Source organism: Mycobacterium sp. DBP42, assembly GCF_005924235.1.
Lineage (GTDB): Bacteria > Actinomycetota > Actinomycetes > Mycobacteriales > Mycobacteriaceae > Mycobacterium > Mycobacterium syngnathidarum.
Window position 1 is genome coordinate 1 of the sequence record NZ_VCMY01000023.1, and the last position, 57671, is coordinate 57671.

Sequence of the window (57671 nt, forward strand, 5' to 3'; positions counted from 1 at the left end):
CCCGGAACGTGCTGCGGGCGCGCTCGGCGTCCGGGTCGGTCGGTACGACTTGGGTTGCTCCGGGGTCGTCGGGATCGCTCGTGTTCTCCGGTGGCTTCGACGGCACGAAATTGACCGGCGGGCGCCCCGGTATCGACGGCGGCGCCGGCGGCTTGCGACGCGTGGGCCGGGTGTCCGGCTCGAAATCGGATTCCTCCGGACCCGTCCAGCCGAGCTCTCTACGCAAGGTGTCGTCGGGGTCGGGCACGCCTGAATCTCCTCACCGAACTCACACACGGGAACTTTGAACGTGCTCAAGTATCGACTACAACGCGTCCGGCTTGCATGATCCGTCCACAATCGGCCCGAAATTACGGTGCAGCAAATTTGTGTGGCAAACCTCCGCCCGCCCCGATCCCGCGGCCGAGGGTGCCCGCGCAGGTACCGCCCGGACCCCTGCACCTGCCCCATGGCGCGCGCTACGCGGTATTGCTTGCCGCCTGCCCTCAGCGGTCGGAGAAACGATCGCTCAACTGCGATAAATCGAGGTCGAAGGATGTCTCGGGAGGCTCGGTCCAGGTGGTCGGAAGGGGCGAAATTGGTGCGCTGACCGGGTCAGATGCGCTGGTAATCTCTGTTCCGGCGAAGGGGATACGGGGCATGGGATTGCTGGGCGATATTGCCGATTTCGGCAAAGGCGTGATCGAGAACAACCTGAAGTGGACCGAGCGCGCCGCCGAGGTCGGAGAGTTCATCGTCCGTAACACCGTGGGCGCCGAACTCGAGCAGGCCGGCAGGTTCGGCGCCCAGATCGTCGACCTCAGCCAGAAGGCCGCCAGTTTCTTCGCATCCCAGATCGGCCAGCGGCTGATCAGGGCCGCCCGTTCGCCCGTCCTGGCGGCCGGTCAGCAGACCATCGAGTCGATGAAGCGCAGCACGGGAGTCGGCGAGCCGGAGAACGGGCAGCGCTTCGGCGACGGGGTGGACAAGCTGGACGCGGCCGGGCAGGTGCTGGCGGCGGCGTTCCCCGACGACAGCTGGAACAGCGGAGGTGCCAGCGCCTATGCCGGTCGCAACACCGAGCAGGTCGGGCGCGTTCAGACCATGCTCGGGCTGGACAACACGGTGGCCGGAGTGCTTTCCGCCGAAGCCGATCAGATCGCGGCCACTCGCGACAGCCTCGACGGGCACTCCGACTGGTTGGGCGCGATGAGCCTGCTCACCACGACCACGGGCATCATTCCGGGTTTCGGGACGGCCGCTCAGATGGCAGCCGAGGTGGCGATGGTCGCCAAGGCGGTCAGCGATTCCAGCCGCGATCTCAAGATCTTGGGCGGCCACATCGATCAGAACGCGGCCGTGTTACGCACCGCGGCAGCGCAATACGAGGCCCTGGCGGGTGGCGCCGCCCCTGTCGGCGCGGAGTTCGCGCCCCCGGTCGGTGACCCGCAGGCGCCCACCGGAGTGACAGACCCAGAGGCAGATCCAGAGTCCGTGGCGCCCGCCTCCACGGGTGGCGGCGGCTCCCCTTCCGGTGGAGGTGGGCCGTCGGGCGGCAGTCCTGGTGCACCGGCCGGCTCGTCGGGACCGGTTTCGGCTTCGGCGACGCCGGCAGCCGCGGCGCCTCCCTCCTCACCTGCGGCCTCTGAGGCCGCCGGTGCACTCGGCGGGCTTCTGGGGTCATTGGTGAGCCCACTCGGCGGAATCCTGGGCGGCGTATTGCAGGCCGCCGGCCAGGCGGCGACCCAGGCGGCACAGATGGGCAGTCAGGCGGCCGGGCAGCTGGGGAGCCCCACGACTGGTGCGGCCCAGCTCGACAAAGCGTCGGACATCGCCGACGCGGCAACCGACGGCCACGACCGGGAGGACGGCGACGGCCGCGACAAAGACGACGAAGACGACAAGGACGACAAGAAGGACGGCGAAGGCACGGACGGCGAGCCCGAACAGGGTCGGCCCGACGGCTCGGCCGGGGCGCATGCGGCGGGTGGACCGGCTGATCCGCTGGGTGCGGGTGCCGATGAGGAGACCGCCAAGACACTGCCGCCCGACCTCGAAGCGGTGGCCGCCGGCCGCGGCCTCGCGGGCCAGGCTCCGGTGCATGTCGGGGCGGATTTCGAGCAGGGCCAGCTGCATATGGCAGCGGCGGCTACATTAGATCGCGGTGTACCCGGATCTGCGGCCGTGATCGACAGGTAAGAATCCGGGGACAGGGATCGAGGGGAATTTTCATGGCGGGTGATTTGCGGGTTGCCACCGCTCATTTGCACGAGCTGTCGGCCAAGCAAGGCCAGGCGGCGACCAGCTTGGCCGCGGCCACCGGGGTTGTCGACGGGGTCGACGCTTCGGTGCGCGTGACACACGGGCCGATTTCGTCGTCGACGGCGGCGGCCGTGGCGGCCGCGCTGCACGCGCGTCGGGCTGCGGGCAGCGGTATGGCCAGGATGTCGCTGGACCTCGGGGAGAAGCTCACTCGCGCAGCGGGGGGCTACGACCACACGGATTCGTCGATGGCCGGCACCCTCCGTGGAACCGTTCGGTAGGGGAGCGCACTGATGACCAATTCCTTCAGCGCTGACGCCAACACCGCGGCGATCGACGATGTCGTCGGGGCCGAACTGACCATCGACGGAATCCTCGTCGTCGCCGACAAGCTGGGGCTGACCGATTTCCCGCCCTCGATGGGGATCCGGTTGAACATCCCGCAACCCGACCTGCGCAAGGTCGTGTGGGAGCAGGTCGAGCGCGACCTGATGGCCCAGGGGGTGCTGGATGTCTACGGCAACCCGCACCCGGAGGTGGCTGCCATGCTCGACACCTTGAGCCGGCCCGAACGCACGTTGGAGGGGCGCTGGTGGCGTCGCGACGCGGGCGGGAAGATGCTCCGGTTCGTGGTGTGCCGCAAGGGGGGTCGGCATGTGGTCGCCGCCCGCGACAACGACATGCTGGTGCTGCAGCGGGTGGCCGCGCAGGTGGGTCTGGCGGGCATGGTGACGACCGTGCTCGGTGAAGGCATGCCGGCCAGCGTCGAGCCGTTGACCGGCGTCGCCGCGACCCTGGCCAACTGCCGGACAGCCGACGAGCTCACCGGTTACGGCATTCCGCCGACCTCGGCACGGGTATACGCCAACATCATCTCCGAGCCGGAGAGCTGGGTGGAGCTGGTGGTGTCCGAGCGGAACCCGGGCGGCACCACTTCTCAGGTCGACGTGGCAGCGGGAGTGCTCGATTCCAAGCAGGGACGCATCGTGTCCATCCCGCGCCGGGTGAACGGGGAGCTCTACGGCAGCTTCCTGACCGGCACCAGGGACAATCTGCAGCGGGCCCTTGACGCGCTGGTCGAGTTCCTGCCCTCGGGCTCGTGGTTCGACAAGTCCGAGCCGGACAGCTCCTACCTGCACTGAAAGAGGCCGCCACGGTGGGTGACTTTCCGCCACATCATCCGGACGACGATGACGATTATCAGGATCTTTCGGCGCTGGACGTTGCGTCCTCGGACGACAACTCGGACGCAGCGGCTCTGGATGCGCTCGGAACGTACGACGACGACGGTGTCGTATTCGGCGATCCCGCGTCGGACGACACCGACAGCGGCGACGGTGGGGACTCGGAGGAATCTGTCGACGAGGACGAGAACCTTGCGGTGCCGCTGTTCACCGTCACCAACCCGCCAGAAACCGTCACGGTGACGGCTTTCATGGACGGTCGGGTCCAGCAGATCGAGCTGGCGCCCAAAGTCACCAACCTGACCGAACGGGATCTCGCCGAGGAGATTCTCGTGATCGCGGGCCTGGCCGCTCAACAGGCCAAATCCGCGCAGTACTCGTTCATGCTCGCAGGTATGCGTGAGCATGGGCACGACGACGCGGCGACCCGCGACTTTCTGACCCGCGACCTGGATCTGCTCACCCCAGAGCAAGCCGATGATGCTCGGGCCCAGGTCTTTTCGACTCGCTATGGAGGCGATCATGGTTGACCACCTCGCTGGGATGTTCGGCTCGGCAGTCGGGATGCTGAGCAGTTCCCCGGCCCGTGCGCTCGAGATATTCACCGAGATCACCAATTACGACGAATCCGCGTGTGATGGGTGGGTCGGCCGGATCCGCTGCGGCGACAACGATCGCGTGACGCTGTTCCGGGCCTGGTATTCGCGCTCGAACTTCGGCCAGCTGGCCGGTTCGGCCGAGATCTCGATGAACAGTGTCGGTGCGCGGATCCCCATCGGTGGCATCTACGGCAAGGACATCTCCTACCCGATCAACTCACCGTTGTCGATCACCATGGGCTTCGCCGTGCAGGAGGCCGCAGAGGGCAACTATGCCGATGCGATGGAGGCGTTGGAAGACGCCCCGTCCGCCGGTTCCGATCATCTGGTGGCCTGGGTCAAGGCCGTGATCTACGGTGCGGCGCAACGCTGGACGGATGTCATCGACCAGGTGCGCGGCGCCGATCACTGGCCGGACAAGTTCCTTGCCGCCGCGGCTGGGGTGGCACACGGGGTGGCGGCGGCCAACCTGGGGCTGTTCACAGAGGCTGACCGTAGGCTCACCGAGGCCAATGACACACCGGCCGGCCAGGCGTGTGCACCGGCCATCGCGTGGTATCTGGCGATGGCCCGGCGCTACCAGGGCAACGAGGAGTCGGCCCAGGTTCTGCTGGAATGGCTGCAGGCGAACTTCCCGGAACCCAAAGTCACTGCCGCGCTGCGTGATCCGGCTTACCGGCTGGAGACCACCACCCCCGAGAAGATCGCCGCCCGCACCGACCCCTGGGATCCCTCCAGCGTGGTGGCCGACACCTCCGGGCGGGACAAGCTGTTGGCCGAGGCGCAGGCGGAGCTGGACAAGCAGATCGGGCTGGGCCGGGTCAAGGAACAGATCGAGGCCTACCGGGCGGCCACCCAGATGGCCAGGATCCGTGCTGCGCGCGGTATGAAGGTGGCCCAGACCTCCAAGCACATGATCTTCGCCGGCCCGCCGGGCACGGGTAAGACGACGATCGCGCGGGTGGTGGCCAACATCCTGGCCGGCCTCGGGGTCATCGCCGAGCCGAAGCTGATCGAGACGTCGCGTAAGGATTTCGTCGCCGAGTACGAGGGTCAGTCCGCGGTGAAGACGGCCAAGACGATCGACCGGGCGCTGGGCGGTGTGCTGTTCATCGACGAGGCCTACACCCTGGTGCAGGAGCGCGACGGTCGCGCCGACCCGTTCGGCACCGAAGCGCTGGACACCCTGCTGGCCCGGATGGAGAACGACCGCGACCGGTTGGTGGTCATCATCGCCGGGTACAGCAACGACATCGATCGCCTGCTGGAGACCAACGACGGCCTGCGGTCGCGCTTCGCCACCCGCATCGAGTTCGATTCGTACTCGCCCGATGACATCGTCGAGATCACGAAAGTCATTGCCAAGGCCAATGATTCACAGCTGGATGACGAGGCGGCCAAGCGGGTCCACGAGGCGGCGAGCCTGCTGAGTCAGCGGGCCCTCAACGGCAAGCCGGCGCTGGACATCGCCGGCAACGGGCGCTACGCCCGGCAGCTGGTGGAGGCCGGTGAGCAGAACCGTGACATGCGGCTGGCCCGGTCGCTGGACTTCGAGAGCCTGGGCGTCGATCAGCTCAGTGAGGTCAACGGAGAAGACATGTCAGCGGCGATCGCGGCGGTTCACGCCCGCCTGAACATCGGCGGATAGCGATGGCAGGTTTCCGGCTCACCACCAAGGTCCAGGTCAGCGGCTGGCGTTTTCTGCTGCGACGCGTCGAGCACGCCATCGTGCGCCGGGACACCCGGATGTTCGACGATCCACTGCAGTTCTACAGCCGCGCGGTGTTCGCCGGCATCGTGGTCTCGATACTGATCTGCCTGGGCGCGGGCCTGATGGCGTATTTCAAGCCGCTGGGCAAGCGCGGCACCGACCAACTCGTGGTGGACCGCACCACCAACCAGCTGTACGTGATGCTGTCCGGCAGCAACGTGCTGCGGCCGGTGTACAACCTGACCTCGGCTCGGTTGGCCCTCGGCAATTCAGGCACCCCGTCGGCGGTGAAGTCCGAGGAGCTCAATCGGATGCCCAAGGGGCAGCCGATCGGTATTCCGGGTGCGCCGTATGCCACGCCGACGGGCGTGCCCGCGTCGCGCTGGACGCTGTGTGACACCGTCGCCAAGCCGGACAGCTCGGCGCCCAAGGTGGAGTCTTCGATCCTGATCCGTTCGCTGACAACGGATTCCGCCGTCGGCCCAATGGGTCCGAACCAGGGGATGCTGGTGTCCTTCGAGGGGGACAACTGGCTGGTTACCGCCGACGGCCGGCACAGCATCGACCTGTCCGACCGGGCGGTGAGCTCCGCGGTGGGCATCCCGGTCACCGCCAGGGCCACCCCGGTGTCCGAAGGTCTGTTCAACGCACTGTCGAACATGGGACCGTGGCAGCTGCCGATGATCCCGGCCGCGGGCGCGCCGAATACCGTTGGGCTGCCGGAGAATCTGGTGATCGGGTCGGTGTTCCAGACGGCCACCGAATCCGAACCGCAGCATTACGTGGTGCTGCCGGACGGGGTGGCCCGCGTCAACCCCACCACGGCCGCGGCCTTGCGTGCCACCAACTCATACGGGTTGTTGAAGCCGCCGTCGGTCGAGGCCAGCGTGGTCGCCAAGATCACCGAGCGGGTGTACGGCTCGCCGCTGCCGGACAAGCCGCTCGACGTGTTGCTGCGTCAGGACTCGCCGGTGCTGTGCTGGGCCTGGCAGCGGGAACCGGGTGATCAGGCACCGAAGACCAGCGTCATCGCGGGCCGTCGCCTGCCGCTCCCGTCGTCTGCGGTCGGCACCGGCATCGACCAGATCGGCGGTGACGCAACGGTGTACATCGAAGGCGGTCAGTTCGTCCGCCTGCAGTCGCCGGATCCCCGGGTGGGCGAGAGCCTGTATTACATCGACCCGCAGGGAGTGCGGTACGGCGTGGCCAATGACGACGCTGCGAAAAATCTGGGCTTGTCGGGTGCGGTGAATGCACCGTGGCAGGTCGTGGGGCTGCTGGTGGAGGGCCCGGTGTTGTCGAAGGATGCAGCGCTGCTCGAGCACGACACGCTGCCCGCCGACCCGAATCCGCGCAAAGTCGAAAGCAAGCAAGGCTCATGACGACCAAGAAATTCACCCCGACCATCAAGCGGGGGCCGCGGCTGACACCGGGTGAGATCAACGTCGCCGCACCAGATGACCTCGGCATCGACATCCCGCCCTCGGGCATGCAGAAAGCCATGCCCTGGGTCATGGGTGGCTGCATGATCGGCATGATCGCGATCATGATCTTCACCGGTGTGCGTCAGCTGTCCCCGTACATGCTGATGATGCCGCTGATGATGATCATGGGCACGGTCGGTTTCATGTCCAGCGGTGGCGGCGGCGGCAAGAAGGTCCCCGAGATCAACGCCGACCGCAAGGAATACCTGCGATACCTGGCCGGCCTGCGCACTCGGGTGACCGCGTCGGCGTCGGCTCAGGTGGCGTTCTTCGGTTACCACGCACCGCATCCCGACGATCTGCTGTCGATCATCGGTACGCACCGGCAGTGGTCGCGGCAGGCCAACTCGGATTTCTACGCCGCAACCCGGATCGGTATCGGCGCCGAGATCGCGGTGGACCGGCTGCTCAAGCCGAACACCAGCGGGGAGCTGGCCGGTCCACAGGGTGCGCCACAGCCGCACCTGGAGCCCGTCAGCCACATGTGGGTGACCAAGTTCCTGCGCACCCACGGCCTGATCCAGGATTGTCCGAAACTTGTTCAGCTGCGGACATTTCCGACCATCGCCGTCGGCGGTGACATCCAGGGTGCGGCAGGGCTGCTGACCGCGATGATCTGTCATCTGGCGGTGTTCCATCCGCCAGACCTGCTGCAGATCCGGGTGCTCACCGACAATCCGGAGGACCCGAACTGGTCGTGGCTCAAGTGGTTGCCGCACGCGCAGCACCAGACTGACACCGACGCGGCCGGGCCCACCCGGCTGGTCTACACCCGGCCCGACGGCCTGAGCGATCTGACCGCACGCGGCCCGCACAGCGCCGACTCGGCGCCGGGCGGTCCATATGTGATCGTGGTGGACCTGACCGGTGGCAAGGCCGGCTTCCCGGTCGACGGCCGGGCCGGCGTCACCGTGCTCACCCTGGGCAACCACCGCGGTTCGGCCTACCGGCTGCGGGTCGACGCGGACGGCACGGCCGACGACAAGCTGCCCAACCAGAACTACCGCGAGGTGACGCGAGTCGTCGACCGGATGACCCCGGCGCAGGCCGGCCGGGTGGCCCGCAAGCTTGCCGGCTGGTCGATCACCGGCACGATCATCGACAAGAACGTCCGGGTGCAGAAGAAGGTCTCCAAGGAATGGCACCACCTGGTGGGCGCCAAGTCGGTGGAAGAGGTGACCCCGGCGCGTTGGCGGATGTTCACCGACACCGACCGGGACCGGCTCAAGATCCCGTTCGGCCACGAGCTCAAGACCGGCGAGGTGATGAAGCTCGACATCAAGGAGGGCGCCGAGTTCGGTGCGGGCCCGCACGGCATGTTGATCGGGACCACCGGTTCGGGCAAGTCGGAGTTCCTGCGCACCATGATCTTGTCGCTGGTGGCCACCCACCACCCCGACCAGATCAACCTGCTGCTCACCGACTTCAAGGGCGGTTCGACCTTTCTTGGTATGGAAAAGCTCCCGCACACCGCGGCTGTCGTGACCAACATGGAAGAGGAAGCCGAGCTGGTCGGCCGTATGGGCGAGGTGCTCACCGGTGAGCTCGACCGTCGTCAGCAGATCCTGCGTCAGGCCGGTATGCAGGTCGGTGCCGCCGGTGCGCTGTCGGGTGTGGCCGAGTACGAGAAGCACCGCGAGCGTGGTGCGGACCTCCCGCCGTTGCCGACGCTGTTCGTGGTGGTCGACGAGTTCGCCGAGCTGCTGCAGAACCATCCGGACTTCATCGGACTGTTCGACCGGATCTGCCGCGTGGGTCGCTCGCTGCGGGTGCACCTGCTGCTGGCCACCCAGTCGCTGAACACCGGCGGTGTCCGCATCGACAAGCTCGAGCCCAACCTGACGTACCGAATTGCGTTGCGTACCACCAGCTCTGCGGAGTCCAAGGCGGTGATCGGCACACCGGAGGCGCAGTACATCACCAACAAGGAGAGTGGTGTCGGGTTCCTGCGGGTGGGCATGGAAGACCCGGTGAAGTTCAGCACCCTCTACACCGGTGCCAACTACGTGCCCGAGGTGGAGGATTCCGGGGACGGTGAGGCCAGGCCTCGCGAGAAGCGCCAGACCCGTTTGCGTATCCACCAGTTCACGACGACCCCGATCTTCGATACGGCGGTGAGCTAGCCATGAGTACTGACGCCGAACCCAGGGTGTTGCGCGAGGTCGTCCTCGAGCAGCTGGGCACCGGGGAGAGCCGCGCCTACAAGATGTGGCTGCCGCCGCTGACCGACCCGACACCGGTCAATGAACTGATCGAGCGTGACTACCAGCGCGCGCCGTTGCGTTTCGCGCTGGGAATCATGGACGAGCCGCGCCGGCACCGGCAGGACATCTGGGGCGTCGACGTCTCGGCGGCCGGCGGCAACATCGCGATCGGCGGTGCGCCGCAGACCGGGAAATCGACGTTCCTGCAGACGCTGATGTTGTCGGCCGCGGCCACCCACACGCCGCGCCAGGTGCAGTTCTACTGCATCGATCTCGGCGGTGGTGGCTTGATGTACATGGAGGATCTGCCGCATGTGGGTGGCGTGGCCACCCGCGCCGAACCCGACCGGGTCAACCGGGTGGTGGCCGAGGTCAAAGCGGTGCTGAGGGCCCGCGAGCAGGTGTTCAAGCAGTACCGCGTCGGCTCGATAGCGTCCTACCGCGAGATGCGGGACGACCCGAACAACGCGGCCGCGCAGGATCCGTTCGGTGACGTGTTCTTGGTGATCGACGGCTGGCCGGCCTTCGTGGCCGAGTTCCCCGATCTGGAACCGGCTGTGCAGGATCTGGCCGGTCAGGGTTTGGCGTACGGCGTGCACGTCATCATCTCCACGCCGCGCTGGACGGAGCTCAAGTCACGTGTGCGCGATTACCTGGGCACCAAGGTGGAGTTCCGTCTGGGTGACGTGAACGAGACCCAGATCGACCGGATCACCCGCGATATCCCGGCCAATCGTCCGGGTCGTGCCGTCTCCCTCGAGAAGCATCACCTGATGATCGGGGTGCCCCGGTTGGACGGTGTGCACAGCGCCGCCAACATCGTCGACGCCATCTCGGCGGGCGTGCAGCAGGTGGCCGCGCGTCACACCGATCAGGCGCCGCAGGTGCGGGTGCTCCCGGACCGGATCTACCTGCATCAGCTCGACCCGAACCCGCCGGGACCGGATTCGGATTACCGGACGCGCTGGCAGGTACCGCTGGGGCTGCGCGAGTCGGACCTCACGGTGGCCTACAACCAGATGAACTCGACGCCGCACCTGCTGATCTTCGGCGCTCCCAAGTCGGGCAAGACCACGATTGCGCATGCGGTGGCCAAGGCGATCTGCAGTCGCAACAGCCCCGATCAGGTCAGGTTCATGCTGGCCGACTACCGGTCGGGCCTGCTCGATGCGGTGCCCGAGTCGCATTTGCTGGCGGCCGGCGCGATCAACCGCAACAGCGCCTCGCTGGAGGAGGCGATCAAGGCGCTGGCGACCAACTTGAAGAAGCGGTTGCCGCCGCCGGACCTGACCACCGCGCAGCTGCGGGCGCGGTCATGGTGGAGCGGGCCCGACATCGTGCTGCTGGTCGACGACTGGCACATGATCACCGCCGCCGCCGGCATGATGTCGCCGATGGCGCCGCTCGGTCCGCTGCTTCCGGCAGCCGCCGATATCGGCTTGCACGTCATCGCGACGTGCCAGATGAGCCTGGCGCACCGGGCAACGATGGACAAGTTCGTCGGCGCCGCCTACGGCGCCGGTTCGCCGACTTTGTTCCTGTCCGGCGAGAAGAACGACTTCCCGTCGCGGGAGATCATCGTCAAGAAAAGGCCGCCTGGCCAGGCATTTATGGTCGCGCCGGACGGCAAGGAGGTCATTCAGGCGTCCTATGTCGATCCGCCCGCCGAATAAGTGTTCTCAGCACCCCAGAACGGCAGTTAGTATTTACCCAACGCACTCAGCAACGCTGGCGGCGGCCCGCCAGCAAAGGGATCGGGGGACAGGTTCCTTGGCGACTTGGCAAACTCCATGCCACGTCGGTCTTGAGTGCTTGTCCCTGGTTATTTGCAATCGAAACAGGGGAGCAAGCAAATGCAACCGATGATGCACAACCCGGGCGCCGAAGGTGTTGCGGCACAGGTGATCGCAAACGCGGCCCGTGGTCTGGCCGGCGGCACCACGGCTTCTGCGGCCGTCACCGCGCTGGTTCCGGCCGGCGCTGACGAGGTCTCGGCCATGGCGGCCATGGCCTTCGCCAGCGAGGGGGTCGAGGCCCTTACGGCGAACTCGTTCGCCCAGGAGGAGCTGACCCGCGCGGGTGCGGCGTTCCAGGAGATCGCGGGCATCTACAACGCGGTCGACGCGGCCCAGGCCACCACGCTTTAGCACGTCGTAGGCATATTCGTCTTCAGATAGGGTCATCGAGTCATGGTTGCGGCACCACCCGTCCCACCGACCTGGTTCGCGTTGCCTCCAGAGATCAACACCGCCCGCTTGATGGTCGGTGCTGGTCCGGCACCGATGCTCCAGGCGGCCACGGGTTGGGAGGGGCTGGCGATCCTGCTCGAGACCCAGGCTGACGAACTTGCCGGTGCGCTGAGCAACTTGACCGCGGTGTGGAGCGGCACGGCAAGTGAGCGTGCGGTCGCTGCGACCATGCCGATGATCATGTGGCTGCGAACCATGGCACTGCAGGCTCAGAAGCGGGCTCTGCAGGCCGGCGCCCAGGCGAGTTCGTACAGCCTGGCGTTGGCGACCACTCCGCCGATTCCGGAGATCGAGCAGAACCACGTCACTCACGCGGTCCTGGAAGCCACCAACTTCCTGGGCATCAATACGATGCCGATCGGGCTCAACGAGATGGACTACTTCGTCCGGATGTGGAACCAGGCGGCCGGGGCGATGGAGGCGTACCACGCCGAAACGACCGTCAACCTGCTGTTCGAGCCGATCATGCCGATGATGCCGATCGTGCTGCCCGGAATCGGAGAGACCACCGCGGCGGCGGCGCTCGCGTCGACCGCTCCGCGGACGGCAATGGGTGCGGCCCGCAACATGACGATCGAAGGCATCAGTGCCATATCGACGATGTCATCGATCAAGTTGGCCACCGGCAATGCCGCCGCGCAGGCCAATCATGCCGAGCAGCGGGCGATGGGCGCGGCGAGCAAGGGCGAGAACGCCGGGCAGCAGGAAAAGGATCCGTCTGAGAAGAACCCGATGCAGCAGGGCATGCAGATGGTCATGCAGATGGGGCAGCAGGGCGGGCAGCTCGCGGGGCAGATCCCGCAGATGCTCCAGTCCCAGATGCAGACCTTCACCCAGCCGCTGCAGCAGGTGACCCAGATGGTCAGCCAGTTCTCCGGCATGGGCGGCAGTCAGTCGGGCATGCAGTCCGGGCTGATGGGGGCGATGCCGTTCTCGAACCATCCGCTGGCCGGCGGCACCGGTGCGAGTTCGGGAGCGGGCCTGGTGCGCGCGGCGTCGCTGCCGGGTGCGCTCGGGTCCCCGCCGCGCACAGCGCTGTTGTCGAGCATGTTGGGCATCAGCGGGGAGGCCAAGCCGGCGATGTCGGCCATGGCCGCGGGTCCGACGGGCCCGATGGCGCCGGTGGGTGCCGGCGGCGGCGGTGGGGCCGGTGCACCGGTGCACGCCGCCAAGAAAGAAGAACAGAGTGGCGGCACGAAAGACGGATTGATCGCGCCGACCGCTCTCACATATGACCAAACAGATGACGCCGACGACGACTGGTAGGCGTCCACGTCAAGACTTTCCGGCCACCCGGCCGGAGGACTCGCCAAATTTCCATCTGGTGAGGACAAAGGGAAAATAAGGGGAATCCAACATGGCACAGATGAATACAGATGCCGCCGTCCTCGCCAAGGAGGCTGGTAATTTCGAGCGCATCTCCGGTGAGCTCAAGAGCGTCATCGCACAGGTCGAGTCGACCGGTGGCACCTTGGCCGCTCAGATGCAGGGTCAGGCCGGTACGGCCGCTCAGGCGGCGCTCGCCCGCTTCCACGAGGCTGCTGACAAGCAGATCCAGGAGCTGAACGAGATCTCGACCAACATCCACACCTCGGGTACTCAGTACACGAGCACCGACGACGATCAGGCCGGCAACCTGGCCTCGTCGATGAACATCTGACCTAACTGACCTCGAGAACGGAGACAAGACATGACAGAACAGGTTTGGAATTTCGCCGGTATCGAAGGTGGCGCCAGTGAGATCCAGGGCGCCGTCAGCACCACCGCCGGCCTGCTGGACGAAGGCAAGGGCTCGCTCGCTGCGCTCGCCTCGGCGTGGGGTGGCTCGGGTTCGGAGGCCTACCAGGCCGTTCAGACCCGTTGGGACAGCACCTCCAACGAGCTGAACCAGGCGCTGCAGAATCTCGCCCAGACCATCAGCGAGGCGGGACAGACCATGTCCCAGACCGAGGCCGGCGTCACGGGAATGTTTGCCTGACACTGCTCGGTATCAAGCATGCTTTTGGTGGGCGGGTACTCGGTCTATCTGGTGATAGCCGAACCCGCCCACCACTTGTGCTTGGGTGTAAAGATCTAACCACTTGTATTTGACTATCTGAGGGGTCCCCATGTCGGCCGACTATGACCGGCTCTTCCACTCGTCTGAACCGGGTAAACCGGTCGACGATGCCACCGCCATTGTGGACAGAGATGCCATTCTGAAGGCCGCCGCGGCCGCGCCGCCGCCACCGCCGGTTCAGGCCGGGGAAACCAGCTCCACGGATGTGCCCGTGGCCCCCACGGCATCCACCCAGACTCAGGCTGCCGCGCAGCCGCGGCACGCGGAGACCACACCGCAGATGCCTGCGCCGATGCCGCAGCCCCCGGCGACCGCGCCGCAGTGGCCGCAGAACTCGATGCTTCGCGCCCCGCAGCAGCAACAGCAGTTCGGCCAGGGCGCTCGCCACGAGCAGGCCCGGACGCTGCCCGGCCCGGCCCAGCGCGTTGCGCCCGGCCCGGCGCCGTCGCAGTTCGCCGACCTCGATCCTGAGGTCAGCGGCCAGTGGCGGGCAGGCCAGGCCATCCCGACTCCCGCGGCTCCCGGCCCCACGTCAGCGGCCTCGATGGGCAACCACCGCGCGATCGACGCGCTGTCGCACGTCGGCGTCAAGACCGGTGTGAAGATGCCGTCCCAGCGCGGATGGCGGCACTGGCTGTACCTCACGACGCGGATCAACCTCGGTCTGTCGCCCGACGAGATCTACGAACTCGAACTGCACAACCGCATTCGTCGCAACGCCCGCGACTCTTATCAGATCGGCGTGTTCGGCCTCAAGGGCGGCGTGGGCAAGACCGCAGTCACCGTCGCGCTCGGATCGGCGATGGCCAAGGTACGTGGCGACCGCATCCTGGCGATCGACGCCGACCCGGACGGCGGCAACCTGGCCGACCGGGCCGGGCGCCAGTCCGCGGCCACCATCTCCGACCTGCTGGCTGACCAGGAACTGACGCGCTACAACGACATTCGCGCCTACACGAGCATGAACGGCTCCAACCTCGAGGTGCTGTCCTCCGAGGATTACAGCGGCGCGCAGCGCGAGTTCGACGACGAGGACTGGAAGGGCGCCACCGCTGTGGTGTCGCGCTACTACAACCTCGTGCTGGCCGATTGCGGTGCCGGCCTGTTCCAGAAGGCTTCTCGCGGTGTGCTTTCCACCGTGTCCGGCATGGTGATCGTGGCCAGCGCCTCGATCGACGGGGCCCGGCAGGCCGCCATCACGATGGACTGGCTGCGCCAGAACGGATATCAGGATCTGCTCGGCCGGTCCTGCGTCATCATCAACCACGTCACACCGGGCAAACCCAACGTCGACATCGAGGATCTGGTGCAGCAGTTCGAACGCCACGTGCCTCCCGGCCGGGTCATCGTGCTGCCGTGGGACAAGCACATCGCCGCGGGCACCGAGATTCAGCTCGACCTGCTCGGCGACACGTTCCAGCGGCGCATCACCGAGCTGGCCGCTGCCCTGTCCGACGATTTCGACAGGCTTGAACGGCGTTGACCGCGACCGCAGCCGCAGCAGGCACATCGAGCACCACGCCCAGTAGGCCGTCCACCACCAGGGTCACGATTCTGACCGGCAAACGGATGACCGATCTGGTGTTGCCGGCCACCGCGCCGATCGAGACCTACATCGACGAAACCGTGAATGTCCTGGGCGAATTGCTCGAGGACACCCCGAAGGACACCCTCGCCGGCTTCGACTTCGCCGAACAGGGCATGTGGGCGTTCGCCCGGCCGGGTGCGCCGCCGTTGAAGGCCGACGAATCTCTGGATGACGCCGGGGTGGTCGACGGTTCGTTGCTGACCCTCGTCTCGGTCAGCCGCACCGAACGGTACCGCCCGTTGGTCGAGGACGTGATCGACGCGATCGCCGTGCTCGACGAATCACCGATATTCGACCGAACTGCATTGAACCGCTTTGTCGGCGTGGCGATCCCGCTGGTGGCCACGGCCGTCACGGTGATGTCACTGCTGTCCTGGAGCGGTGCCGGCCAAGGCTGGTGGTGGGCACTGGCGCTCGGGTTGTTCGGTCTGGGCCTGCTGGGCGGCAGCTTCGCCGCGCAGACCCGCTACCAGAACCTGGACCTGGCCGAGAGCTTGCTGATGGCCGCGACCATCGTGCTGGCCGGTGCCGCCGCATTGGCCGTGCCATTGCCGTACGACGCGGATTCCCTTGGCGCACCGCAAGTTGCCGGTGCCGGGGCGGTGGTGCTGTTGTTGACACTGGCGACCCGAGGCGGGCCGCGGCGCCGAGCCGATGTGGCCTCATTCGTCGCGGTGCTGGCGATCGCGATCACCGGTGCGGCGATCGCGATCGGCTACGGTGCCGGTACCTGGGTGCCGGCCGGCGCCATCGCGTTCGGATTGATCGTGGTGACCAACGCCGCCAAACTCACTGTCGCTGTTGCCCGTATCGCCCTGCCGCCGATCCCGGCGCCCGGTGAGTCGGTCTCCAACGACGAGCTGCTGGACCCGGTCATCACACCGGACGAGGTCGACGAAGCGTCACCCACGTGGAAGGCGATCATCGCCTCAGTGCCGGAATCGGCCGCCCGACTGCAAGAACGCAGCTTGCTGACCCGCCAGCTGCTGATCGGATTCCTGTCCGCCGGTTCACTGGTGCTGGCGGTCGGTGCCATTGCCGTTGTGGTGCAAGGACACTTCTTCGTGCACAGCATGATCGTGGCCACGCTCGTCGCCGTGATCTGTGGCTTCCGGTCACGGTTGTACGCCGAACGCTGGTGCTCCTGGTCCCTGCTCGCGGCGGCCATCGCCGTGCCGACGGGCGTGATGGTGCGCCTGTGCCTGTGGTACCCGGGCAGCGCCTGGATGGTGCTGTTGGTCTACACCGCCCTGGGTCTGGTCGCCGTGATCGCCGTCGGTGCCACCGATGGTGTGCGCCGGGTGTCGCCGGTGACCAAGCGGATCCTGGAGTTGAGCGACGGCCTGGCCATCGCCGCAGTGATCCCGCTGCTGCTGTGGATCGCCGGCGTGTACGACCTGCTGCGGAACCTGCGGTTGCACTGACGGTTTATCGGTTATGGGTCGGTGAGGAACTGCCGGTCGATCCTGAGGTGCTGAAGCCTGTCGTTGCGTAGTTCGTGGTGGCAGGCGGGGCCGCCAAGCGCGATAGCGGTGGTGTATATCGGTGTGGTGAACAAGATGGTCGAGCAGGGGATGGTCTTCCAGCAAGCGCGGGACGTCGTCACATCGAACATGCCGTCGCGACCCCGGAACAGGCCGGCGAAGCCGAACTCGCGCTCATCGCCCGGGACTCTGCGGGGGCACTGATCACTAGCGCTCAGCCCGCTACCTCTGCAGTGAGATAACGGGTTCGATGCCGAAGACGACGACGAACCGATGGGCTAGGCGGGAGTGCACGTCCCCGAGAAGCAGACAGGGTCGCCTCCGGTGCGGTTAGTTCTGGAACTCGTGGCTGCAATTGGACAGCGCAGCTGCGGGCCGGATTCTGGGACAGCCGCGGATGGTCTTGCGGGCTGAAAACGTAGAGAGAGCGTGCGGTAATGGGCCGAGGCCGAGCTCTAGAAGTTGTGCGTTCAGCGTGTCTTGAGCTCGGGTAGCATTTTGCTCAACCACTGGTAGAGGAGACCGTCACCGGTCGCCGCCTGAATGTTGTGTTTGGCGGCCGCAACGGCGTCGTCGTGTTTCCGGGCCTCGACGCTACAGGTCGGACTGGACGTCGGGTTTCCTCGTGACTAGTTGATGGGGGTTTGTGGTGACAGGTGAGTTGCGGGTCAACATTGCCGAGCTACGGGCGGGCGCCATGGGGTTCAAAGATGCGGCCGACGCACTTCCGGATCCGCCGAGTACGTTTCCTTCGTTGGGTACAGATCGGTTGGCGCAAGCGTTGACTAGCCGCACCAATGAGGTGGAGTCGTCGCTGCACGACATGATGCCGACGACCAGAAGCGAAGCGCGCACGACGGCAACCGACATTGGCACGGCCGCTGACCGGTACGAGAAGACCGACCAGCAAGTGCACGCTGATGTCAACGCCCGGTTGGCGGAGTTCGATTCGAAGTTCGGTTCGTCGAGTGGCGGCGGCGGGGGCATGGATGCGATAGGCCAGTTCGGTCAGCTCATGCAGATGCCCATGCAGATGGCCCAACAGCTAGGCCAGGTGCCCATGCAGATGGCTCAACAGTTGGGTCAGATTCCGCAGACGATCATGCAGAGCGTGCAGCAGCTCGGTCAGATGGGTGGCGGACTCGGTCACGGCGGTGCTGCGGCGGAAGGCTCCGGTGCAGGTGGTGCTGGCGGATCGGGGCCTGCACCAAAGCGAGAGGACGCGGCTGACGGCGATGATCGACAGGACCGCGACGACCGCGATGAGCGGAAAGGTGAAGATGAGCAGCGGGACGGTGCTGCGGCCCCCGACAGCGGTACGCAGCGTGCTCCCGCGCTCGGGCCTTCGGACGAAGCCGCTCCCCCTGCGCCGAAGGTAGAGGCAGCGCCGGCACCGGCGCAGCCGACGCGCCGGCCGCCGGCTGACCCGTCAGTCTCTTTGTGACCAACAGTGTTCGTTTACGTGAAGGTGTGGTGATGACTCTTCCTCCCCAGGGGCCCTACGGTTCGCAACCCGCCGGGGGCGGTGGGCCGCAGTGGGGCGGGCCACCACCGCAACGCCCGGGCGCGCAGCCGCCCGGCGGACAGTGGCCGCAGCAGCCATGGGGTGCTCCGCCGCGTCCCAACAAGGGCGGTAAGGGCAAGTGGATCTTGGTTGGTCTCGCGTTAGTCGCGGTCATTGCCGTCAGTATCGTCGGCACTGTTCTCGTACTGCGCCCAGACTCGGGCGGCGGCAACGGTCCGCAGTCCAACACCGCCAACAGTGGGTCCGAATTCGCTAGTGCCAATGACACCGGGCCGGCGAATATCATTACCGAGGACCCCACCTGCGATGCGTGGGGAGGAATTTCACGCGATATATCTGCGCGGGTCCCCGAGTGGGACGCGCAGGACTACTCAGTACCGGCAGCTCAATGGACCCCCGAACAGCGGGCGGTGTTCGATAAGAAGAGCGCTGCGCTGACTGGTGCAATCAAAAAAGTCGGCGACCTTGCCAAGCGCACGCCACATCGAATCATGCGCGAACTCTATAACCAGTATATTGCATATTCACAAGCAGTGATTGACTCGATTCCGTCATATACTTCCTCTGATGATAATAATATCGGAGCCTCCAACAAGATCTTCTCGACGCTGAATGTGGTCTGCTCCGCAATCGAATATCGCGTAGCGCAGAAAAGTGCGCCATTAATTTCAGATCCGTCTCCTCCATCGGACGTACAGGCCTTGAATCAAGGCAGCTTGGAACCGAAGCAGTTTCTTGACGGCGGTGGCCCTGTGTGTGATGAGTGGATCTCGATGGTTGAACGATTCGACAAAGACACCGAGGCGTGGCGCGCTCTTGATGCAAAAATTCCGGCGACGGAATGGACCCCTGAGCACAAAGCTGTCGTCGACGCTGTTAAACCTGTGATGATCGCCAACGCCGATGATATGGAGAAATTGGGCCGGCGAAGTGGGAACCCAGCATGGGAGGATCTCGCGGTCTTTGCGGCCCAGTATAGGCGTGCCTTTGTCGAGAACATCCCAAGTTATACAGTAACCGATAACTTCTTGTCCGCGGCGGCGGCTTATCTGTTCGTCGCTATCAAGTGGGCGTGTCAGGCTGCCGAGTCATGAGTGTGGTAGCGAATTCCGCGCATACCGGCCCTGTAATGTTGGACGATATTACTGATCTATTTTCCCTCTTGGGCGGACCAATTGCAAAGCCAGGCGGCGACGAGTACATAGATACTATGGTGGGCCCTGGCGCGTGGCCTGAATTCGATGAGTCCGTATTCGATCAGCGAAAAGAAGCGCTGAGTTACCTGAAGTCAGCGGTTACTCAAGCCCGCGCAAATTGGGACTCCGTCCATGCCAAAGTTTTCAATGGATTGTTCGTGTGGTTCGGTGGCGGCGCGTCGGCAGCTGCGGCGAAAGCCGAGCGGCATAGCAAGGCCATGGAGGATCTCGAAAACCAGCTGACTGCAGCGATCGAATGGTGCGCTAAGGCGTGGTCGACAACCAGGAACGCCAAAAAAGCGATTGCCGACTATGTCTGGCTCACACACAAGGCAATTACGGATCTATTGAACAAAGACTACGAAAAAGAATCGGACAAAAAAGACGCCGAGAATGCTGCCAAGAAGATGGCCGAGCAGGCATACATCGCAAACAAGCAATTTCTCGACAAGCTCGCCGAGGGCCTGAGCGGAAGAACCGAGGGACCGGAATCTCCACCGTCTGAGAGTCCTGGTGCCGCAGCCCTTGACAATGGAACCGGTACGCCAGGAGCGAGCCAAGGCGGTGACGCGGAGCCAGGGTCAGGTAGCTCACCGTCCGTATCATTCGCGAGTAATACGACAGACAAGCAACCGCATTCCGGAGATAGCGCGGCAAAGGATGGAGATGCCCAGGCGGTTGCTGCGGCGACTGGCGGACAGGGGGACAACAAGCGCGAGCCAGCCCAGACTCCGGCACCGGGTGTCGGCGGAGATGCTGAGGCGGTTGCTGCGGCGACTGGCGGACAGGGGGACAACAAGGCCGAGCCAGCCCAGACTCCGGCACCGGGTGTCGGCGGAGATGCTGAGGCGGTTGCTGCGGCGACTGGCGGACAGGGGGACAACAAGGCCGAGACAGCCTCGGCTCCGCCTGCGGTAGGCATGCCGCCCAGCGGCCAGCCAATAAATGGTGGAAGGCCTCCGACGCCAGGCACTTCCGGAGTGCCGGCTCCGTCCGCACCGTCGGCGCCGAGCGCCCCGAGCGCGAGCCCTTTGTCTAGCGCGGCGAGCAGTCTGTCGAGTAGCGGATCGCCGGCTTCCTCGGCGGCCAGTGCAGGGGCCGGGCTGGACCCGTCGAAGGCCGCGGGCCAAGCGCCGGTCGGTGCTGCGCCGACAGATCCGTTGCAGGCCTTCTCAAAGGGCCTCGCTGATTCAGCGGGAACGCCTGTGCACGCGGCCTCTTCCGGTGGTGCACCCCCGCCATTGGCACCATCGCCAGCGGTTCCGGCGAGCGATGCGATGGCGCCTGCTAATACAACGTCGGCGCCGGTGTCGCAAACAGGTGCGCAACCGGCCGCTTCCCCGGTACAGGGCCCGGCCGCGGGTGGCTCGATGGGAAGCGGCATGGGCATGGGCGGTATGCCGCTGGGCCCGCCGCCGACTCCGCCACCTGCAGCACCGGTCGCGCCGCCTGGGGCGGCCCCACCGCCAGCAGCGGGCCCGCCGGCAAACATCGCCGGTGGCGCGCAGGTCGCGCCGATTCCGGTGTCGGCAGCGCGCGCGGAGCGCGATGCCGCCCAAAATGCGGCGAAGCGATCAGGCTCGGATCCCTTGGAGCTCGCACGGAGGGTTGCGGCGGCACTCAACGTTGGTGTGGCCGAGCTGAAGTTCATGTGGCTCACCGGATTGACACAGGACGGCACGATCGTCGTGGCGAACAACTATGGACTGGGATATATCCCGCAGGGTGTGAAGCTGCCTGACCGGGTCAAGTTCGCCAGTATTGACGAATCCATCCCGATCAAGGAGCGGGCTAAGTGGACGACGTATCCGATTCTGGCGCTGCATGGTTGGGCTCAGGCGCACAATACGACGCTGCGTGCGCTGATCGGTTTCGAGGCGCAGTTCAAGGGTTCGGATCCTGGCGTGCCAACTGTGTTGTTGGAGCGCGAAGACTTGCCCACGGATGGACGGATGCAGGGACGGTCACGATTGGAGGTGATCGCGCCGGAGGTGGCTGCGCGACTGTGGACGATCACAGACGCCCAGCTGGTTGATATGTTGCCGCCGGCACCGACCGATCCTCAACCGCCGGAGGATAAGCGTTTCGATCTCATGATGGAGGTTTTCCGGCCATTGCTGAGCGCTGATACCCGCCGAGCTGTGCCTCAATTGGAAGCGTTGATTCCGTACGCAAATCACATGCAAGAGTTGGCATTACACGGTGCCTATACCGCAGTCGATGGCGAGGCTCTGCGCGTCGCTACAGCCGATGCGATTTACTGGCAGCACATCGCAGTAATGGCTAACGACGCGCTGCAGGCGCTCCCCGTACCGGAATAGGATGCGGTGTAACCGAGCGATCTGACCGAGTAGGTATTAGAACCGTTGGGCGCGAGGGAAACCGGCGCCGTCTAAGTTGAGGTGAACACGTCACCGACAGCCCAGGTCGTCTCGCTCTTGTGGCGAGACGAGCTGGGTTGTCGGCACTCGGACGGATTCAGCTCAGTTGTGGCCCGTCCGTGGTCAACTCGACGACCATCGCGTCCAGCCGCTCACGGTCGGCTTCGATAGAGGCAGTGGCCGAAGCGGTGGCCTTCTGAATCGCTTCGTTGAGGCGTTGTTCGACGACCTGGGCACCTAACCTCAGCAGTCCGTCCTTGATGTACACGTCGATCAGATGGTGGTGCCCGTTGAGTGTCACTTCGACGCTCTGGGCTTCGTCTGTCGCGGTGAACGTTTCGGTGTTCATCTTGTGCAGTTGCTCGTCCATCAGCGACTGCAGTTGCTGAGCTTGACGTAGAACCGCGGCGACCTGCGGATGCATCTCGTCGGTCACTTGGAATCCTGCCCATCCTGACCAGGCTTGCGCTTCCGCCGGCCGATGATGCCTTCGGTGTAGTTGCGGTCCTCGACGTAGAGATCCTCATCGCCGGCAAGTGCGGCGTTACGGCGCTTCTCTTTGCCCTGTCCTTGACCGTGGCCGCCGCCCATGCCACCCATGCCGCCGCCCATACCGCCCGTACCGCCGCCGCCCGGAACTCCTGTAGCCGCACCGCCACCGCGGGCAGCCGCAGGTGAAGCCCCTACCGAGTCCGCTCCAACGGCTGGACCGAGCGGTGCGGCGGGCATCCCGCCGCCGCCACCGCCCATGCCGCCACCGCCACCGGCGCTGGCCGGCTTGAGGCTCGGCTCTCCGAGACCGGGCATCTCCGGCTTGCCGCTACCGAGACCGCCGGGCGTGCCGCCGGTGGACGGCGCCCCTCCTCCGGACGACGGGGCACCGCCACCCGAAGGTGAGCCACCGCCAGACGGAGATCCTCCGGATTGCTGGCCGGCCGAGGGATCGGCGCTCGCCGGCGACATGGACGGTTGATCGAGCGCCGGCATCTCGGGGATCTTGGGTGTGCCTGTCCCGGCGGTGCCATTGTTTCCCATCCCGGAGGTTGGGCCGCCCGTCCCAGGGATGTTGGGCACTTGGCCGGCCTCGATGCCGCCCGCACCACGGGGAGGGTTGGATGCCCGCACCGGTTGGCTCACCAAGGAACTTGCGTAACCGTCGCGGAGGTCTTGGGATTGCTTTTCCAGCTCCTCCATGTCAGCGATAACCCGTTCAACGTGGCCGTTCAGGTGGTCGTAGGCGTCCCCGAGGCCGTCGACGATATTCCAGCTAAACGATTTGGCGTCAGCCAGTTCCTTCTCCAACTCGAGATATTTCTCATACAGCGGCGTGTGAGCATCCAAAGTTGCTTTGTGCTGGTCGTAGATGCTTTTTGCCACCTGCGCGAGCGAATTCCAGGCGGTGGACAGCTGGTTCATCCAGTCCACCAGCTCTTTCCGGTACGTTTCAGCGGCCTCCGCCGCGCCGCCTTCCCAGGCGGGAATAGTGGTGATCGGGAGGATCGAGCTCAAATCGGATGCAGTTTTCGACCACTGGCTGTGGGCGTTGCGAGCTGAAGCCCCCTGGTCGCCTCCCTCGAGCTTGGCCTGGGCAACCTTGATGTTCATACATTCACCGGGGGGAATGGCGGCCATTGGCTCCATCGGTTCCGGGTCTGCCGGGCGCGGTGCGGGCGGAGGCGGAACCGTGATGTCTGCCATCGCTGCCATCCGCTCAGGATCGGAAGACAGTATCCCGGCGTACGCCTCGTCCTTCTTGTCGTACTCAGTGGCTGCCTTCTCGAGGATGTCCGCGACGCGTCCGGCCTCTTCCTTAGCCCAGTTATTGCTGCGCTGCAGGGCGGCGGCATTCTTATTCAGGTTGTCGATGGCGGTGCCTGCCGGCATGAGATCGTTCGGTGCCTGAACCTGAGTGGGTTCACCCGGCCACGTCAGCCCCGTGAGTTCCGTCGCGCGGCTACGAAGCTGGCTGGTATCGACCTTCAGTTCTTCTGTCATGACTATTCCTCCCGACCCTTCTGGGACCCCTCTCCCAGGAAGCTTGATGTCACTGCTCGAGCGCCATCTGGTAGCGGCTCTCTTCACGCGGGTTGATCAACGTGATCGGCAGCTGGCGGTGCCGTGGTGTGTCAATAAAGTTGGGCCGCAGGATCACTCGGCCCACCCCCTGATGCGGGCCCAGGTAGGTGGTGGCGTTCGGCCAGGCGACGCGCGGCACCCGCCCGACGCGGCCGTTGATCATCGTCGCAAACTCGCGGAACTGGGGACTGAGGGTCACCACCGCGCCGGAAGCCGCCGAGCGGATGACGAACTGGGTGAACAGCCGGGCGTCGCCGAGGTTGATGCTGACGTCGACGTTGTCGAACGGCATGTACACCGGGTAGCGGTCGGACGTCTCACCGACCAGCACCCCGGCCGAGCCGATCGGCAGGTCATAGTGCTTGTCGGTGACGGGCGTGAGGCCCTGAAGGGCCGCCCGTTGTCCGCCGTAGAGGCAGGAAAACCCGCGCGGCGTAGTCGGATTCGACAGCGTCGTCAGCAATACAGTCGAGGTCGGCGCCGCACCGGGACGGATCCGTACGCACGTGGTGGTGTGATCGGCCCGGGCCGACCACCAGACATCGGGGCCACCGGGTGCGTTATATGCCGCGGTGAAAGTACTACGGCCCTTGATCACCGACCAGGTTTCCTTCTCGAAGCTGATCTCGGTGGCCTTGTCGTAATCATCGAAGCTACGTGAGCACCGGGCGTCGATTCCATTACTGGCCAACTGATCCGCGATGCGGGTCGCCGACGCGACGAGATACCGGGCCAATCCGGATACCCCGCTGTCGCGGCGCTGGGCCGAACGCCGGGTCTTCTCCGGGTCGGCGCGCAGCACGATCCAGGTGCGCCGGTTCGCCGGCGCCGGGTACGGGCCCACCACCTGTTCGTAGAGCGCCACCAGGCTCGACGGTGCGGTCTTGCCGACGCGGTAGCCGGCCGACACCACGTCGGCTTCCAGATCGGGGCAGTGCGCCCAGAGCAACTTCTCGACCAGCTTGGTGCTGACGGTGTCATCAGAGACGGCGTTGCCGTTGACGATCACGGTCGGGGTGAAAGGCCTTGGCAACAGCTCGATCACCGCGACCAGGTAATCACCTTGCCAGCGCACGGCGACGTGATCTCCCGGCATGACCGTGGCTCCGACCGCAGGCTCCGACGCCACGTCGGGAGTGCTGCGATGGCGCCGCCGCCAGGAAAAGACCGCCCGGACCCAGCCGGTGAGCCGGTAGCCACGAATGGTGAGCACCGAGAAGATCGCGATCAACACCGACAGCGTGATGCCCAGCCACAGCAGGTGGAAGTGCAGGCACACCGCAACGCACGCCGGTATCAGTGTGGCCGCCCAGATCGCGTGCCCCGTGGTGAATTTGAAGCCGAAATTCCGGCGCAGGAAGTTCACTGGCGCCGTCGCAATGCGCGTCGGGTCATCGCAGCGATCCCGAGAATCAGGGCCAGTGCTACTCCGGCCACCACGACACCGGTGATCGGCCCACGGTCTGGCGGCGGGATGTACACCGGCGGCGGTACTTCCTTGACCCGGAACGGCGCCTTGGCCGGACCCTCGGGAACCTCCCACGTCAGTGCGGCTACCGGATCGACCACGCCGGCACCGACATAGTTGTCGACGCCGCCGCCGGGATGGCGTGCGGTGGCGGTGATCCGGTTGATGATCTGGGCCGGGGTCAGGTCCGGGTAGCGCTGCTTCACCAGTGCGGCCAGGCCGGAGACGAAGGCCGCCGAGAAGGACGTGCCGTTGAGCGGCACCGGGCCGTCCTCACCCGGGGTGGCGTTGACCGGCTGGCCCTCGTAACCCAGCGCGGTGAGGTTCTCGCCGGGTGCTGCCGCGCCCAGCCACGGACCCGACATCGAGAAGTTGCTGGGCTGACCGTTCTGGCCGACGCTGCCGACGGTGAGCACCAGCGGGTCGTACCAGGCCGGGCTCACGATCGTCTGCACACCCTTCCAGCCGCGGGCATCGGCCGGAACCGACGGATCCGGTGGCGGATTCTGGCTGCAGTCCTGGCCGGTGTTGCCGGCGGCGACAACGATCACCGCGCCCTTGACGTTCACCGCATAGTTGATGGCTGCACCCAAGCTGGTTTCGTCGATCCGACGGGTGACCTTGTAGCAGGCCGCCTCGCTGATGTTGATCACCTGCGCGCCGAGGTTGGCCGCGTGCACCACCGACCGGGCCAGGCTGCGGATCGAGCCCGCGGTCTGGGTGGTGTTCGGGTCGTTGGGATCCTGGCGCGAACCCTTGGGCTGAAACGCGACCGACGTCTGACGCAGCGAAATCAGTCGTGCATCCGGGGCCACACCGATGAATCCGTCGGTGGGGGACGGGCGGCCGGCGATGATCGATGCGGTCAGGGTCCCGTGGGCGTCACAGTCGGACATCCCGTTGCCCGCGGCGTCGACGAAGTCGCCACCAGGCTCGGCCGGTACCCGGGGGGAACCGTTGACCCCGGTGTCGATCACCGCGACAGTTACCCCGGCGCCGGTTGCGAACTTCTGCGCCTCGGCCAGCTTCAGATAGTCGGCCGCCCACGGTTTGTCGGCGAAGTTCGAATTCGGCATGACCGTCGGCGTCGCGCAGATCTTGCGCTGCTCGGTCGGCTGGTCGGGGCCGGTTTCATCAGGTGGAACGGCTGCGGCGTCGATCGCTGGCGGATCGATCGCGAACGCCGGTGGCGCACTGAATAGGGCCAACAAAACTGCCAGCAGCATCACGGCTAAGCGCTGCACGCCTCACACTCCCCCAATGACGTCGGACATGTCTGCAGTGTGCTGGTGCACTTTCAGCAAACAATATCCGGCCTGTTTAGAAACGCATCGTCTCACGTCAAGCCGTCCGGCTATTTGCACGCAGGCAATCATAAGGGTGCCCAGGTGGGGCTGATAACGCTTTGTGCCCGCGGTGAGTGTTGCACGTGGCAACGCTAGGGGTCGGAGAAGGAGGTTCGGGGACTTACTTGAGGCCTGCCGCGCTAGGCCTCCTGGGCGCTGTGCCCTGGTGTGGGGCTGTACCGGGGCGCTCAGGGCGACCGGCCGGCTCATCAGGGTTTACAGAGTGAGCTAGAGCCCGGCGGTCATGTAGTGCCGACCCATCCGTAGAAGGCTTGACAGCCCCAACCGGAATATGGCCATCGAACTACTCCGGGGATTCACGCACACCGCCGTCAAACGGTATCTGCAATTGCACAACCGGAGTACCTGAACGAGCGGTCTACGGTCGGTTCACCTTGACAGGCAAGCTCGCTGACGACGCACTGATCTAGGGACTGCCGGCGTATGAGAAGAACTCCGGCACGCCACGGCGTCAAACTGGACTCTAGGCGACCGTGGAAGCCTTCTCTCCGACGGGAATGCCTGTCAGCCAAAGCTTTACGCGTATATGGGTCGATTCACCGACGACTACAACAGTGATCGGCAGACTGCAGACGAACTACATCACTCTGCTGATCCCTTCGACACCCTTCAGCGGCCGTCGAAGGGACGGTAGCGTCCCGACGCTCAGCCTGCCTGACTGGAGTGCCGCGCGATGAGCGCAAGTTCAGCTTCCCCCGCTTGCTCCGGGGTAGCGTACGGCAGATTCGTCGCGACGAAGTCCTGAGCATCTCGGAAGTCCATGCCCTGCGCAACAAGCATGTTCACTACGCCGACGTGCATTACCGCTGTCGCACGTTTGGCGGCTACTCCAGCCACAAACCGGACTTCGTCGGCCAGCTGGGCCTCGGTCAGCATGGTCACCTTTGGATCGAGGTCCACCTGAGCGACCGAGCCGTTGAGATAGGCGGTGACAACGACGGTGCCGGGTGGGTTGATGGCCTGGACCGCGGGAATCCGCTCTTGGTCGTCGGGCACGGCTGCGCCGTCGATGGCGCCAAGGCCGCCCTCGTCAAACTCCCCGGCTTCGTCGTCGGCGTAGTCGTGGACTGCGTCGTGATCGCCACGGGTTGCGACATAGTCCGGTAGCGCATCGAGTCCGGATGAATCGTCATCGAACGAGGATGCGCCGAAGTCCAGCGCGTCGAGGCCGTCGATGGCGTCGTCCCAGTCGTCCGAATCGTGTGGGGTCATGTGTCAGTAATAACGCATCGCAGTCGACCGCTCGAGAGCCGGTTGGTCACCGGGGATGCATCTGGCTACCGAGCATGCCTGCGCCCTGAGCATCTGTCCGGTCGTACTGCGATGCAGCGCTATCCAGCTTCTCCGCCAGGCCGTATGACATGGATGCCATTGCCGCGCAAGCAGCCTCGCGCGCGGTGTTGGCGAAACCTAGGGCGGCGATACTGTCCGAACAGATCACACCGTGGTTGACGAGCATCGAAGCCCCGACACCGTCGGTGATCGTCGCTCCCACCTTGATGTAGCCCGCAGCCTGGCGCTGGCGCCCAGACAGTTGCCTTACATATGGCGCGGTAACGCCGAGGATGCCTTCAGACATCGATGGACCCCTCTCCTGTACCTGTCGACGTGCCATTGGACGGGCTCCATGGCGCTGAGGTCGTATTTCCGTCTGGTGGTGATATGAAGGATGGCGGCGCTCCGGTGGGCTTTGCACCTGCCGCGATCTCATGGTAAGCGTTTGCTGCTCGCATGAACTGCTGCGTATTGCTCGCTGATTGCTGGCGCATTCGTGCGACCGTCCCCATCGCGATCGGCATTGCTCCAGCAACAACCCCCAGCTCGAACGCCATCTGTTGCGCTGGCCCCGCCGGTGGGCACTTTCCGATGACGATCGCGATCGGGATGCAGATGGTCATGGAGGTCGCAACAACGTCCAGCATGTCGCGCGTGGCTTCAACCTGCTTCGCCTGATTCTCCACGATTTCCTTGACGTCCGCGTCGATCTTGCTCACAGCTTCCGCACGGTCCTGCTGCTTCTCATTCTGGCCGGTGTAGGACTCTGATCCGGTCCCGTGCCACAATTCGGTGGGCGTTGCGCTCCTCAATGTGTCCGAGACCGTATTGAAGTGATCTGCACCGTCGCTAAAGCGGTCGCCGGTCTCTGGATCGCCGAATCCGCACGTCAACTGCATCGTGTTGACGGCTATCAGGGCCGCGCCGATGATCGGCGTCCCGAAACCTTCAATCCGCTTTGCCGGCGACGCGTACGAGCCAAAGTTCGTCACAGGCTTTCCGAGCTTGGCTGCGGCGAACTCGCCCGCCATCTGCAGACCACCAAGCGCGTCCGCCCCGAGGCCTATCCGGGAAAGCGGCTTATCAAGGCTGGTTGCGTGTTCTGCGGTGCCCTTGACAGCAAAGCCAACCTCAATGATGTCAACAGCTTGGTCCAGACCCACCGGGCCCTCCTTCAGTGATGTGGGGCTAGCCTAACAACGTCTGACTGGCTGTCTGAGCGCCAAATATCGGCGACTACCAGCGGCGTTGGCTTCGGATTCATCGCGGCTGCCTTAAAATGCGCCCATGATCAGTGTGTCGGTGCCTATGGCCGTACTCGCCGCACGTAGTTGGCCGGACACACCTGAGGAATATCTGTCATCCGCGATCGCAGTGCTTTGCCTGATTGGTTTCGGCGCCCTGGCCATGTTCTGCGTCTTTCGATTCATGGCCGCGTGGCGGAAATCCTATGCGTCTCGATTGGCCAGGGAATCCGAACAGTTTCGAACTCGTTGGCCGGCGGACCGGCTTAGGAACGCGCCGTATCCGGAGTTGGCGGCGGAGGCCCAACGCTGTTGGCAGTTGGCTCTCCTCATCGAGGAACGGGCCGGCTCCGGCGACCGCGGTAATGCAGCCCTCGCGCGAGCTATCGCAATGCGCGGGCAGGCGAGTTCGTTGGCCGATGCGTTGAACTACGCCGCGGGTAGCGGACAACGATGACCGCTGTTCGTGTCCTTGCTGCTACGCAGAATTCCGCCTTGGACTTGGTGCGCAGTACCGCATCGGTAGCCCCGGCGATCCTCATCATCGCCTGTGTGGCAATAGCTTTCTGTGTATTCATGTGCTCGATCGATTACTGGAGCAGCAAGGGGACCAATCGGGACATGGCCCTGTTGATGACGCAATCGTCGATGTTCTGGGCGCGTTGGCCGCACGATCGGATCTGGTCCGCACCATATGGGGAATTGGCGGCGGAGGCGGACCGGTGCGAGGTCGTCGTCGATTACGTCAAGAGGCAAAAGGAGCCACCGGGAAAGCGGATCGACGAGGCCCGCACCGCGTTCAACAAGCACCTTGACCGCGAAATCGCCACCTACGAAGGCATGCTCGCCGCTGTGCGCAACGCGATGAACCACGCGGTCTCGCAGGGACGGGGCCCGCAGCAGCCTTACAGAGGGTGAATTCCGTTGTAGATCAAAAGGAACACGATCGCTGCTGACGCTCACACCCCCAACTACGCGTCCAAATCCTGTTCCACCAGACCCGCCACGGTCGCCAGCACATCGGCGTCGTCGGATTCCACGGTCACTTGGGCGCCGTTGCCGGCACCGAGGGTCATGATCATCAGGGCCGAGCCGGCGTCGACGGGCTCGCCGCCATCCATGGACAGGGTGACTGGCACGCCGGCGTTGACCACCGCTTCGGCGATGATCGCGGCGGGGCGGGCGTGCAGGCCGATGGCCGAACCGACGGTGATTGTCTTGCTGGGCATGTTCTCTCCTTGGGGTTGTGACTAGGTGGTTGTGACTAAGTGGTTGTAACTAGGTGGTGGCCAGTGCCGCGGTGTCCGGTGTGGTGACGGTTGGTTTGATGAATTGTTTGGCCATGATGACGGCCAGGGCGGCCACGATGGTGCCGGCGGCGAGGGCGGTCAGGAACCACAGCAGGTTGCCGATCGCGAAGAACACGAAGATGCCGCCGTGCGGTGCTTTCAGCGTGACGTCGAATGCCATGATCATGCCGCCGGTGACGGCGCCGCCGAACATCATCGACGGGATCACCCGCAGTGGATCCGCGGCGGCGAATGGGATGGCGCCTTCGGAGATGAACGATGCGCCGAGAAGCCAGGCTGCACGACCGTTTTCGCGCTCGGGCTCGGTGAACAGCCCCGGACGCAGCGTCGATGCCAGTGCCATCGCCAGCGGCGGCACCATCCCGGCGGCCATCACCGCTGCCATGATGCGCAAGGTGGCGGGATCGGCGACGTTGAGGCCCGCGGTGGCAAATGCGTAGGCCGCCTTGTTGACCGGGCCGCCCAGGTCGAAGCACATCATCAACCCGAGGATCACGCCGAGCACCACGACGGAGGTTCCGGTCATTCCACCGAGCCAGTTGGTCAGGCCGGTGGTCAGTGCGGCCAGAGGACGCCCGAGCAGCAGGAACATCAACAGGCCTACGATCAGCGAGGCGCCGAGCGGGATCACCACCACGGGCATCAATCCCCGGAACCACTGCGGCACTTTGAAAGAACTGATCCACTGTGCGGCGAACCCGGCGATCAGACCTCCGACGATGCCGCCGATGAACCCTCCGCCGACGAAGACGGCCACGGCTCCGGCGGTGAAACCGGGTGCGATACCGGGCCGGTCGGCGATCGCGAAGGAGATGTAGCCGGCCAGCGCGGGTACCAGGAACATGAAGGCCAGCCCGCCGAGCGTGAACAGCACCGCCCCGAGGTACTGCGTCAGACCACCGGGCGGCAGGTCGGCCAGGGTGTTGGTGACGGCGATGTGGTGGCCCAGCGAATTCATTCCGTAGGCCAACGGGCTCGGTTGGCCCTCAGGGGTATTGCCGATGTCATACCCGGCGAACAGGAAGCCCAGCGCGATCAGCAGGCCGCCGGCGGCGACGAACGGGATCATGTAGCTCACGCCCGTCAGCAGGATCTGCCGAACCCGCGTGCCCCAGCCCACGTCCCCGGACGCGGCAGGAGCCTCCTCGCCGGCAGAGCCGGCCACCCGTGGGGCATCGGGATTGCCCGCGGCACCGACCGCTTCGGAGATCATGGTGTCGGGTTCGTTGATGGCGCGTTTGACGCCGGAGGCGACGACGGGCTTGCCTGCGAAGCGTTGCTTGTCCTTGACCCCGACGTCGGTGGCGAAGATGACGGCGTCGGCTACGGCGATGGTGGCCGCCGACAGCGGGGTGCTGCCCGACGAACCTTGGGTTTCGACCGCCAAATCCACGCCGGCGGTCTCGGCGGCCTGCTTGAGTGCGTCGGCCGCCATGTAGGTGTGGGCAATGCCGGTGGGGCAGGCTGTGATCGCGACGATCGACACCGCTTTGGCCGGCTCAGGCTCGGGAACAGAGGCAGCGGCAGGCGTGGGGTTAACCACGCCGTCGACGAGCGTCACCACCTCGGAAACGTTCCCGGCGTCTCGCAGCGACGCGACGAAGTCCTTGCGGACCAGTGCCCGGGCCAGGCTGGAGAGCAGCTTCATGTGTTCGGCCCCACCGGATTCCGGTGCTGCGATCAGGAACACCAGATCGGCTGGCCCGTCGGGGGCGCCGAAGTCGACCTTCGGTGACAGCCGGGCGAATCCGATGGTGGGGGTGTCGACATAGGGCGAGCGGCAGTGCGGAATCGCGATGCCGCCGGGCAGTCCGGTGGCGGACTGACCCTCGCGGGCCATGGCGGCTCCCACCAGGCCGGCGCTGTCGCTGGTGCGGCCGGCCTCGGCAAGTGCGTCGACCAGGCGTGTGATGACGGCTTCCTTGTCACCGCCCGCGTCGACGTCGAGCAGGACCAGATCGGGGGTGATGATCGGTTGAGTCATAGCGACACCTTCAGTGGGTGGACATGGACAGCCTCAAGGTCGAGTTGGGCTGGGCTGGGCAGGGCCGATCCGGGGAGGGCCGCGGCGGCGCTGCCGTATGCGACCGCCATCTGCAGTCGTCGCGGGGCGTCGGCACCGGTGACCGCGGCACGCAGGTAGCCGGCCAACGATGCGTCGCCGGCACCGACGGTGCTTCGGGGCCCGATCGGTGGCGGCGTCGCCAGCCAGGCCCCGGTGCCCTCGACCAGTACCGCGCCGGCAGCGCCCAGCGTGGCCAGCACTGCACCGACGCCCCGCCCGACAAGCCGCCCTGCAGCGGTCACCACTGGCGACGGGTCACCTTGGGAAGCAGCGGATTCCAGTTCAACAGCTGATACACCGGCCAGGTCGGCGAGCTCTTCTGCGTTGGGCTTGATCAGGTCGGGCGCGGCGACCTCGAACGCGTCGGCCAGCGCCGCCAGCGGCGCTTCGGAGGTATCGACGGCAACCTGGCAGTCCAGTGGTGTCAGCAGCGAGACCACCTGGGCGTACCAGTCCACCGGCAGGCCGGGCGGCAGCGATCCGGACAGCACCACCCAGGACGCGTCCTGTGCCTTGGCCAGCACGCAGCGGGTCAGCGCTTCCAATGCGTCGCCGTCGACAACAGCGCCACGCTCGTTGAGTTTCGTTGTGGTGCCGTCGGATTCGGTGATGGCGAAATTGGTGCGGACGGGTTCGGTGATGGCAACACAGGTGAACGGCACATCAAGCGCCCGTAGCGCGCCGACAAGAGGATCGCCGTCGGCGGCCGGCAACACCGCTTGGGTGGCGACCCCGGCCAGGGTCAGTGCTCGGGCGACGTTGATGCCTTTGCCGCCGGGTTCGACAGTGACGGCATCGACGCGCTGCACCGCTCCGCGGATCAGCGGCGATCCCAGGGTGACGGTGCGGTCGAGGCTGGGGTTGGGGGTGACGGTGACGATCATGCGATCACCACCTCGACGCCGTGCTCGGTGAGCAGAGTGCGGTCGGCATCGGAGATCTCGCTGTCGGTGATCAGGGTGTCCACGCTGTCGATCGGGGCGAAGCTGACGAAATCCTCTTCACCGACTTTTGATGAGTCTGCGACCACCACGACGTAATTCGCGGCCTGAACCATGGCGCGCTTCACCGCGGCTTCCTCGGTGTCCGGCGTCGACAGTCCGTGCCGCACGCTGATGGCGTTGGTGCCGATGAACGCGATGTCCACCCGCAGGGTGTCCAGTACGCGCAGCGCCTGCTCGCCGACGGCGGCTTGGGTGAGGCCGCGGACCCGTCCGCCGAGCAACTGCAGGGTGACGGTGGGCATCGTGGCGAGGTGGCCGGCGATGGGCACGGAGTTGGTCACGATGGTGAGCTCGCGATCCGTCGGCAATTGTGCGGCGACGCGGGCGGTGGTGGTGCCGGCGTCGAGCAGCACGCTGGCGCCGGTGAGGGGGAAGAAGTCGACGGCGGCCGCGGCGATGGCGTCTTTCTGCACGGCGCGGGTGGTGTCGCGCTCCCCGACGCCGGCCTCCACGAGGTGTAGTGCCCGGGCGGGGACGGCGCCGCCGTGTACGCGGCGCACCACACCGGCCTTGTCGAGGACGGCCAGATCCCGGCGGACGGTCTCGGTGGTCACGTCGTACGCCTGCGCCAGTTCGGCGACGGAGGCGCGACCCCTGCTCATGACCAGCGCGGCGATGGCCTGCTGGCGCTCCTCGGCGTACATGAGCCTCCGTTTATGTGGGTTCGAGCCAATTAGAATGTTGATATATGTTGTTTTACGCCTGGCTGTGTTGACTTGTCAACGTATTTCTGTAATCTGTCTCACATGGGCACTACATCGTCGGTCGGATCACTGTCCGTGCTGCACGGGGTCCCGGTGGTTCCGGGTGTGCAATACGCACCGGTGATCCGGGTCAACAGGCTTCCGGAGGTCCGGGTTCCTGCCGGTGACATCGATGAGGCGGACCGCCCGGCCGAGGCGGCGCGATTCGCCGCTGCGGCGACGGAGGTCGCCACCCGGCTGCGGGGCCGGGCGGAGCACGCCACGGGCGCGGCCTCAGAAGTCCTGGCCGCCACCGCGACACTGGCCCAGGACCGGGCCTGGATCGGCGCCGCCGAGAAGCGGATCGGCGCCGGCACGCCCGCTGTCCGCGCCGTAACCGAGGCCGTCGACCAGTTCGCGGAGCTGTTTACGCAGCTCGGCGGGTTGATGGCCGAGCGTGTCACCGATCTGCGGGATATCCGCGACCGTGTTATCGCCGAGCTGTCTGGACTGCCGGAACCCGGTGTGCCACTGCCGGATATCCCGTCGATCCTGTGTGCCGAAGATCTGGCGCCGGCTGATACCGCCGGTTTGGATCCACAGCTGGTGGTCGGATTGGCCACCACATTGGGCGGCCCGACCAGTCACACTGCGATCATCGCCCGCCAGCTCGGGATTCCGTGCGTGGTGGCGATCAGTGGGCTCGACGCCGTTGCCGCCGGTGCCATGGTCTTGCTCGACGGAACCGCGGGAACGGTGACCACCGATCCGGATCCGACCGTCGCCGCCGAGGCTGTTGCCGCCGCACAGCGTGATGCGCTGGCGGTTCGGCAGTGGACCGGTCCTGGCGCGACGGCAGACGGTCACACCGTCGCGATCCTGGCGAATGTGCAGGATGGCGCGGCCGCGAGGACTGCACGCGAAACTCCGGCCGAGGGTGTCGGGTTGTTCCGTACGGAACTGTGTTTCCTCAACCGGGATACTGAGCCGACGGTCGAGGAACAGGCCACGATCTACGGCGAGGTGCTGGCGGCGTTCGCCGGGGCCGCCGCGGACGTGGGGAGCAAGACAGCCAAAGTGGTGGTTCGCACCCTCGACGCCGGCTCGGACAAGCCGCTGAAGTTCGCCGGCCACCCCGAGGAGGCGAACCCGGCACTCGGTGTGCGCGGTATCCGGATCGCGGAGGGCAACCCCGGCCTGCTGGATCGCCAGCTCGCGGCGGTGGCCGCGGCGGCCAAGACCACCGGAACTCGACCGTGGGTGATGGCGCCCATGATCGCCACTGCAGCCGAGGCTAAAAGCTTTGCCGCCAAGGCACGTTCGCACGGACTCACCCCCGGGGTGATGATCGAGGTGCCCGCGGCCGCCCTGATGGCCGACAAGATTCTGGAACACGTCGACTTTCTGTCGATCGGTACCAACGACCTCGCGCAGTACACGATGGCCGCCGATCGGATGTCGGCCGACTTGGCGGCACTCACCGATCCCTGGCAGCCCGCGGTGCTGGCACTGGTGGGATTGGCGGCGCGGGCCGGAGCGGCGGTGGGTAAGCCGGTCGGCGTGTGCGGCGAGGCCGCGGCCGACCCGCTGTTGGCCGCGGTGTTGGTGGGCTTGGGAGTGACGTCGTTGTCGATGGCGCCGGCGGCGATCGCCGCGGTGGGCGCGCGGATCGCGCAGGTGACGCTGCAGCAATGCAGCACCGCGGCCGGGGCGGTCCTGGACACGGCGTCGGCGGCCGAGGCCCGTGCGGCCGCGCTGGCAGCTCTGGCCTGACCGCCGCGTACCCGCCAAGGAATAATCGGACCGCAGTCCGGTTATAGCTGTCATCAGGCTACACACATTGGAGGTAGGAGATGCCAGCCATCACTGCAGACACCTTGACCCTGCCCCGCATCGGGGCAGCTCAGGCGTCGGAAACCGAGCGCCCGGTCCGCTCCGTCACGACCGGACCGCGCGGGTACGAGGGCGAGGGATTCCCCGTCGTGCGCGCATTCGCCGGAGTCAGCGCCGCAGACCTCGACCCGTTCGTCCACATGGATCAGATGGGGGAGGTCGAGTACCAGCCCGGAGAGCCACGTGGCACCGATTGGCACCCGCACCGCGGGTTCGAAACCGTCACCTACATGATCGACGGTCGCTTCGCCCACCAGGATTCCCACGGTGGCGGCGGTTTGATCACCGACGGAGCCACCCAGTGGATGACGGCAGGATCGGGCATCCTGCACATCGAGACCCCACCGGCCGAGCTCGTCGAGAGCGGCGGCACCTTCCACGGCATCCAGCTGTGGGTGAACCTGCCCAAGAAGGACAAGTTCGCGACGCCGCGCTACCAGGCCATCGAGGGTCCCGACGCCAAACTGCTGTCCTCACCGGACGGCGGAGCTCTCGTCCGGATCATCGCCGGTGAGATCGACGGTGCGCAGGGCCCGGGAAGCACGCACACCCCGATCACCATGGCGCACGCCACGATCGAACCGGGCGCGCAGCTCAACCTGCCGTGGAACCGCGACTTCAACGCACTCGTGTACGTACTGAGCGGACGCGGCAGCGTCGGCCCGGTAGCCCACCCGATCCATCAGGGCCAGCTCGCAGTGCTGGGCCCGGGCGATCGGATCACCGTGTCGGCCGAGGGAACTCAGGATTCGAACCGGCCGGCGATGGAGGTTCTGCTGCTGGGCGGCAAGCCGATTCGGGAACCGGTCTTCCACTACGGCCCCTTCGTGATGAACTCGAAATCCGAGCTCATCCAGGCGCTGGAGGACTACCAGGCGGGCAAGTTCGGCCAGATCCCGCCGAATGCGCTGATGCCGCACCGGCCCCTAACCTGACATCCCTTCGCCGCCCGGTCGGCGCCTGGGCGGCTTCGGCCGCCCGGCAGCCGGCTTCGGGGCCGACCCGTTGCGGATCGCGGAGGCAGCGGGCTCGACTCCCTGGCCATTGGGTTGGTCGCCGGAGATTCTGCGGCACAGCTCAGCCAGGTGGGCCACCGTCATCCGGCTACTGGCCCGGTTGGGCTGAATCTTCATCAAGAGCCTGCCGGTGACCTCGAGGTGAGTGCAGACCGAATCGAGGTTGCCCAGGGTAGGTACGGCGAGCAGGACAACTTCCTGGAAGTGGGCCAGCAAGTGGGCAAGCGCCTGTTCTCCCGCTTGGCCGTTCTGCCCGAGCCGACCCGACCTGAGCGCGCGCACCAACGCCGCGTCCGCGATCGAGACCGCTGTATAGAACCGGCGGTCGGTCGAGAACTGCTCGTGCGCAGTGGTCACGCAACGGTCGATCAGCGCGTCGGCGTCGGGTACCTGTTTTTCGAGGATGGTGGCCAGGGTCAGCCAGTTCAGTACCGCATAGGGATCGAGGCGTTGACGCTGCAGCGTGAGCAGATGTGCCTGACGGTAGTGTTCGCACGCGCGAGCCAGCATCTTCTTCGCTGTCCTGCCGGTCGATTCGCCCGCAGCGCGACGCTTGTAGGCACCACCGAGCAGGTTGTACCGCTCGGCGGTCTCAGACACCGCGAGGAGGCGCTCGAGGCGCTCGATGGCCGACGCGTACAGCTGCTGGGCAGAGTCGGGTTCGGTGGCGGCGACGTCATTGGCCATACGTGTCTCGAAGTTGGCGAGCTGCTCAACGGCACGCATCGTCGTCGTGGAGGTTTCACCCTCTCCGGCCAGGGCCGCGATCAGGTATCGGCGCGCATCCTCGAACCGCCTCAGATTGCCGTACGCGTAGCCGATCGCCATCTGAACGTCGGTCTGCTCAAGCCAGTCGGCGGGGCATTCGTGCACCAGGGCGTTGAGCTGCTCGACGAGTGGTGCGCGTGAAACCAGAGTTGTGGAGCCGGTTTCGGGCTTGCGGCCGACGTGGTTTACCGCATCGATGAACTCGGCGATATCGACGCGTCCTGGGGACGCCGAGGGCGTCCCGCCGGCAGTGGGATCGAGCCGGTAATCGGGATCGCCGTACGCCTGGTACGCACCCCAGGTGTTGCTTTCGCGGAACAGTTCGTAGGTGTGACAACGCGCGGTTCTGAGCGCGAAGCCGAAAGCTTCGCCGCCGAGCATGCATTCGTAGAACTTCTGGGCGAATTCTTTGGCGGCGACATCGTCGACGGCCCAGCCGGCAGCGACCACCGCACGTACGCCCATCTCGATCAGCTCGCGGGAAACGCTGGCGGCCAGCCGGTTGAACTCGACGGCAGACGGGCGCGAGGGCGCCTCCGGCCCGGTCTGACCGATGTGGCAGCAGTTCAGGAAGACCAGCTCGGGTACCTGCTGCATCTGGCCGACTTCGACGGCGGTGAGGAAGACGCCGTTGTCGAGCACCATCCCGCTGCGGGCCTTGCCGTCCGCGGTAGCCGGCGGTTCGTAGTGGCCGTGGCCGGCCAGATGCACGATGCGGTAGGGCTTCTGGTACAGCCCGGCGAGCACTTCGAGTGCAGTCGGCCTCGTCGCGGGCTTCTCGACGTCGAAGCGTCCGCGCAGTAGATCGTACACCGTGCCGGCTTCGGCCATCGCGCCCGGTAATTGTCTGAACGGCGCGCTGACCAGCGGATCGCCGACCACATACGCCGAGGTACCGGCGCGTGCTCCGATCTGTGGACGGTACTTCGTGGTCTGCAACTGCCGCACCAGGGCCTTGTCGATGCACAACGCTTCTTCGCCGGCACTCATCAGTTCCCATGGGTAGGTGGCACTTTCGGCATCGAGGACCAGCACCAGGTTGTCGACCTGGGCGAGTCCCGACTTGAGCTCGTTGGGGACCGTGAGTTCGAACAGCACCCGCGATTCATCTGAGCGGAAACTGGTCTGGGAGATCGAGCTCTTGATCAGCCGGTCCACCAGTTCGGGTTGCCGTTGCTGGCTGGTCGCTTCGGCGCGGGCGCGGTCCGACAAGGTGAGGAATCTGATCTCGCGGTGGGCCTCGGCTTGCTCGGCGGGCCCGCTGATCGCCAGTTCGGCCAGCGCGGCAAGGAGTTCCGAGTCGGCGTTGTCCGACTCGAGCACCGCGCGCTTGAGGCGGTCGGCGAGCGGTTTGGGCAGGCATGCGGGCTGGGTTTTGCGGGGCGGCTCGACAACGCTGACCTCCCACCTACGCCACGCGTGCTGGCGGCCGGCCGAGGCCGTCAGTCGCCGGCGTCCCTCACGGCCGTGCCGCAGCAGTTGCGTCGCCTCGATCTCGGTGCGCAGCTCCTTACCGATCAGCGGAGCCAAGCGATTGACCGCATGCGCGGCCTCGATCGCCGTGTCGGCATAGAGCTCGACGATCTCGACTTCCTGGATGGTCAGCGCATTGCTGTTGCCTTCGGCGAGTTCGCGATTGGCCTGACCGATCGCGCGCAGAATGGCCCCGACGGAATCTCCGACCGCGATGTTCGCGGTCGAGTTGCCACCCACCAGCAGTACCGACAGCCCGATCTTCTCCGTTGCCCGGTCCGCGTCGGTGGGCCCGCCCAGACCGTCGCGTCGTTCGAGCACGTACTGGAGTGCGGCGCGGCGAAGCAGGTCGCTCAGTTGGCCGGCGCTGAGCTCGCCCCATTTGCCCAGGCCGACGACGATCGCACCGGTCGGTAGGGCCAGCGCCTTCTGTACTGCCGTGGGTTTGCGGAGGACGACCGCCACGGATCCGAACTCACCCGGGTAGAGCCCGAGTGCATAACGTTCGGTCAGCGCGCCCCGCAGCAGTCCGTCCAACTGGGCCTCGGCGCCGATGATGGTGTCGCCCTCGTAATGGCCCACCACGATGGGATAGCGCGCGTAGCGCAGATCGTCGTGGACCACCGACACCCGGAAGCTGGGCTGCGTGCCCTCCTGATACGGCTTGCGCGCGGCTTTCCCGAGGAGGTCGGCCGCCAGCGACGTCTCGGTGGGATAGAGCACCGGTTCGGGCAGCGCCCGGTAGTCGTGCGCGCCTCCGCGTGCCGAGCTGAGTGGGCTGTCCGAGAGTCGTGTGGTGGCACCGGAATCGAGCAGATCCTGTAGTGCGGGGAAGCTCGGCTCGTGAGACGCCAGATCGCCGTGCACGGCGTCCATGTACCAGGTCCGGATGCCGGGCAGCCGGCCCGAGACGTACGTGACCCGCCCGTCGCCTTCGGTCGTGCAGTCCAGTACGACGCGACCGTCGATGATGTCGACGCCCTTGACGGTGCGTGGCGAGGTTCCCGCCACGTAGTGCACCCGCTCCGGATGGGGTAGGCCGGACAGATGGTCCTTGATGGTGTCGTGTGTGGCTCGTGCGGCAGCCAGCAGGGCCTCGCCCGGGACCGCCGACCCGCGGCGCTCGTTGCGGTAGTCCCGCCACCGGGAAACCGTGAAGTAGCGCTCGTCGTCGGGCAGCAGCTCCAGTACGCCGGGGAACTTCCCGATGATGTCGACGATCTCCGCCGTGTCATGGGTGAGATCGAGCATCGCGAGTTTCTGTACGGTTGCCGCGCTGCCGAGCAACGACTCGACGATGTCGTGCGAGCCGCGGTTCGGCGTGCCGAGCATCAGCAGTCGCCCGCCGTCGCGTTCGCAGATGCGCTCCCACAGGTCGGGGGCCTGCGCGATCATCGAGCGCACCACCAGCCCGCCCATGCTGTGAGCGATGATCCGTACCGGCTGCTGAGTTCGTCGCAAGGCGTTCTCGACCTCGACGATCAGCAGACGCGCCGCCTCGGTCACCGACCGGCGCCAGTCGTAGGCGAATGGGATGACTTCGTGAGAGTTCTGCAGGAACTCGCACAGCTTGCGGTAGCCGTCGCCGACCAGGGCGACGGGACGCACGTTGGCCGCCGTGACGTCGGCGAGATCGCCGAGTCCGCCGCGCAGCAAGGCGAGGTAGCGCATCCAGACCGAGCGTTCGCCGATATTGAGGTGCGAGCCCATGATCCCCGGCAGCACAAAGACAATCGGCTGGTCCGCGTTGGCGCGGGTCTGCAGTGAACGCAGCATCGGCACCGGCTCCAGATCGTCGGCGACGATGTCCCGGAAGACCTGCGGAGGCTTGTCGGCGGGCGCCGCCAGCCACTCGACGAGCGCACCACGCGTGCTCGGATTGCTGAAATAGTTGAAGTGGCTGACGTCGGCGCCCTGGTCGAATATGTAGCGGGCGGCTGTCCGGCGGGCACCGTGGAACATGGCGTCGGTGTTGACCACAAGATCGTTGTCCCGGCCTTCATAGATGACGTGGTCGCTGGCGAACACCCCGATCTTCTTGAGCCAGTTGCCGGGCTGGATGTCACCGGCGATGACGCCCATCGCGCCGAGCGCGGGTTCGCTCAGATTGTTGAGCAGCGCGACAAGGGGCGACTGCGGCATCATCGCTTCGAGCCCGGGCACCAGCGACGGCAGGGTCCGGTTCTTGACGATCTCGAGTGCGGTCCGCTTGATCACCTCGTAGAGCGGAGTCCCGCCGACACCGGGAATGAACCCGATCAGGTTGGTCAGCACCGACAGGAAGACGTCGATGTTCTCTCCGGCCAGCAGGGTGCCGCGGGACGGCGATGCGCAGCGCACGAACCGTTCCACCCGAAGCTGTTTGTGCGCAATGAGTTCCGCGAGCCGGCCGAGTTGCCTGCGGTCGTGCAGATCGGCCACGTCCAGGTCGGGATTGCCGCGCTTGAAGTTCGCGACGAGCTCGGTGTTGATCGAGGTCAGCGTGACGAGGTCGCCGACCAGTCCGCCGCGGGAATGCGAGACGATGCTGACCCGGGCGTTGCGGGGTAGCGCGGTGAGCAACTCGATGGCGTTGTCGATCGGGCTCTCGCTCAAAGTCCGGTGCTCGAAGGCGTAGATGTTCTTGCCGAAGAGCCGCTGTAGTTCCTGCCACTGGGGTTGCGCCTCGTTGGTGAGGAAGGCGCCGAAGCTGCCGCGGGTGGAAGATGCGGTGCCGTGGATGAAGACCAGCAACGGCGTGTCGACGTCGGTGTCCTTGAAATCGACGGGCGCGGGCGCCGGTGTCCCCACCTCGCGGGTGGCGTCCTCCCACGTGTACAGGCCCGGGCCGGGTCTGAGATTGTTCTCGATCATCCGGATCAATGCTTTGGTGGCGAACCAGGCGGGGACCTTCGCCAGCAGGTTGATGCCGAGGTCCTTGGCTTCGTCGAGGAGGCCGGTCGGCCACTGCGTGGGGTCGGTGAGCTTGTCGGTGATGGCGTCGGGCTTCAATCGCAGCACCCGTACCCGAGTGGTGAGCCATTCTTTGACCCCTCGCTCCGAGGCTCGCGGGAGCGTGTCGACGCTGACTGCGTCACCCACCATCGCTTCGGGTTTGAGCAGGGGTGCTTCCTCGTAATATCTCTTGGCCGAGATCCAGGTGGTGAATCCGCCTTCGATCTCGATCTCGAGGACGGCGTCGTCGTCGACCGAGATGCCTTGGGGTTTCGGGTTTTGCTCGCGGGCCGGCGGAGAGAGGTTGAAGGAGCGGGCCACCTCGATCACGTCGAGCAGGCCGGTGTCGGAAGCTTTGGTTTGGGCACCGGGCGTGGCTGCGCGTACCGAAGGGCTGTGGGCCTCGTCCTCGAGACCGGAAATCCAGAGCTTGACGGCCATTGGTCTGTCAATGCTATTCGAGGGGCGACAGGAAGGGTTGCTCGAGACGAGCTTCGCTACCTTCGAGTTGCGGAACCTGTTCGTAGCGGCCACGTTTCAATTTCGCGCAGGTCTGGTCGTGCAGTTCCCGGTATGACAGCGGCGTCCTGGACTCGGTCACCGCCTCGACCAGGTTGTAGGTCAGTGCTCCGGCGAAGCCGCCACCGATGGCGGCGTCGGCCGAGGTCTGGTCGGCCCGGCAGCCTGAGATGAGTACCTCGGGAATGTCGACATGGACGACATCGGTCGCCGGCTTGGGGCGGCGAACTGACCGCGTTGTCCCGGCCAGGCCGCGCCCGGACTCCACGGCCGCCAGATCCCACGGGCTCGGCAGATATCGCTCGATCACCGGGGCGTCGGGCGGTTCGAGGGCGCGTGTGACGGTGCCGGAATGGCAGGAGTCGGTGACCACCGTGAGACTCACCCCGGATGCCAGTCCGTCGAAGACGCTGCGCAACCAGTCGTCTCGGAGTGGGTCGTTCCAGTCGAGGTCGGTGGGGCACAGGATCTCGTCGCGTTTGTCGGACTCATCCCCGTTGTCGTCGGGCACATTGGAACCGTGACCGGAGTAGTGCACCAGCAGCACGTCGCCGCGCCGGGCGCCGCGGATCAACCCGGTGACGGCGGTTTCGATCGCTTCCTTGGTGGCCGTGAAGTCCGTGATCACGGAAATATTGTCGGAATCGAATCCGAATTGCCGCTGAAGCAGTTTGGCCATGTTTTTCACGTCGGGAACGCAGCCGCGCAGGTCGTTTCCCGGAATTCGGTATCGGTTGACTCCGATGAGCACCGCATTCTTGGCCATGGTGCTGTCCTTTTCGCTGGGCGTGGGTCAAGATTGATCTCTGGTGGGCAATTGCAGTATCTGCACGTGACACATCGGGGTCGTGAGTAGTCGGGTACTCGAATTCGCGTGGTGGCTTTCACGCAGTGTGGGTGTGGCGGCGAGGAGAGGACGGGCCCGCTCGTGACGTCACCGTTCCGGCTGGAGTTCCCTGACGTGGGCGGTGCATCCGCGGTGCGCGTCACCGAAACCACGGAATTGCCGTCGGCGCTCACGGCTTTGGGGCTCCCCCCGCCGCGCCCGACCCTGGTGGTGATCGGTGGTGCCGGTGGGCTCGACGCCACCGGTATGGACCGGCTGCGTCCGCTGTTCGTTTCGGGCATAGCGCCTGTGATGGGGGAGTACGGGGCGGTCGGCGTGGACGGCGGAACACGTGCCGGGGTCATGCAACTGTTCGGCGAGGCGCGACAGGCAGCGGCGTTTCCGCTCTTGGGTGTGGCCGCGGCCGGCACGGTGCGGCTGCCCGATGCCACCGAACCAGATGGCCCACAGGGTTTCGAGCTGGAGCCGCGGCACACCCACTTCCTGATCGTGCCCGGTGACCACTGGGGTGCCGAAGCTCCCTGGATCGCCGATACCGCAACGGTTCTCGCCGGCAACGCCCCGTCGATCACCTTGCTGATCAACGGTGGCGACATCGCCTACTCTGACGTTGCGGTGAGCGTGCGAGCCGGGCGCCCCGTCGTGGCGATCACCGGCTCGGGGCGCACCGCCGACGTCTTGGCCGGCGCCCTGGCGGGTGAGTCCAGCGACGAGCGGGCTGCGGCGCTGGCCCGGTCCGGTCTGGTCCGTTCGGTTGCGGGGGATGCCCCGGAACGGCTCGCTGAATTGCTCGACACCATTTTCGGCGACGGCCGCGAAGCGAATTGAATCTGACCGGTCCCGCCAAATTCGAGTAGTTGACTACGCTACGCCGCGGTCGCGCGGGCTAGGACCATTGGCATGTGCCCGGAGCATTCCCTGGACATCCCGCGCTGGTGCTGCGCCACCCCGGCGATGCGGGCAGATGCCTGGCGCAATGTGAATCGAGCAATTCGAGATGAGCGAGGAATTCTGGAGCAGCCTTCTGTCCCATATCCGGCACCAGGTGCTGATACCGGTGGTTGGGCCCGACGTCACCGTGGTCAAGGTCGGTGACTCTGAGCAGAAGCTGACAACCCTGGTAGGCCAGGAGCTCACCGAGCGGTTCGGCCTGACCGTGCCGTCCGGGGCCACGACCACCGACCAGGCGGTGGCCGCGTTTCTGGGTGAGCGTGGTCGCGACGAGGTCGACGACCTGTATGGCGTGATCGACGAGATCGTGGTGGAGCTCGATTCCGAACCCGGCGATGCGCTCCGAGATCTCGCGGCCATCGACGATCTGCGTCTGTTCGTGACGACGACGCCCGACCGATTGCTCGCGAAAGCGCTGAGTGCCATCCGCGGCCGCCCGGTGCGCGAGGTTTCGTTCTCCCCGAACAAGTCCACCCCCGACCAGGAGCGCAATGCCCGAGAGCCTTCGCAGACCGACACCGTCGTTCTCAGCCTGTTCGGTCAAACCGCCGCGATGCCGGAGTACGCCATCCACGAGGAGGACCGACTGGAGTGGATCCATGCGCTGCTGACGGAAAAGGCCAGCCTCCCCGACTGGCTCGACTACCCGCTGAAGCATCAGCCGATGTTGTTCATCGGTTGCGAGATTCCCGATTGGTTCGGGCGATTTCTCGTGCGGCTGTCCAGCGACAAACGGCTGTCGCTCGGCGGCAAACCGTTTTTCTTCGCCGCGAACTCGCGCGAACCGTCGCTGTCGGGCTTCTTCTCGACCTACTGCCGTCGGACTATGGTCAAGCAGTTGGACATGGAGCCGACCAAGTTCGTCGCGGAGCTGCGTCAGCGCTGGGAGGCCAAACAACCGGGTCCTCGGCCATCCGGGTCACCCGGGATCGTGCTCGGCGGACCTGAAGGTTGCGAACCGCCGTCACTGGACAGCGCGGAGATCTTCATCAGCTACAAGCACGAGGATGTGGTCGCGGCCCGGCGACTGTATGACGCGATCGCCAAACTCGGCGGGGTGGCCTGGCTCGATGAGCGGGAACTGCACACCGGGGACGCCTGGGAAGACGAGATTCTCAGCAGCATTCGTCAAACCGTCAGTTTGTTCGTACCGGTGATCTCGGCGAATACCGAACGGAAGAAAGAAAGCTACGTCTTCAGGGAATGGAACGAGGCCGTCGAGCGAACCCGCGGCATTCTGGGACAACGGTTCATCATGCCCGTCGTCATCGACGAGGACTATGACGGTGACGCGACCCGCTTCAAGCAGGTGCCGCGGGAGTTCAAGAACTTCCAGTTCGGTCATGCGCCGGGAGGCGAGCCGGATGCGGCCCTGATGAGGGACGTGATCTCGGCGATCCGGGAATTTCGACGTAACGACGCGGCATGACGCGCGCAACGATCACGACGAAGCTCGACACGGACAACCCGTGGCCCGGGCTGGAATCCTATTGCGAAGACGCGCAGGGCTTCTTCTACGGCCGCGGCCACGAATGCGAAAAACTTCTGAAGAAGGTTCTCGACGCCCCCGTGACGGTCTTGTTCGGTCGCTCGGGTCTGGGCAAGACGTCGCTGCTGCACGCGGGCCTGTTCCCGTTGTTGCGCAACGAGAACTTCCTCCCGATCTATGTCCGGTTCGATCTCAAGCCGGGCGCGGCCTCACTCAGCTCTCAGCTCCACGACGCCGTCCGCAATGCCATCGGGGCGGAGGCACCCGATGCTTTGCTTCCCCGGGACGACGAATCACTGTGGGAATACCTGCATCGTGCCGATCTCGAGCTCTGGAGTGCGCGGAACTACTTGCTGACGCCGGTGATCGTCCTCGACCAGTTCGAAGAGCTGTTCACGCTCGGCGCGGGTGTACCGGATCAGGTGGAGGCGTTCAAGTACGACCTGGCCGACCTCGCCGAGAACCGGATACCCGCGGAGCTGGCCGTCCGCATCAAGAATGACCCTGCCGAGGCGCGACGATTCAACCTGCGAGCGCACAACTGCAAGCTTCTGATCAGCCTTCGGGAGGACTTCCTCGCGCACCTCGAGGACTGGTGCCGGTTCATTCCTGCGCTCGGACGTGCGCGAATGCGGTTGCTTCCCTTAGGGACTGACGAAGCATTCGATGCCGTCTACAAGCCGGCCGAACACCTGATGACGCCTGAATTGGCGCACCAGGTCGTCGGCATCATCGCCGGCGCGGGTCTGCACACCGGCGCGGATTCTTTACCGCGCGACGGTGAGGTTCCGGCCAGTCGTCGCACCGCGGGCGAGGTCGAACCGACGCTGCTCAGCTTGGTCTGCCGCGAGCTCAACGAGGAACGCAAGCGTCTGGGGAAAGCCACGTTCGATGAGCAGCTTGTCGACGAACACGGCCGGTCGACCATCCCGAACTACTACATCTCGTGCGTGAGCGGCATGCGGGCAGGGGTTGCGGAATTCATCGAGAATCAGTTGATCACCAAGACCGGGTTTCGTGATTTCGAGGCGGTCGAGGATGCGGTGCCGTCACGGCTGACCCCCGAGGAACTCGACCAGCTGATCAGTTCCCGGCTGGTGCGGCTTGCGGAATACCATGGCACGCAACGGATCGAGCTGGTACACGATGTCCTCACGGGCACGGTGCGGGAGCACCGCGATCGTAGGGAAGCTGAAGAAGACCGCCGGCGCGCCGAACAGCAGAAGGAAAACGAGAAGGCCGCTATTGCGGCGGCGGCGGAGCAGGAGCGGCAAGCGCTGGCCCAGGCTGCCAAGCTGCGTGAGGCGGAGCTGGATCGCGAGCGGCTGGCTGAACGTGACCGGCGGCTGGAGTCCGAGAAGGCGGCGGCACGCCGGCTCAAATGGGCATTGGTCGCGTTGGCCATCGCATGCACCACGGCGTTGGTACTGGCCGGCGTGGCGTTCTGGCAGCGCGGGGTCGCCCAAACTCGGAGCCGGGAGGCTCGTATCGATCAGTTGTATGTGAACTCCCAGCTGATGCTTGGCGGGCTGTCACCGCTCGGCAGCCACGACGTCAAATTGCTGCAGATGTTGCTGGCGGCGCAGGCCATCCCGTCGACGCTGCCGTCCAGGAGTTACGAGCTGTTGACGACCTTGAACAAAGAACGCGATCTGCTCAAGATCATCGACCTGCCGGTGCCGACAAAGGCCTTGTCGCTCAGTCGGGATGGTTCTCGGATCGTGTCGGGTGGTGGTGACGATGTGGTGCGGTTGTGGAGTTCTGATGGGCGGCCGGTTGGTGGGCCGATGCGTCATGAGGACAAGGTGACCAGTGTGGCGTTCAGCCCGGACGGTTCTCGGATCGTGTCGGGTGGTGAGGACGATGTGGTGCGGTTGTGGAGTTCTGATGGGCGGCCGGTTGGTGGGCCGATGAGTCATGAGGACAAGGTGACCAGTGTGGCGTTCAGCCCGGACGGTTCTCGGATCGTGTCGGGTGGTGAGGACGATGTGGTGCGGTTGTGGAGTTCTGATGGGCGGCCGGTTGGTGGGCCGATGCGTCATGAGGACAAGGTGACCAGTGTGGCGTTCAGCCCGGACGGCTCACGGATCGCGTCCGCAAGCCAGGATGGAACCGTCCAACTGTGGGATACGCGCACAGGGCGCCAAGTCGGATCACCCATGATTCACCCGGGATCCGTCAACAGTGTGGCGTTCAGCGCAGATGGAACACGCATCGCCACCGGCGGCAGCGACCGGATAATCAGGTTGTTCAGCGTCGCCAAGGACCAGAGCCGCGTTGTCGGCTATCTGCTTGGACACGAGTCTGCGGTAAATGCCGTGGCGTTCGACGCCGACAAGCCGTATCTGGCATCGGCCAGCAGCGACGGCACCGTTCGGTTGTGGGATCTCAGATGGCAACGCATGGTCGGCCACGATGGTGAACCCTGGGCCGGTTACTTCGACGACGGTCGCCGGATCGGTTCGGGCAGCAGCGATAAGACCGTGCGGTGGTGGGACCCGACAACCGGTCAGCCGATCGGTGAGCCGCTGCGTGTCGACGATCCCGATGCGAAGTACCTGTTCCCGGCCGACGAGCATCGCCTGGTGTCGTTCGGGTCCAACGACGATGCGCGGCTGTGGGATGCGCGCACCGGCACGCCGATCGGCGAACCCCTGCGAGTCCCAGGAGAACCCTACTTATCGACCGATTACCGGGTGACCCGGATCGCGGCGCAACTCGAACCCCGTGTCGTGCAGGTGTATAGGACCGATTCCATGCAACCGGTCGGGCGTCCCGTCGTGCCTGCGGAGGACATATGGCGGATGAGCTTCAGCCACGATGGCCGGACCCTGGCCACCGCCGGTGACGATGGCACCATCGAACTTTGGAACGCCGACACCGGAGATCGACTGGGGCCTCCGATGAACGACGGTGGAGGACCGGCGTGGAGCATCGAATTCAGTCCGGACGGGCACCTGCTCGCAGCGGGTAACGAGGATTACAACCTGCGGCTGTGGCGTACGGACAGTTTCACCCGCGTCGGGGAGCCACTTGCCCTCGAGGACGCCCTTGCCACCGCGACGGCCTTCAGCTCCGACGGGAGGATGGTCGCCGCGGGTGGTGACGACGGAACCATTCGGCTGTGGAACGTCGCAGACCAAACACCACTGGGTGCACCGATTTCCGTTCACAACGGTTCAGTGATGAGCATGCAGTTCAGCTCGGACGGGACACGATTGCTATCGGCGAGCGACGACAACACGCTTCGAATCTGGCCGGTCCTACCGGCCGATCCCAACTTGCTGTGCGCCAAGCTCACCCATGTCATGACCCGCGACCAGTGGAAGGCAATGGTTCCCGGGATCGAATACCAAAAGGTATGTCAGCTACCAGAATCCGAGTACGCCGGTTAGCGGACGTCAGCCCACCGCCTCGGCGGGCTGCGGGTACAGCAGTTCCAGCTCGCCCAGATGCGCGGCAGCCGTCACCAGCGGCAGGGCTGCCGAGACGGCGAGGTCGGTCCCGGCGGCCTCGGCACGCAACGACACCACGAAGCTCTCGCCGATCGGCACCAGCACCGCGGTGGCGTCGGCACCGGTGAGCCGGGAGCAGATGGCGGCGGCGTGTTGCTCGATCACTTCCCGGGTGGCGGGGTAGACGCCCAGCGGAGGGGGCACGACGTCGGCGATCAGCTCGGCCGCGGCCCGTACTCGATTGGCCCGGTTGGCCGCCCGCACCACCGGCGCGCGTTGATCGGAGGGGCCGCCGTTCTCCGAAAGATATTGGCGGACAGCATCATCGAGCGTGCGCGAGGCGGAAAGCGCGCCGTGGCTCAGTGCGATGACGCGGTCGGTGGCGGCTTCGGAGGCACCTCGGGTTACCCGCAGGACGGCGCTGTTGAGGAACTGTGCGCCCATCCCGCGGGCCTTGTCGATCGCCTTGGACACCGATGCCGTCGCGCCCCGCGGCCACAACAGCAGCGACACCACGATGCCGACCAGTGCACCGACGACGACGTCTTCGACCCGCACCAACCCGACCCGCCAGCCCGTCGGCATGATCAGGTTGAAGTTGATCAGCACCATCATCGTGAACGCGGCCTGCCCGGCGATGAACGATCCGACTTCGGGTACGTAAGCCGACCCGAATGCCACCAGCGGCAACAGGATCCACAGCACCACCGGGTCCACCCCGACGAACTCGATGAGCACCGCGCCGAGCACGAATCCGATGGCGGTACCCGCCACGGCTCGCAGCACGCGGGTCCCGGTGGTCAGGGCGCTGCTGCGCAACACCGACATCGCGCCGAGGACCACCCAGAATCCGTGCTGGACCGGAAATACGTGGGTGACGGCCACCGCGACGGCCAATCCAAGCCCGGTGCGCAGGCTGTTGCGCAGCACCACCGCCCGGGTGGCCACCAGGCCTTTGGCGATGGCCGCGACCGCGACGGCCTCGGGCATCACCCAGTCGGCGGCACCGGTTTCGGGCAGGCGTCGGCCCAGCACCCGGGCCCATACCGGACGCGCATCGGCCAGGGCGGCATTGCCGATCACGCGTCCGGTGACCGCGATGGTGGCCGAGATGGTGCGCCGGATCAATAGTCCGCGGCCGAGTTCGACGGCGTCGGCATCGTCGGCGGTACCCAGGATCCGGGTGATGTCGTCGCGGTAACTGCCCTGCGCCACCGTGCGCTGCTCGGCCAGAGCCGCTCGGAGATCGATTCCGCGTGCGGCCCGTTCGGCCCGATCGTGGGTCCGCAGCAGCGCGGCGCTGTCGCGTAGTACCCGCACCGCGGGGTCGCGCATGCCGCCGAGCAGTTCCGCGGTGTCGTCGGTCACCTGGTCACAGATCCAGCCCAGGTCATCGACGACGCGCACCAGCGCGCGGCTGCCCGCACTGAGCGCGACCGGGCGGTAGTCGGCGCCCAGGAAGGTCTCGTAGAGCGCGTTCATCGCGCGGGTGACGTCGCGGGCCGAGGCCTTGCCTTCGAGCCGGTCGGCCAGCAGCCGGCAGACCCGCGCCGAATAGCGGCGCAGCTCATCGTGGTGTTTGGGCCGGAACAGCAACAGCGCGGCGGGCACGCAGATCACGAGAGCGATGAGCCAGCCGAGCAGCCGGTCGGGTATCGGCCCGACGGGCGTACACAGCGGCAGCACGAACAGCAGCAGTGTGGCGCGCTGCCCGGCCGCGACGATCTCGCTGAGCACTCCGGAGAACGACACCAACACGCCGACGACGAACATCGCCGCCACGCTCAGCCACGGATAGGGGGCCAGGACGGTTCCCAGCACGATCAATATGGCGCCGTTGACGGCCAGGCCGCCGTACGCGACGGCGCGGGCGGGCCGGTTGCCGGGGAAATCGGCGGTGATGAGCAGCGAGACCGCGCCGAAGATCGCGAACAGCGGGGTCTGGGAGTCGCCGCCGACGGCGAAGCCGACGGCAGCGGCGATCGGCAGGACGATGCCGGCCCGCAATGCGCGGCGCAGCGCGTCGTACTCGGGGTCCCTGGAGCGCAACGAGTCACGCAGACGGTCAGCTGCCCGGCGCCAGATCTCGGCCGGGGTCAGCATGATCGCCGATGTTAGACCGGTTGGTCCGGTCCCGGCGCCGGAGTGAATCGGCCCGTTTCGAGCGCGTCGCGCATCTGGCCGGTGATCCACCGCAGGGTGTCGACGTCGCGCGGCAACGTGCTCTGTTCGAAACCGACGATCAGGTACACGCCCCAGGCCGCGAAGTACCTGGCATTGCGTTCGTCGCCGATGAGCTCGAGCGCGGATTCGTAGAGGATGTCGAAGCGCAGCTGATCGACGACGGCCTGCACCTCGTAGACGTCGGCATCCAGCGAGCTCCACACCCGGATCGCCGCCTCGGCGCCGTAGGGCAGGTCCAAGGTCTCGCCGATCAGGGTCTCGATGCGGTGGTGCGGGTCGTGATCGGCGCGGACCGCTTCGACCACCCGCAGGGTGCGCGCCTCACGCCAGTGCGCGATCAGCTCCCGGGTGTAGGACGCCCAGTTGGGGAAGTAGTGATAGAACGAGCCGGTTGTCACGCCGAGCCGGTTGCACACCTCCGCGAGTTTGAGCCCGCCGTACCCGAGATCGGAGAGCACATCCAGACCGGTTTCGAAGTACGCCTCGCGCGAAACACCCCCCGCCATGGGGCACCACGCTAGTTCGTCATTCAATTTTGGCTGCGGCGGGGCTTTGCTGGTCAGCCGCATTTAGCGCCCACAAACATGACGGTATCGGGACTATCAGGTGACGTGTGGCACAATTTGACTGTGGCCCACACAGCGAGCCGAGGACCGGGACGCCCTCCCGCAGCAAAGGCGGCGGAGACTCGCGAACGCATCGTGCGTGCTGCCCGTGAAGTTTTCAGCGAACTTGGCTACGACGCAGCCACATTTCAGGCGATCGCGATCCGGGCCGATCTCACCCGCCCGGCAATCAATCACTACTTCAGTAGCAAACGTGTTCTATATCGCGATGTGGTTGAGCAGACCAATGCGAAGGTGATCGCCGCGGGCATTGCCAAGGCGCGGGAAGCCAGCACCCTGTTGAATCGGATATCGGCGTTTTTCGCTGCGGCCATGGATGCCGAATCGACCGACCGGTCGGCGGCGGCGTTCCTGGTGACCTCGGTGCTGGAGGCGCAGCGTCACCCCGAGCTGATTTCCGAGGAACACGACGCGTTGCGCAGCTCACGGGAGTTCGTCAAGTGGGCGGTCGACGAGGCCATCCAGCGGGGTGAGCTCAGCACCGACACCGACATCCCCGCGATCGTGGAGATGCTGGTCGCGGTGATGTGGGGGATGGGCTTTTATGCCGGTTACGTGGGCCATCGTGAGGATGTGGCCGTCATCGTGGACAAGTTCGAACTCTTGATGGCGAACAAGCTCTGGCAGCTTCGCGATTGATGCATCGGCATCGTGAGGTGCCCCACATCGCCGTATAGCCTGGCTAAGTTCTTCGGTAGCATGGTTTGGCAAATGACTGATCTGAGCGATGTGCGGCTCGTTCGGGCCGAGGGCGACAGTTGGGACGTCACCGAGAGCGTCGGGGCGACCGCGCTTGCGGTGGCCGCCGCCCGTGCCGCCGAGACCGCACAAACCGAGCCCCTGATTCGCGACGAGTTCGCCTTCCTGCTGGTGGCGGCCGCCGGGCCGGCGTGGGCGCAGCTGGCCGGTAGCGAACCGCACTGGATCGGTGATGATCCGGAAGCCCACCGCATCCACGCCATGGCACGCAGCTACCAGGCCGTGCGTACTCATTACTTCGACGACTTCTTCACCGAGGTCACCCACGACGGCATCCGGCAGGTCGTGATCCTTGCCGCGGGCCTGGACTCGCGCGCGTTCCGTCTCGACTGGCCGGCCGGCACCACCGTGTACGAGATCGACCAGCCCAAGGTGCTGGAGTACAAGACCGCGACGTTGGGCGCGCACGGGGCCGTGGCGCGCGCTCAGCACGTGCCGGTACCGATCGACCTACGTGAGGACTGGCCCGGGGCCCTGATCGACGCCGGGTTCGACCCCGCAGCACCCACGGCGTGGCTGGCCGAGGGCCTGCTGCCATACCTGCCCGCCGACGCCCAGGACCGGCTGTTCGATCTCATCGGTGCCCACAGCGCCCCCGGCAGTCGCTTGGCGGTCGAGGATTTCGCCATGGACCCGGCCCGCTACACCCCGGAGAAGCGCGCCGCGCGCCGCGCTCGGGGTGAGCACATGCGGACCTCGCTGGGCCTGGACATCGACGCCGACGCGCTCATGTACACCGATGACGAGCGGGCCGATGCCGCCGGATGGCTCGCGGCGCACGGCTGGGAGGTGGACGCGGTGCGCAGCCCTGACGAGATGATCCGGTTGGGCCGTCCGGCCGTGGCCGAGGAACTGGCTGAACTCGGCTTGGACAGCGTGCTGTTGCGCGCCCGATTGGACGGAGACGCCCGATGAGCTCACTGCGTAGCGACGACGACACGTGGGACATCGCCACCAGCGTGGGCTCGACCGCCGTGATGGTGGCCGCGGCGCGGGCGGGGGAGACCGAACGCGAGGACGCGCTCATCAACGACCCGTACGCCAAGATCCTGGTGGCCGGTGCGGGCACAGGGGTGTGGGACACGTTGTTGGACAACGATTTTGTCAGCAAGGTGGAAGATCTCGACGCTGAGGCCGCGCAGATCTTCGCCCACATGGGCAACTACCAGGCGGTGCGCACCCACTTCTTCGACGCGTATTTCGCCAGGGCTGTGCAAGCCGGCATCCGGCAGGTCGTCATCCTGGCGTCGGGCCTGGATTCCCGGGCCTACCGGTTGGAGTGGCCGGCCGGCACCACGGTGTACGAGATCGACCAGCCCAAGGTGCTGGAGTACAAGGCCGAAACGCTGGCCGCGCATGGGGCACAGCCGTCGGCGCAGCGCCATGAGGTGGCAATCGACCTGCGTCAGGATTGGCCGAAGGCGCTGCGGGAGGCCGGTTTCGACCACACTGTGCCCACCGCCTGGCTGGCCGAAGGGCTCCTGATGTATCTGCCGGCCGATGCCCAGGACCGGTTGTTCGAGTTCGTCACCGGGCTGTCGGCTCCGGGTAGCCGGCTCGCGGCGGAGACGGCCGGGGTGAGTTCGGCCGATCGGCGTGAGGCGATGCGGGAACGATTCGAGAAGTTCGCCGACCAATTCAACATGGGCTCCGCACTCGCGGTCGCCGACCTGATGTATGAGGATCCCGACCGTGCCGACGTCGCGGAATGGTTGCGGTCGCACGGTTGGCAGGCCGAAGGTGCGCACTCGTTGGACGAGATGCGCAGGCTGGATCGCCTGGTTCAGCTCAGCGAGGAGCCCGAACGCGACGCATTTTCGACCTTCGTCACTGCCGAAAAGCTCTGATAAGCAACAAAAACGGGGCGCTCCTCGTTGAGCGCCCCGCTGGTTGCCGGTAGTCAGCGGCTCTGGTGCACGGTCGTGTCGACGTGCGGCACGGTGACGTGCTGGCCGACCTGATCCAGCCAGGTGAGGTGAGACACGTCCGCCGATGCCGGGCCGGCCAGGCCCAGGGCGGCGGCGGCCAGACCGCTGGCGAGCACTGCGCTGAATCCGAACTTCTTCATTCCTCTACCTCTTCCGATCTATCTGCTTTCTTGATTGGTTCAACTAAAGGTCGCTGTGCTTGATTCCGGATCAGCGGCCTTGGCGGCAATTGACCGGCGGATGGCAGAAATGCATCGGCCCGGGCACTAGCCGACCCGGTTGACCGGGAGTTACCCGCCCGCCGTATACAGGAGGGGAGCTGAGCCGTTTCGCGGCCCGTTAACGAGGAGGAATCTTCATGCCAGGAGTGCAGGACCGTGTTGTCGTCGTCACCGGAGCCGGTGGAGGTCTGGGCCGTGAGTACGCCCTGACGTTGGCTCGCGAGGGCGCCAGCGTCGTGGTCAACGACCTGGGCGGTGCCCGCGACGGCACCGGCGCCGGCCACAACATGGCCGACGAGGTCGTCAACGAGATCAAGGCCGCCGGCGGACGCGCGGTCGCCAACTACGACAGCGTCGCCGAGTCCGAGGGCGCCGAGAACATCATCAAGACCGCGATCGACGAGTTCGGCAAAGTCGACGGCGTGGTGTCCAACGCCGGCATCCTGCGTGACGGCACCTTCCATAAGATGACGTTCGAGCAGTGGGACGCCGTGCTCAAGGTGCACCTCTACGGCGGCTACAACGTCATCCGCGCCGCCTGGCCGCACTTCCGCGAGCAGAGCTTCGGCCGCGTCGTCGTCGCCACCTCCACCAGCGGCCTGTTCGGCAACTTCGGTCAGGCCAACTACGGTGCCGCCAAGCTCGGCCTGGTCGGCCTGATCAACACGCTGGCCCAGGAAGGCGCCAAGTACAACATCAAGACCAACGCGGTCGCGCCGATCGCCGCCACCCGCATGACCCAGGACATCCTGCCGCCCGAGGTCTTCGAGAAGCTCACCCCCGAGTACGTCGCCCCCGTGGTGGCCTACCTGATGACCGAGGAACTGCCCGACACCGACTCGGTGTTCATCGTCGGTGGCGGCAAGGTGCAGCGCACCGCGCTGTTCCAGAACGACGGCATCACCTTCACCGAGGTGCCCTCCGTCGATGACATCGCCGCCAAGTGGGGCGAGATCACCGACCTGTCCGCCGCTCAGCAGGCCAGCTTCAAGCTGGGTTAGAACTAGTGAAAGCGCTTGTAGCGCAGGCACTTACCGGTACGTCCGGGCTGGCGTACGCCGACGTCGAGGCCCCCGTGTCGAACGACATGGTGGTCATCGACGTCGGCGCCGCCGGCGTCTGCTTCCCCGATCTGCTGTTGTTGCGCGGTGAGTACCAGCTACGGCTGGAACCGCCGTTCACACCTGGCATGGAGGTGGCCGGGACGGTGCGCTCGGCGCCCGAGGGTTCGGGATTCACCCCGGGCCAGCGGGTGTCGGCGATGACCATGCTGGGCGGTTACGCCGAGCAGGTTGCCGCCCTGCCCGCCAACGTCATCCCCACCGCCGACGGTCTCGACGACGGCGAGGCGGCATCGCTGCTGGGCAACTACTACACGATGCAGTTCGCGCTGGCCCGCCGTGGCGGGCTGGTGGCCGGCGAGACCGTCCTGGTGCTCGGCTCGGCGGGCGGCATCGGCGCCGCGTCGATCCAATTGGCCAAAGCCATGGGCGCCAAGGTGATTGCGATGGTCCACCGGTCCGGGGCCGAGGAGTTCGTGTCGTCGCTGGGCGCCGACGTGGTGTTGCCGCTGGCCGATGGCTGGCGCGAGGCCGCGATGGAGGCCACCGGCGGTGAGGGTGTCGATCTGGTGGTCGATCCGATCGGCGGCCCGGCCTTCGACGACGCCATCCGGGTGCTGGCCCCCGAGGGCCGGCTGCTGGTCATCGGATTCGCCGCCGGCGGCGGGATCCCGACGGTCAAGGTGAACCGGTTGCTGCTCCGTAACGTCAGCGTGGTCGGTGTCGGATGGGGCGAGTTCGTGCGCCGGAAACCTGCCGCCCAGGCGCAGGTCGGAGCTGAACTGAACAAGCTGGTGGCCGCCGGGCTGCGTCCACCGCCCCCGGTGCGGTTCCCGTTGTCCGAAGGCGCGGCCGCCCTCGATGCGCTGGCCGGCGGCCAGGTGCGCGGAAAGCTGGTCCTGGAGCCCTGAGCGGCGCTGGTGCGTAGCGTAGAGGCGTGGACACCGCATCGACTCAGGCGCTGCGTAAGGCCCTGGAACTACTCGTCGATCCCCCGGCCGATCCGGACACCAGCAAGGGGTACCTGGATCTGCTGGGGGACGGCAGCGACGCTCCGAAGAACGCGGGATTCATCCAGAAGGTTTGGGCGTCCCCGGCCGGGTCGATGCTCTACGACAACGCCCAGGCCCTGGGCCGCAAGCTGATGACG

General features: G+C 65.9%; 46 protein-coding genes and 1 pseudogene (1 of these 47 running past the window's edge). 30 read left to right on the top strand and 17 right to left on the bottom strand.

Translation table 11 applies throughout. The features are described 5' to 3' along the window. Positions 1–247, bottom strand: a pseudogene (locus E0T84_RS19665) (MinD/ParA family protein); the annotation flags it as partial. Between the two features lie 392 nt (positions 248–639). Here E0T84_RS19665 and E0T84_RS32640 point away from each other — a divergent pair. The 17 genes from E0T84_RS32640 to E0T84_RS19750 all read left to right on the top strand — a co-directional run bounded on the left by E0T84_RS32640 (position 640) and on the right by E0T84_RS19750 (position 21845). Next, positions 640–2178 carry an EspA/EspE family type VII secretion system effector gene (locus tag E0T84_RS32640; RefSeq protein ID WP_138745260.1) on the top strand — a complete coding sequence of 513 codons (1539 nt, stop codon included), beginning with the start codon at positions 640–642 and terminating at the stop codon, positions 2176–2178. A 32-nt stretch (positions 2179–2210) separates the two neighbouring features. Further along, positions 2211–2522, top strand: a complete 312-nt coding sequence (locus E0T84_RS19675) for a type VII secretion target (RefSeq protein ID WP_138745261.1) — start codon at positions 2211–2213, stop codon at positions 2520–2522. A gap of 12 nt (positions 2523–2534) precedes the next feature. Continuing rightward, the gene (locus E0T84_RS19680; protein ID WP_138745262.1) at positions 2535–3383 is read left to right on the top strand and encodes an ESX secretion-associated protein EspG; all 849 of its coding nucleotides are present in this window, start codon (positions 2535–2537) and stop codon (positions 3381–3383) included. Positions 3384–3397: 14 nt separating this feature from the next. Further along, on the top strand, positions 3398–3955 hold the full coding sequence (locus E0T84_RS19685) for a YbaB/EbfC family DNA-binding protein (RefSeq protein ID WP_138745263.1): 558 nt from the start codon (positions 3398–3400) through the stop codon (positions 3953–3955). Then, positions 3948–5672 (top strand): type VII secretion AAA-ATPase EccA, encoded by a 1725-nt coding sequence (eccA, locus tag E0T84_RS19690; protein ID WP_138745264.1) that lies wholly within the window; start codon positions 3948–3950, stop codon positions 5670–5672. The genes E0T84_RS19685 and eccA overlap by 8 nt, the downstream gene beginning before the upstream one ends. 2 nt (positions 5673–5674) lie before the next feature. Next, positions 5675–7117 (top strand): type VII secretion protein EccB, encoded by a 1443-nt coding sequence (gene eccB, locus E0T84_RS19695; RefSeq protein ID WP_138745265.1) that lies wholly within the window; start codon positions 5675–5677, stop codon positions 7115–7117. After that, a complete protein-coding gene (gene eccCa, locus E0T84_RS19700; protein ID WP_138745266.1) occupies positions 7114–9342 on the top strand; it encodes a type VII secretion protein EccCa in 2229 nt (742 codons plus the stop codon). Before eccB ends, eccCa begins: the two co-directional genes overlap by 4 nt. 2 nt (positions 9343–9344) lie before the next feature. Further along, on the top strand, positions 9345–11096 hold the full coding sequence (gene eccCb / locus E0T84_RS19705; protein ID WP_070185144.1) for a type VII secretion protein EccCb: 1752 nt from the start codon (positions 9345–9347) through the stop codon (positions 11094–11096). Positions 11097–11276: 180 nt separating this feature from the next. Then, positions 11277–11570 carry a PE family protein gene (locus E0T84_RS19710; RefSeq protein WP_070185143.1) on the top strand — a complete coding sequence of 98 codons (294 nt, stop codon included), beginning with the start codon at positions 11277–11279 and terminating at the stop codon, positions 11568–11570. A gap of 42 nt (positions 11571–11612) precedes the next feature. Further along, positions 11613–12938, top strand: coding sequence for a PPE family protein (locus E0T84_RS19715; protein ID WP_075910086.1), 1326 nt, complete (start codon positions 11613–11615; stop codon positions 12936–12938). Between the two features lie 91 nt (positions 12939–13029). Then, positions 13030–13332 (top strand): WXG100 family type VII secretion target, encoded by a 303-nt coding sequence (locus E0T84_RS19720; RefSeq protein WP_070185141.1) that lies wholly within the window; start codon positions 13030–13032, stop codon positions 13330–13332. Between the two features lie 30 nt (positions 13333–13362). Then, a complete protein-coding gene (locus tag E0T84_RS19725) occupies positions 13363–13650 on the top strand; it encodes a WXG100 family type VII secretion target (protein ID WP_070185140.1) in 288 nt (95 codons plus the stop codon). 130 nt (positions 13651–13780) lie between these two features. Continuing rightward, positions 13781–15214 carry a MinD/ParA family protein gene (locus E0T84_RS19730; protein WP_070185139.1) on the top strand — a complete coding sequence of 478 codons (1434 nt, stop codon included), beginning with the start codon at positions 13781–13783 and terminating at the stop codon, positions 15212–15214. Continuing rightward, entirely contained in the window at positions 15211–16743 is a 1533-nt protein-coding gene (eccD, locus tag E0T84_RS19735; RefSeq protein WP_075910087.1) for a type VII secretion integral membrane protein EccD, read from the top strand. The genes E0T84_RS19730 and eccD overlap by 4 nt, the downstream gene beginning before the upstream one ends. A gap of 709 nt (positions 16744–17452) precedes the next feature. Beyond that, entirely contained in the window at positions 17453–18247 is a 795-nt protein-coding gene (locus E0T84_RS19740; RefSeq protein WP_138745267.1) for a hypothetical protein, read from the top strand. A gap of 32 nt (positions 18248–18279) precedes the next feature. Continuing rightward, positions 18280–19422 carry a hypothetical protein gene (locus tag E0T84_RS19745; protein WP_138745268.1) on the top strand — a complete coding sequence of 381 codons (1143 nt, stop codon included), beginning with the start codon at positions 18280–18282 and terminating at the stop codon, positions 19420–19422. A gap of 35 nt (positions 19423–19457) precedes the next feature. After that, a complete protein-coding gene (locus E0T84_RS19750; RefSeq protein WP_138745269.1) occupies positions 19458–21845 on the top strand; it encodes a hypothetical protein in 2388 nt (795 codons plus the stop codon). Between the two features lie 157 nt (positions 21846–22002). Here the strand turns inward: E0T84_RS19750 and E0T84_RS19755 are convergent, their stop codons facing one another. The 7 genes from E0T84_RS19755 to E0T84_RS31875 all read right to left on the bottom strand — a co-directional run bounded on the left by E0T84_RS19755 (position 22003) and on the right by E0T84_RS31875 (position 29254). Further along, the gene (locus tag E0T84_RS19755; RefSeq protein ID WP_171055094.1) at positions 22003–22341 is read right to left on the bottom strand and encodes a YbaB/EbfC family nucleoid-associated protein; all 339 of its coding nucleotides are present in this window, start codon (positions 22339–22341) and stop codon (positions 22003–22005) included. After that, the gene (locus E0T84_RS32645; RefSeq protein ID WP_138745270.1) at positions 22338–23900 is read right to left on the bottom strand and encodes a hypothetical protein; all 1563 of its coding nucleotides are present in this window, start codon (positions 23898–23900) and stop codon (positions 22338–22340) included. The genes E0T84_RS19755 and E0T84_RS32645 overlap by 4 nt, the downstream gene beginning before the upstream one ends. Before the next feature lie 49 nt (positions 23901–23949). Then, the gene (gene eccE, locus E0T84_RS19765; RefSeq protein WP_138745271.1) at positions 23950–25347 is read right to left on the bottom strand and encodes a type VII secretion protein EccE; all 1398 of its coding nucleotides are present in this window, start codon (positions 25345–25347) and stop codon (positions 23950–23952) included. Then, entirely contained in the window at positions 25344–26693 is a 1350-nt protein-coding gene (mycP, locus tag E0T84_RS19770; RefSeq protein WP_075909127.1) for a type VII secretion-associated serine protease mycosin, read from the bottom strand. Before mycP ends, eccE begins: the two co-directional genes overlap by 4 nt. A gap of 768 nt (positions 26694–27461) precedes the next feature. After that, a complete protein-coding gene (locus E0T84_RS19775) occupies positions 27462–28028 on the bottom strand; it encodes a hypothetical protein (protein WP_138745272.1) in 567 nt (188 codons plus the stop codon). A 46-nt stretch (positions 28029–28074) separates the two neighbouring features. Then, entirely contained in the window at positions 28075–28395 is a 321-nt protein-coding gene (locus E0T84_RS19780; protein ID WP_171055095.1) for an ESX-1 secretion-associated protein, read from the bottom strand. Beyond that, complete coding sequence (locus E0T84_RS31875) at positions 28388–29254, bottom strand: EspA/EspE family type VII secretion system effector (RefSeq protein WP_171055096.1); 867 nt, start codon at positions 29252–29254, stop codon at positions 28388–28390. The genes E0T84_RS19780 and E0T84_RS31875 overlap by 8 nt, the downstream gene beginning before the upstream one ends. A 124-nt stretch (positions 29255–29378) precedes the next feature. On the opposite strand from E0T84_RS31875, the gene E0T84_RS19785 reads away from it, so the two are divergent. Together E0T84_RS19785 and E0T84_RS19790 are read left to right on the top strand one after the other, a co-directional pair. Further along, on the top strand, positions 29379–29792 hold the full coding sequence (locus E0T84_RS19785) for a hypothetical protein (RefSeq protein WP_138745274.1): 414 nt from the start codon (positions 29379–29381) through the stop codon (positions 29790–29792). Then, positions 29789–30253: a hypothetical protein gene (locus tag E0T84_RS19790; protein ID WP_138745275.1), complete on the top strand. Its 465-nt coding sequence runs from the start codon at positions 29789–29791 to the stop codon at positions 30251–30253. The genes E0T84_RS19785 and E0T84_RS19790 overlap by 4 nt, the downstream gene beginning before the upstream one ends. A 53-nt stretch (positions 30254–30306) precedes the next feature. On the opposite strand, the gene E0T84_RS19795 is transcribed toward E0T84_RS19790, so the two are convergent. From E0T84_RS19795 to E0T84_RS19810, 4 genes are read right to left on the bottom strand one after another with little or no spacing between them, the layout of a single operon-like run. Continuing rightward, on the bottom strand, positions 30307–30564 hold the full coding sequence (locus tag E0T84_RS19795; protein ID WP_138745276.1) for an HPr family phosphocarrier protein: 258 nt from the start codon (positions 30562–30564) through the stop codon (positions 30307–30309). Between the two features lie 49 nt (positions 30565–30613). After that, positions 30614–32629, bottom strand: coding sequence for a fructose-specific PTS transporter subunit EIIC (locus E0T84_RS19800; protein WP_138745277.1), 2016 nt, complete (start codon positions 32627–32629; stop codon positions 30614–30616). After that, positions 32626–33594 (bottom strand): 1-phosphofructokinase family hexose kinase, encoded by a 969-nt coding sequence (locus tag E0T84_RS19805; RefSeq protein ID WP_138745278.1) that lies wholly within the window; start codon positions 33592–33594, stop codon positions 32626–32628. The genes E0T84_RS19800 and E0T84_RS19805 overlap by 4 nt, the downstream gene beginning before the upstream one ends. Further along, positions 33591–34358 (bottom strand): DeoR/GlpR family DNA-binding transcription regulator, encoded by a 768-nt coding sequence (locus E0T84_RS19810; RefSeq protein ID WP_138745279.1) that lies wholly within the window; start codon positions 34356–34358, stop codon positions 33591–33593. The genes E0T84_RS19805 and E0T84_RS19810 overlap by 4 nt, the downstream gene beginning before the upstream one ends. 102 nt (positions 34359–34460) lie before the next feature. On the opposite strand from E0T84_RS19810, the gene ptsP reads away from it, so the two are divergent. Then, positions 34461–36170: a phosphoenolpyruvate--protein phosphotransferase gene (gene ptsP, locus E0T84_RS19815; protein ID WP_171055097.1), complete on the top strand. Its 1710-nt coding sequence runs from the start codon at positions 34461–34463 to the stop codon at positions 36168–36170. Positions 36171–36250: 80 nt separating this feature from the next. Then, positions 36251–37225 (top strand): pirin family protein, encoded by a 975-nt coding sequence (locus E0T84_RS19820; RefSeq protein ID WP_075909122.1) that lies wholly within the window; start codon positions 36251–36253, stop codon positions 37223–37225. Here the strand turns inward: E0T84_RS19820 and E0T84_RS19825 are convergent. Further along, positions 37217–42922, bottom strand: a complete 5706-nt coding sequence (locus E0T84_RS19825; RefSeq protein WP_138745280.1) for a CHAT domain-containing protein — start codon at positions 42920–42922, stop codon at positions 37217–37219. The genes E0T84_RS19820 and E0T84_RS19825 overlap by 9 nt on opposite strands. A 13-nt stretch (positions 42923–42935) precedes the next feature. Then, positions 42936–43766, bottom strand: coding sequence for a caspase family protein (locus E0T84_RS19830; protein ID WP_138745281.1), 831 nt, complete (start codon positions 43764–43766; stop codon positions 42936–42938). 162 nt (positions 43767–43928) lie between these two features. Between E0T84_RS19830 and E0T84_RS19835 the strand changes: the two genes are divergently transcribed. The 3 genes from E0T84_RS19835 to E0T84_RS19845 all read left to right on the top strand — a co-directional run bounded on the left by E0T84_RS19835 (position 43929) and on the right by E0T84_RS19845 (position 49682). Continuing rightward, a complete protein-coding gene (locus E0T84_RS19835) occupies positions 43929–44675 on the top strand; it encodes a hypothetical protein (protein WP_138745282.1) in 747 nt (248 codons plus the stop codon). A 169-nt stretch (positions 44676–44844) separates the two neighbouring features. After that, the gene (locus E0T84_RS19840) at positions 44845–46227 is read left to right on the top strand and encodes a toll/interleukin-1 receptor domain-containing protein (RefSeq protein WP_138745283.1); all 1383 of its coding nucleotides are present in this window, start codon (positions 44845–44847) and stop codon (positions 46225–46227) included. After that, a complete protein-coding gene (locus E0T84_RS19845) occupies positions 46224–49682 on the top strand; it encodes a WD40 repeat domain-containing protein (RefSeq protein ID WP_138745284.1) in 3459 nt (1152 codons plus the stop codon). The genes E0T84_RS19840 and E0T84_RS19845 overlap by 4 nt, the downstream gene beginning before the upstream one ends. 6 nt (positions 49683–49688) lie before the next feature. On the opposite strand, the gene E0T84_RS19850 is transcribed toward E0T84_RS19845, so the two are convergent. Continuing rightward, positions 49689–51845, bottom strand: coding sequence for an FUSC family protein (locus tag E0T84_RS19850; protein ID WP_171055098.1), 2157 nt, complete (start codon positions 51843–51845; stop codon positions 49689–49691). Between the two features lie 11 nt (positions 51846–51856). After that, a complete protein-coding gene (locus E0T84_RS19855; protein WP_138745285.1) occupies positions 51857–52432 on the bottom strand; it encodes a TetR/AcrR family transcriptional regulator in 576 nt (191 codons plus the stop codon). A gap of 123 nt (positions 52433–52555) precedes the next feature. Between E0T84_RS19855 and E0T84_RS19860 the strand changes: the two genes are divergently transcribed. The 3 genes from E0T84_RS19860 to E0T84_RS19870 all read left to right on the top strand — a co-directional run bounded on the left by E0T84_RS19860 (position 52556) and on the right by E0T84_RS19870 (position 55158). Continuing rightward, positions 52556–53191 (top strand): TetR/AcrR family transcriptional regulator, encoded by a 636-nt coding sequence (locus tag E0T84_RS19860; RefSeq protein ID WP_138745286.1) that lies wholly within the window; start codon positions 52556–52558, stop codon positions 53189–53191. 72 nt (positions 53192–53263) lie between these two features. After that, the gene (locus E0T84_RS19865) at positions 53264–54226 is read left to right on the top strand and encodes an SAM-dependent methyltransferase (protein ID WP_075909116.1); all 963 of its coding nucleotides are present in this window, start codon (positions 53264–53266) and stop codon (positions 54224–54226) included. After that, entirely contained in the window at positions 54223–55158 is a 936-nt protein-coding gene (locus E0T84_RS19870; RefSeq protein ID WP_138745287.1) for a class I SAM-dependent methyltransferase, read from the top strand. The genes E0T84_RS19865 and E0T84_RS19870 overlap by 4 nt, the downstream gene beginning before the upstream one ends. Positions 55159–55211: 53 nt before the next feature. Here the strand turns inward: E0T84_RS19870 and E0T84_RS31880 are convergent, their stop codons facing one another. After that, positions 55212–55379 (bottom strand): hypothetical protein, encoded by a 168-nt coding sequence (locus E0T84_RS31880; RefSeq protein ID WP_165617850.1) that lies wholly within the window; start codon positions 55377–55379, stop codon positions 55212–55214. Between the two features lie 218 nt (positions 55380–55597). On the opposite strand from E0T84_RS31880, the gene E0T84_RS19875 reads away from it, so the two are divergent. The 3 genes in view from E0T84_RS19875 to E0T84_RS19885 are tightly spaced (at most 26 nt apart) and all read left to right on the top strand, a layout consistent with a single transcriptional unit that may run on beyond the window. Then, on the top strand, positions 55598–56461 hold the full coding sequence (locus E0T84_RS19875; protein ID WP_070946841.1) for an SDR family oxidoreductase: 864 nt from the start codon (positions 55598–55600) through the stop codon (positions 56459–56461). A 5-nt stretch (positions 56462–56466) separates the two neighbouring features. Then, positions 56467–57432, top strand: coding sequence for an NADPH:quinone oxidoreductase family protein (locus tag E0T84_RS19880; protein WP_138745288.1), 966 nt, complete (start codon positions 56467–56469; stop codon positions 57430–57432). A 26-nt stretch (positions 57433–57458) separates the two neighbouring features. Next, positions 57459–57671, top strand: partial view of a methyltransferase domain-containing protein gene (locus E0T84_RS19885; protein WP_138745289.1) — the beginning only. 510 nt of this gene lie beyond the right edge of the window; 213 of the gene's 723 nt are visible here — the first part of the coding sequence; its start codon is at positions 57459–57461; its stop codon lies beyond the right edge, outside the window.

Excerpts from the sequence above, each read along its gene's own strand:
- E0T84_RS32640 (WP_138745260.1), top strand. The coding sequence starts at position 640 with ATGGGATTGCTGGGCGATATTGCCGATTTCGGCAAAGGCGTGATCGAG.
- E0T84_RS19675 (WP_138745261.1), top strand. The coding sequence starts at position 2,211 with ATGGCGGGTGATTTGCGGGTTGCCACCGCTCATTTGCACGAGCTGTCG.
- E0T84_RS19680 (WP_138745262.1), top strand. The coding sequence starts at position 2,535 with ATGACCAATTCCTTCAGCGCTGACGCCAACACCGCGGCGATCGACGAT.
- eccA (WP_138745264.1), top strand. The coding sequence starts at position 3,948 with ATGGTTGACCACCTCGCTGGGATGTTCGGCTCGGCAGTCGGGATGCTG.
- eccB (WP_138745265.1), top strand. The coding sequence starts at position 5,675 with ATGGCAGGTTTCCGGCTCACCACCAAGGTCCAGGTCAGCGGCTGGCGT.
- eccCa (WP_138745266.1), top strand. The coding sequence starts at position 7,114 with ATGACGACCAAGAAATTCACCCCGACCATCAAGCGGGGGCCGCGGCTG.
- eccCb (WP_070185144.1), top strand. The coding sequence starts at position 9,345 with ATGAGTACTGACGCCGAACCCAGGGTGTTGCGCGAGGTCGTCCTCGAG.
- E0T84_RS19710 (WP_070185143.1), top strand. The coding sequence starts at position 11,277 with ATGCAACCGATGATGCACAACCCGGGCGCCGAAGGTGTTGCGGCACAG.
- E0T84_RS19715 (WP_075910086.1), top strand. The coding sequence starts at position 11,613 with ATGGTTGCGGCACCACCCGTCCCACCGACCTGGTTCGCGTTGCCTCCA.
- E0T84_RS19720 (WP_070185141.1), top strand. The coding sequence starts at position 13,030 with ATGGCACAGATGAATACAGATGCCGCCGTCCTCGCCAAGGAGGCTGGT.
- E0T84_RS19725 (WP_070185140.1), top strand. The coding sequence starts at position 13,363 with ATGACAGAACAGGTTTGGAATTTCGCCGGTATCGAAGGTGGCGCCAGT.
- E0T84_RS19730 (WP_070185139.1), top strand. The coding sequence starts at position 13,781 with ATGTCGGCCGACTATGACCGGCTCTTCCACTCGTCTGAACCGGGTAAA.
- E0T84_RS19745 (WP_138745268.1), top strand. The coding sequence starts at position 18,280 with ATGACTCTTCCTCCCCAGGGGCCCTACGGTTCGCAACCCGCCGGGGGC.
- E0T84_RS19750 (WP_138745269.1), top strand. The coding sequence starts at position 19,458 with ATGTTGGACGATATTACTGATCTATTTTCCCTCTTGGGCGGACCAATT.
- E0T84_RS32645 (WP_138745270.1), bottom strand. The coding sequence starts at position 23,900 with ATGACAGAAGAACTGAAGGTCGATACCAGCCAGCTTCGTAGCCGCGCG.
- E0T84_RS19775 (WP_138745272.1), bottom strand. The coding sequence starts at position 28,028 with ATGACCCCACACGATTCGGACGACTGGGACGACGCCATCGACGGCCTC.
- E0T84_RS19780 (WP_171055095.1), bottom strand. The coding sequence starts at position 28,395 with ATGTCTGAAGGCATCCTCGGCGTTACCGCGCCATATGTAAGGCAACTG.
- E0T84_RS19785 (WP_138745274.1), top strand. The coding sequence starts at position 29,379 with ATGATCAGTGTGTCGGTGCCTATGGCCGTACTCGCCGCACGTAGTTGG.
- E0T84_RS19790 (WP_138745275.1), top strand. The coding sequence starts at position 29,789 with ATGACCGCTGTTCGTGTCCTTGCTGCTACGCAGAATTCCGCCTTGGAC.
- E0T84_RS19795 (WP_138745276.1), bottom strand. The coding sequence starts at position 30,564 with ATGCCCAGCAAGACAATCACCGTCGGTTCGGCCATCGGCCTGCACGCC.
- E0T84_RS19800 (WP_138745277.1), bottom strand. The coding sequence starts at position 32,629 with ATGACTCAACCGATCATCACCCCCGATCTGGTCCTGCTCGACGTCGAC.
- E0T84_RS19805 (WP_138745278.1), bottom strand. The coding sequence starts at position 33,594 with ATGATCGTCACCGTCACCCCCAACCCCAGCCTCGACCGCACCGTCACC.
- E0T84_RS19810 (WP_138745279.1), bottom strand. The coding sequence starts at position 34,358 with ATGTACGCCGAGGAGCGCCAGCAGGCCATCGCCGCGCTGGTCATGAGC.
- ptsP (WP_171055097.1), top strand. The coding sequence starts at position 34,461 with ATGGGCACTACATCGTCGGTCGGATCACTGTCCGTGCTGCACGGGGTC.
- E0T84_RS19820 (WP_075909122.1), top strand. The coding sequence starts at position 36,251 with ATGCCAGCCATCACTGCAGACACCTTGACCCTGCCCCGCATCGGGGCA.
- E0T84_RS19825 (WP_138745280.1), bottom strand. The coding sequence starts at position 42,922 with ATGGCCGTCAAGCTCTGGATTTCCGGTCTCGAGGACGAGGCCCACAGC.
- E0T84_RS19830 (WP_138745281.1), bottom strand. The coding sequence starts at position 43,766 with ATGGCCAAGAATGCGGTGCTCATCGGAGTCAACCGATACCGAATTCCG.
- E0T84_RS19840 (WP_138745283.1), top strand. The coding sequence starts at position 44,845 with ATGAGCGAGGAATTCTGGAGCAGCCTTCTGTCCCATATCCGGCACCAG.
- E0T84_RS19845 (WP_138745284.1), top strand. The coding sequence starts at position 46,224 with ATGACGCGCGCAACGATCACGACGAAGCTCGACACGGACAACCCGTGG.
- E0T84_RS19850 (WP_171055098.1), bottom strand. The coding sequence starts at position 51,845 with ATGCTGACCCCGGCCGAGATCTGGCGCCGGGCAGCTGACCGTCTGCGT.
- E0T84_RS19855 (WP_138745285.1), bottom strand. The coding sequence starts at position 52,432 with ATGGCGGGGGGTGTTTCGCGCGAGGCGTACTTCGAAACCGGTCTGGAT.
- E0T84_RS19865 (WP_075909116.1), top strand. The coding sequence starts at position 53,264 with ATGACTGATCTGAGCGATGTGCGGCTCGTTCGGGCCGAGGGCGACAGT.
- E0T84_RS19870 (WP_138745287.1), top strand. The coding sequence starts at position 54,223 with ATGAGCTCACTGCGTAGCGACGACGACACGTGGGACATCGCCACCAGC.
- E0T84_RS31880 (WP_165617850.1), bottom strand. The coding sequence starts at position 55,379 with ATGAAGAAGTTCGGATTCAGCGCAGTGCTCGCCAGCGGTCTGGCCGCC.
- E0T84_RS19875 (WP_070946841.1), top strand. The coding sequence starts at position 55,598 with ATGCCAGGAGTGCAGGACCGTGTTGTCGTCGTCACCGGAGCCGGTGGA.